Source organism: Stenotrophomonas sp. YJH_SMC_91, from assembly GCF_059368495.1.
In genome coordinates, this window is the sequence record NZ_JCAFRT010000005.1 from 169393 (window position 1) to 224858 (window position 55466).

Consider the following 55466-nt stretch of genomic DNA (forward strand, 5'->3'; position numbering starts at 1 on the left):
CGTATTCGGTGTCGGCCTGGCCGGCCTGCTCGGCTGGGTCGACCTGCCACCGGCCCTGCAGGCCACTGAATCGTGGTGGGTGCTGGGCACCTCGGCGGCGCTGGCGGTGACCGAATTCTTCGCCGACAAGATTCCCGGCGTCGACTCGGCGTGGGATCTGGTGCAGACCCTGGCACGTGTACCCGCAGGTGCCTTCCTTGCCGCAGCCACGCTGTCGCCGGATGGGCAGCTGGGCACCGGCGCACTTGCTGCCGGTGCAGGTGTCGCGCTGGCCAGCCACGGCCTGAAGGCAGGCACCCGCGCCCTGCTCAATACCTCGCCCGAGCCTGCCAGCAACTGGGTGGCCTCCGCCGCCGAGGACACCGTGGTGGTCGGTGGTCTGGCCCTGGCCCTGGCACACCCATGGATCGCGCTGATCGTGGTGCTGGCCTGCAGCCTGGCGGGCGCGCTGCTGGTGTGGCTGGTCTGGCGCACCCTGTGGAAGGGCGTGCGCTGGCTGGCACGCAGTGCATCGCCCGACAGTCCACGCCAGCCCGGCACCGGTTGATCGCCGGGCTTGTCGCATAATGGACGCGAACACCAGGAGCACCGATGGCCGCAAACGAATCCCCCGCGGGCGCCCGCCCGGGACGCGCTGAAACCCCTCCGGCCGATCATTGGCAACGCTGGACCGCTGAACCGGCGAGCGCCGTCGCCGCAGCGCCGGCAGCGGTTCCGCCGCTGGCCGCCTCCGACGCACCCGCATCGATCGGCAGCGCACCGCCGCCGCTGCCCGGCCCATCCCTGCTGGCCGAGGCCGGCGGCAATGACCCGGCACCGCTGCATTCCGATTCGCCCTACCGCGTGCTGATCGTCGAGGATGATCGCGCCCAGGCACTGTTCGCACAGAGCGTGCTGCATGGCGCCGGCATGCAGGCGATCGTGCACAGCGATGCCGACGGTGCGCTGCAGGCGATCAAGGAACATCGCCCCGACCTGATCCTGATGGACCTGCACCTGCCCGGTCTGGACGGCATGCGGCTGACCGCGCTGATCCGCCAGCAGCCCGGCCTGCAGCTGCTGCCCATCGTGTTCCTCAGCGGCGACCCGGACCCGGAACGCCAGTTCGAGGTGCTCGACAGTGGCGCCGACGACTACCTGAGCAAGCCGATCCGCCCGCGCCACCTGATCGCCGCCGTGGCCAACCGCATCCGCCGTGCGCGGGCGCAGGCCGCAACCCTGCCCGGCGTATCCGGCACCCCGGCCACCAGCAATCCGGAAACCGGGCTGCCGACGCGGCATCACGTGCTGCAGCAGCTCAACGCCGCGCTCGCCCACCGCGACCAGGGCGGCGTGCTGTTCGTCGAGATATCCAGCGCATTGGGCCTGCGCGAGCGCTATGGCTATGCCGCCTTCGAGCGCCTGATGGTGCAGGCCGGGCAACGCCTGGCAGAAGCCGGCCACCCGCACCTGCTGGCGCGCCTGAACGACAACAGCTTCCTGCTGCTTGCGCGCAATGTCAGCGAGGACAGCCTGGAAAGCATTGCCGCTGCGCTGCGCGAGCAGTTGTCGGCGCGGGCCTTCGTGATCCGCGATGACGAATCGGTGCATCTGCGGGGCGTGGTCGGCTATGCACCGCTGTCGCCGGGCTTCGACGATGCCAACAGCGCGCTGGAGGCAGTCGAGCGCACCACCCTGCAGGCACGGTTGCTCAGCGCCGGCGTGGCCGGCCACGTGCACCGCGACGTGACCAGCGAGCAGGAACACCTGGCACTGCTGGAAGGCCAGCTTGAGCTGGCCTACCAGCCGATCGTCGCCGTCGCCGGCGGCAACACCGCGCAGTACCAGCTGCTGCTGCGCCTTCGCCAGGCCGACGGTACGCTGCTGGCGGCAGGCCAGGTGATTCCGGCCGCAGAGGCTGCCGGGCGCATCGCCGATCTCGACCAGCAGGTGATGGACCATGCACTGGGCCTTCTCGACCTTTACCGGCACGCGACGCAACCATTGAACCTGTTCGTTTCGCAGTCGCTGCGCACCCTGCAACGCGATGCGTTCGCGGATTGGCTGCTGGAATCGCTGCAGCAGCGCGACCTGCCCGGCAGCGCGCTGGTGATCGACGTCCGCCTGCCCGACGCGCTGATCCATACCGTGCCGCTACAGCAGTTCTGCCAGCGCATGGCCGGCGTCGGCGTGCGCTTCTGCCTGAGCCAGTTCGAACCCGGGGGCGAAGCCGATGCGCTGCTGACCCAGCTGCCGTTGTCGTTCGTGCGCATGGCCGCGCGCTTCTCCAGCAGTCATTCCAATCCGGCCACGCGCGAAGAGCTGCGCCGGGCAATCGAGCGGGCGCACGCCGCCGGGCAGCAGATCATCGGCCAGCAGATCGAAGATCCGCAGGCCGCCGCCGCGATGTGGGTGGGCGGTGTCGACTACATCCAGGGCAACATGGTGCAGTCGGCCGGCAGCGATCTGAACTTCGACTTCCACAACGCGGTGCTCTGACGTGCCGATGTGGGTCGCGCTGCTGGTTGCCCTTGCTGCGGCCTCCATCAGCGCGCTGCTGTTGGGCCTGCGGCTGCGCGCGCGCAACCGGGCACTGGCCCAGCTGCAGCGCGAGCGCAGCCTGCTGGCCGCCGAACGTGACCAGCTGCGCCGCACCACCGAACGACAGGGGCAGCTGGAACAGCAGCTGCTGCAGGCCAAGCAGGCCGCCGAGGCGGCGGTGCTGGCCAAGGGTGAGTTCCTGGCCACGATGAGCCACGAGATCCGTACGCCGCTCAACGGCATCCTGCCGATGCTGGAGCTGATCGCACGCGGCCCGCTGGGCGAGGACCAGCGGCAGATGCTGGCCACCGCCTCGGCCAGCTCGCAGCAGCTGCTGCGCATCGTCGACGACATCCTCGACTACTCGCGGCTGGAAGCACAGGCGCTGGAACTGGAGATCACCAGCTTCAACCTGCGCGACCTGCTCGATGGCGTGGTGCAGCTGATGCAGCGCGCCGCCGACGCCAAGGGCCTGTCGCTGGGGCTGCAGCTGGACCCGTCGGTGCGCCTGCCGGTGCGTGGCGACCCGGTACGCCTGCGCCAGGTGTTGAGCAACCTGCTGGCCAACGCGATCAAGTTCACCGCGCGCGGCCAGGTACAGCTGCGCGTGCAGCGCCTGGGCGAAGGTCCCGCACAGCACCAGCTGCGCTTCGAGATCATCGACACCGGCATCGGCATCGACGACGCACTGCAGGCGCGCCTGTTCCAGTCCTTCAGCCAGGCCGATGCCTCAACGACCCGCATCTACGGTGGCACCGGCCTGGGCCTGGCGATCTGCAAGCGCATCATCGACCTGATGCACGGGCGCATCGGCGTGCTGTCCACGCCCGGCCAGGGCGCCACGTTCTGGTTCGAGATCCCGTTGTTGAAGGTGCCCGGCGACCTGCCGGCCATGGCGCGCACGCCAGACGCGCTGCTGCTGTTCAGTAGCGATGCCATCCTGCAGGCACGCATCGAGCGCATCGCGGCCCATCATGGACTGCTGGTGCACGCCCTGGCGCAGTTCGATGCCGTGGTCGAGCGCCTGCGCGCGGTGCCGAGGCCGGGGCAACCGGCACCGGCGTGGCTGCTGGTCGATGCACGTGCGCGCCGCATCGGTGAAGCGACGCTGCAACAGGCGTTGGCCGAACGTGGCGAAGACGACGGGCTGCAGGTGCTGTGGCTGCAGGACGATGCCCTTCCGCCACGCCCACGCCAGCGGCAGCTACCCTCGCATTTCGACGACGCTGGGCTGCATGCACTGCTGGCTGCACCGGTTGCGCATGCGCGCCCTGCCGCGCTGCTGGCCAACGCCGGACAGGGCCAGCCCACGCCCACGCTGCCGCCGCTGCACCTGCGCGTGCTGCTGGTGGAGGACAACACGGTCAACCGCATGGTGGCCGAGCAGCTGCTGCGCGTGTTCCAGTGCGAAGTGCGCAACGCCGCCGATGGCGAGCAGGCGTTGCTTGCCCTGCGCGAAGGCGACGTGGATGTGGTGCTGATGGATTGCCAGATGCCGGTGCTGGACGGCTATGCCGCCACCCGCCGCTGGCGCGCCGAGGAAGTGGAAAACGGGCGCCCGCGCCTGCCGATCATCGCGATGACCGCCAATGCCATGGCCGGTGACCGCGAGCGCTGCCTGCAGGCCGGCATGGACGACTATCTGTCCAAGCCGATTGCACGCGCCACCCTGCATGCGCTGCTGCAGCGCTGGGGCGGCGGCAAAACCGCATCACCTGCACGGCCTTCGATAGAGCCGAGCCATGCCCGGCTGACGGCCGATAGCCGTCGCGCTCCATCAGCCGAGCATGGCTCGGCTCTACAGGACGATGACAGCCGAGTCGGCTCCAAGCCGCAGCCGGTGCTGGACCGCGACGTGCTGGACGAACTGCATGCAGTGATCGGGGAGAGCGCCATCCAGATCGTCTCGGTGTTCCTGGAGGATGCGCCGGCAATGGTGCAGCAGCTGCAGCAGGCCGCGCAGAACGGCGAGGAGCCTCGCCTGCAGGCCGTCGCGCACAGCCTCAAGTCATCCAGCGCGAACGTGGGCGCACTGTCGCTGTCGTCAGTCGCGCAGCGCATCGAGCACGAAGCCCGCAGCGGCAGCCTGCAGCGCCCCGCAGTAGCGGTGGCGCTGCTGGTTGCGGAATTCGCCCGAGCGCGCGTTGCACTGACGGGCTACCTGGCACAGCATCGCGCCGGCCAGGCCGGCTGACTCACTCTTCCAGCTTGCTCAGCAGGTACTTCGGTTCACCGATGCGCTCGATCAGGTCGAGCTGGGTTTCCAGCCAGTCGATGTGCTCTTCTTCCGAATCAAGGATCTTCACGAACAGCTGGCGGCTGACGTAGTCGCCGACCGAATCGGCATACGCCACGGCCTCGCGCAGGGTGACCACGCCATCGCGTTCCAGCGACAGGTCGCACTGCAGGATCTCGGTCGGGTTCTCACCAATGCGCAGCTTGCCCAGCGCCTGGAAGTTCGGCAGGCCTTCGAGGAACAGGATGCGGTCGGCGAGCATGTCGGCATGCTTCATCTCGTCGATCGATTCCTTGTACTCGTGTTCGGCCAGTTCCTTGATGCCCCAGTTCTTCAGCATCTTGGCATGCAGGAAGTACTGGTTGATCGCGGTCAGCTCGTTGTAGAGGACCTTGTTGAGGAATTCGATGACCTTGGTGTCGCCCTTCATGGGGATGCTCCTGCACGCTGAAAACGCAGGCACTTTAACGCCTTGCCTGCAGCCGTGAAGGAACGCGAATCGTGCGCATTGGCCTGTGCGGCCGCACGTGAAGAATGCGAAAGCGCGCCGTCAACGCGCCGCCAAGAGACGATCAGGCGACCTGGGCCAGACCCAATACCGGCAGCGGCAGATCGTGGGTGGCACGCGCCTTGGCCAGCAGATCGCCGGCCATGTCCAGGCAGGAACCGCAGGTAGCGCCACAGCCGGTACGCATGGTCAGTTCGGCCACCGTACTGACGCCATGGCTGGCGGCTTCGCGGATCTGGTGGTCGGTGACTCCGTTGCAGATGCAGACGTACACAGGCGTGAACCGGGCTGGCAGGCCAGAAGCGGCCTGTTGGCTATTCCAATGGAAACGAGAATGGTTGTCAATCAGAGACCTGAACCATTCTCGATACCGTTCAGCCCGTCAGCTGGCCGGGCCATCGCCCGTGGCCTTCTTCGGCCAGTAGCCGCGGGTCCGAGGGCGCTTGCGTGGGCGGTCGTGCCCGGCGGTATGGCCAGGCATCCAGGCTTCGGCGGCGCTCTTGGGCATGGCGGTAACCCCCTGCCCGGCCACCCCGCGGGCCAGCGGCGCCAGATGTCGCAACGCACGCGCATAGACGCCACGCTTGAACATCACCACATGCTCCACCGGGTACCAGAAGTCCACCCAGCGCCAGTGGTCGAACTCGGGCGAGTCGGTGTGGTCCAGCTTCACGTGGGATTCGTCGCCGGTCAGGCGCAGCAGGAACCAGACCTGCTTCTGGCCGATGCAGACCTGCCGCTCATTGCGGCGGATGGCCCGCGCCGGCAGCTTGTAGCGCAGCCAGCCGGGCGTCGCCCCGAGCACTTCCACATGCTCGGGCAGCAGGCCGGTCTCTTCCTGCAGTTCACGATACATGGCCTCGACAGGCGTCTCGTCGGTGTTCATGCCACCCTGCGGGAACTGCCAGCCGTCCCGGCGCACGCGTCGTGCCCAGAACACCTGGCCGTCCTGCCGCATCAGCACGATGCCGACGTTCGGTCGATAGCCGTCCGGATCGATCACGATGCGGACTCCTAAGAAAATCTACTGGCCGGGACTATCCCATGCCCTCTGTCGGCCCACAAGCACGACACAAAAGTGTTGACAGGGGCGGTACACATCCGCAGAATAGCGGGCTCACCAAGGCTATGTAGCTCAGCCGGTTAGAGCACAGCACTCATAATGCTGGGGTCGGTGGTTCGAGTCCACCCATAGCCACCACACTGAAAATCAAGTTGTTTTTCAGCGTGAAAAGTGAGAAAATAGTTGCATGTTTTGCCCCGTCGCCAAGCGGTAAGGCACCTGACTCTGACTCAGGCATTCGGTGGTTCGAATCCATCCGGGGCAGCCAAATTAAAAACAAAAGGCCAGATCGAAAGATCTGGCCTTTTGCTTTTAATCTGGTCGCGCATTCCACCTTGTCCCCGCGCCTGTCGGCACACCCCCTTGAACAACAAGGGGGCTCTTCTCCAGAAAGAACCCCAGGGTCGGATCCTTTTCCGCAGGGAAAGGCCCTGACCCCACCCTCCCGACACGCGAGACCACGGGTAGTGCCGGCCGCTGGCCGGCAACCAGGAAATCCATGACCCCGGAACGACAAAAGCCCGGCCGAAGCCGGGCTTTTGCTTTTTCATCCAGCGGGCTCCCGAAGGAGCCCAACCAGGCGCGGTAAATCAGCGCTTGGAGAACTGGGTGGCGCGGCGGGCCTTGTGCAGACCGACCTTCTTACGCTCGACTTCACGGGCGTCACGGGTCATGAAGCCAGCCTTGCGCAGCTCGGACTTCAGGGTTTCGTCGTACTCGACCAGAGCACGGGCGATGCCCAGACGGATCGCACCGGCCTGGCCGGTGGTGCCGCCGCCAGCGGCGGTGACCAGGATGTCGAAGCTCTCGGTGTTCTTGGTCAGCTCGAGCGGCTGGCGCACGATCATGCGCGCGGTCTCACGACCGAAGAACTCGTCCAGCGGACGGCCATTGACGGTGATGTTGCCCGAACCCTTGCGCAGGAACACGCGAGCGGTGGAGGACTTGCGGCGGCCAGTGCCGTAGTTTTGAGTGATAGCCATGATTAGATATCCAGAACCTGCGGCTGCTGTGCGGCGTGCGGATGCTCAGTGCCAGCGTAGACCTTGAGCTTGCGGTACATCTGGCGACCCAGCGGGCCCTTCGGCAGCATGCCCTTGACGGCGATCTCGATCACGCGCTCCGGGTGGCGCTCCAGCGCCTGGGCCAGGGACTCGGTCTTCAGGTTGCCGATGTAACCGGTGAAACGGTGATACATCTTGTCCTGCAGCTTCTTGCCGGTGACGGCAATCTTTTCTGCATTGATGACGACCAGGTAGTCGCCGGTATCAACGTGCGGGGTGTAGACCGGCTTGTGCTTGCCACGCAGACGGCGGGCCAGCTCGGTGGCGAGACGGCCCAGGGTCTTGCCCTCGGCGTCGACGAGGTACCAGTCGCGCTGGACGGTCTCGTTCTTGGCAGTGAAAGTGCTCATGAAGAACTCTAGGTTAGGTCGGGCTCATTGCGGCGAAAGGCTCGCCGGAACTCTGCCACGCGTTGTGAAAAGGTGAAGCGTAAGAGGCGGGATTGTACTCATCCTGCCGCGGGAGCGCAACCCGTCCCCTGGGCCGGGTTGGCAGGGGCGCGGGGCCGGGCGAGAATCGGGGGGTCTTCCGCTCCACCGCGTACTGCCATGACCGTGCTCCGCCAGACCACTCCGCTGGACCACCTGCTGACCGAGGCGCAGCGCGCCCTGGACACAGTGTTCGGCAATCCGCCGGCGGCCCGCCCCTACCCCGCCACGGACACCGGCGAGCCCGGCATGGACAGCGCCGAGCGGCGTCATGCCGCAGGCCTGATGCGGATCAACCACGTCGGCGAGGTCTGCGCGCAGGGCCTGTACTTCGGCCAGGCCGCCGTGGCGCGCGACCCGGCCACGCGGGAACACCTGCTGGAAGCGGCGCAGGAAGAAACCGACCACCTGGCCTGGTGCGCCACCCGGCTGGCCGAACTGGACAGCCGTCCGAGCCTGTTCAACCCGCTTTGGTACGCCGGCAGCTACACCATCGGCACCCTGGCCGGGCTGCGCGGCGACGGCTGGAACCTGGGCTTCGTGGTCGAGACCGAGCGCCAGGTGGAGGCCCACCTGGACGAGCACCTGGTCGACCTGCCGGCCGGCGACCTGCGCAGCCGCGCGGTCATCGCGGTGATGAAGGAAGACGAGGCCCGCCATGCGGACCACGCCGAGCAGGCCGGCGCTCGCCGCCTGCCGTTCCCGATCCCGGGCGTGATGGCACTGGCCTCCAGGGTGATGAAGACCATCGCCTACCGCATTTGAAGGGTCGCCCGCACCAACGGTGCGGGCCTACCAGGAGGTGCGGGGGGGGGCCGACGGTGGGGCCCGACCGTTGGTCGGGCCATCAATCAGTTCGGCGAGACCAGCTTCAGGCCGATCACACCAGCCACGATCAGGCCCACGCAGGCCAGGCGGGCCGGCGATGCGCTGTCGTTGAACAGGTAGATGCCCAGCACCGCCACGCCCATGGCACCGATACCGGTCCAGATCGCGTAGGCCGTGCCGACCGGGATGCTCTTCATCGCCTGGCTCATCAGGTACAGGCTGATCAGCGCGGATACCACCGTGGCAGCGGTGGGCAGGGGTTTGCTGAAGCCTTCGGAGTACTTCATTCCGAGGGCGAAACCGATCTCGAACAGGCCGGCCAGCAGCAGGTAGATCCAGGGCATGGGTGGGGGCTCCTTACCTTTTTTGAAAAAAACGAAACGGCCCGGTGTTTTCACACCGGGCCGTGGGTCGGTACATCACCGTGGAACTGTAACGCGTGCGGGGGCACTGGTTCCACGGGGCGGGTCGTCCCGCCTGGGTGGCGATGCCTGCGGGCATCGCACATGGTGCTTACTCGGACAGGTTGCGGCCGTGGAACAGCTCTTCGATCTCGCGCTTGAGCAGCGCTTCGATCTTCATGCGTTCCTTGAACGACAGGTTCTTGGCCTTTTCCTCGAACAGGTACTGGTCCAGGTCGAAGTCCTTCAGGTGCATCTTCGTGTGGAAGATGTTTTCCTGGTAGACGTTGACGTCGAACATCTCGTAACGCGACTTGATGTTCTTGGCCAGGAAGTTCTGGATCGAGTTGATCTTGTGGTCGATGAAGTGCTTCTTGCCCTTCACATCGCGGGTGAAGCCACGGACGCGGTAGTCCATGATCACGATGTCCGACTCAAGGCTCTCGATCAGGTAGTTCAGGGCCTTCAGCGGGGAAATGACGCCACAGGTGGCCACGTCGATGTCCGCGCGGAACGTCGCGATACCTTCCTGCGGATGGGTTTCCGGGTAGGTGTGGACAGTGATGTGGCTCTTGTCCATGTGCGCGACCACGGCGTCGGAGATCAGCTCCTTGCCGGCCAGCTTCTTGTCGATCACCGGCTCTTCGGAGATCAGGATGGTCACCGAGGCACCCTGCGGGTCGTAGTCCTGGCGGGCCACGTTCAGGATGTTGGCGCCGATGATCTCGGCGACATCGGTCAAGATTTGAGTCAGCCTGTCGGCGTTGTACTCTTCATCGATGTATTCAATGTAACGCTGACGCTCCTCTTCGGTGCGCGCGTAACACACGTCATAGATGTTGAAGCTCAGCGCCTTGGTGAGGTTGTTGAAACCCTGCAGCCTCAGGCGAGGCAACGGCTTGACCACGGCGGTCGATTCCTGTGTAAGAAGGGAAAGGGGGAATTATGGGGCAAACTGCCCCCGGGGGGAACGTGAAGACGCAAGAGTTCTGGCACACTGTTTGCCCTTAACAATTGCGCTGGTTAAGCTCCGCTATCGACCCCGTGAATCCGTTCATGCGCAGAGGGAGCGCCCCTATCGTGTCAACCGTGCGCCTAGCTAGCAGTCCACTGGCCTTGGATATCGCCACCATCGATCGTTTCCTGGCGCACAGCCACCGGCGGCGATATCCCACCCGTACCGACGTCTTCCGACCCGGTGACCCGGCGGGAACCCTGTATTACGTTGTCAGCGGCTCGGTTTCAATCATGGCCGAGGAAGATGACGATCGAGAGCTTGTGCTGGGCTACTTCGGTGCCGGCGAGTTCGTTGGCGAAATGGGCCTGTTCGTCGAATCGGACCGCCGCGAGGTGATCCTGCGGACCCGTACCGCCTGCGAACTGGCCGAAATCAGCTACGAGCGCCTGCACCAGCTGTTCCTCGGCCCGCTGTCGGCCGACGCCCCGCGCCTGCTGTATGCGCTGGGCCAGCAGATCTCCAAGCGCCTGCTCGATACCAGCCGCAAGGCCAGTCGCCTGGCATTCCTGGATGTTACCGATCGGATCGTGCGCACACTGCACGATCTGGCGCAGGAACCAGAAGCGATGAGCCATCCGCAGGGCAGCCAGCTGCGCGTGTCACGCCAGGAACTGGCGCGCCTGGTCGGCTGCTCGCGCGAAATGGCCGGCCGCGTGCTGAAGAAGCTGCAGACCGACGGCCTGCTGCATGCCCGCGGCAAGACCGTGGTGCTGTACGGCACCCGTTGACCGTTGAGCACCCGGTGGGTGCGGACCTTGGTCCGCACTCCTTCGCGCGCTAGGCTCGGTGCATGGAACTGAGCAGCGAATTCTGGTGGTTCATCCTCATCGGCCTTGGCGCGCAGCTGGTTGACGGCGCACTGGGCATGGCCTTCGGCCTGGTGTCCTCGTCGGTGATGCTGAGCATGGGCCTGCCACCGGCGCAGGTCAGCGCCAGCATCCACACCGCTGAAGTGTTCACCACCGGCGCCTCGGGTGTGTCGCACCTCGCCGCCGGGAATGTCGATAAACGCCTGTTCCTGCGGCTGGCCCTGCCCGGTGCGGTGGGCGGCGCCCTGGGCGCGTACGTGCTCACCCAGATCCCGGGCGAGATCATCCGGCCGCTGATCTACCTGTACCTGCTGGTGCTGGCGATCATCATCCTGGCGCGCGCCGCGGGGCGCTGGATGCCCAAGGGCGAGATCCGCCGGGTGCCGGTACTGGGCTTCTTCGCGGGCCTGCTCGACGCCAGCGGCGGTGGCGGCTGGGGACCGATCGCCACGTCCACCCTGCTCGCCCGTGGCGGCCAGGCGCGCACCACCATCGGTACAGTCAACGCGGCCGAGTTCGTGGTCACGTTGACCGTGTCAGCGACCTTCCTGTTGTCGATGGGCGTGCAGCACCTGCAGATCGTCGCCGGCCTGCTGATCGGCGGCATGATGGCCGCGCCGGTGGCGGCGATCCTGGTCAAGCGGGTGAAGGAGCGCTGGGTGCTGGTGGCCGTTGGCGTGCTGGTGCTGGGGATCAGCCTGTTCCAGATCGGCCATGCGGTGTACGGGCAGCTGGGGCATTGAGCGTTTGCCGGCCAGCGGCCGGCACTACCGGGACGGAGGAGGGTAGTGCCGGCCGCTGGCCGGCAGATCCGTCATCGTGCGATGGGGTCAGGCCCCGGACGGGATCCGGCCCCGGGCTACGCCTTGTCGCCGCCGCGGTCCACGCAGCCCCAGTTGAGGATGCGGGTGCCGGCCGGCAGCACGCGGCGGAAGAAGTCCACCCTGGATCGCTTCGGGTTCACCACCACCGGCGCCTTGGCGGCCAGCAGCAACGGCAGGTCGGCAGTGCTGTCGGAGTAGGCGATGTCGATATTGCCGTAGCCGCGCTCGCGCAGCATGCGCATCTTTTCTTCGTTGTGGCAGTGGCGGGTCGGGCCGACGCCGCCCAGTCGCGGGCCGACCTCGGTGCCGATCACCGGCACGTCCTGGTGGGCAACGAACGCCAGGATGGCGCGGGCCAGTTCCGGCGGCGCGCCGGTGGCGACCACTACACGGTCGCCCTTGGCGCGGTGCGCGGCGAACACCTCCAGCGCCTGCGGCAGCAGCTTGGCGCGCATCTGCGCCTCGTTGCGCAGCACGTAGGCATCGATCACCTTGTTGAAATCGCGCGCACGGTGCAGGCCGAAGCTGCCGATCCACACGTAGACCGAAATACCCGTTCGGCGGGTCGGCAGCATCGCCACCAACGGCCCGGCGATCGGCGTGACCAGCAGCGCGGCCAGCATGCGCAGCGGGTTGCGCTTGATCAGCGAGGCGAACAGATGGGTGCCCGAATCGCCGTCGTAGAGGGTGTGGTCGAAATCGAAGACCACCAGCGGCGCATCGTCGCGCGGCGTCGGATAGTGCGTTGTCATGCCGCGAAGAATAGCTGACGCAGGCCCTCGCCCGGCTCTTCCACGCGCATGAAGGCCTCGCCGACCAGGAATGCATGGATGCCGGCATCGCGCATCAGCGCGACGTCCTGCGGGCCGAGGATGCCACTCTCGGTGACCAGCAGGCGGTCACGCGGCACCGCCTGCTGCATGTCCAGCGTGGTCTGCAGCGACACCTCGAAGGTGCGCAGGTTGCGGTTGTTGATGCCGATCATCGGCGCCGGCACCTGCAGCGCGCGCTCCAGTTCATCGATGTCATGCACTTCCACCAGCACGTCCATGCCCAGCGACAGCGCCAGCTCGGACAACGTGGCCAGCTGGGTATCGTCCAGCGCGGCGACGATCAGCAGGATGCAGTCGGCGCCCAGCACGCGCGCCTCGTACACCTGGTAGGCGTCGATGACGAAATCCTTGCGCAGCACCGGCAGCGTGCAGGCTTCGCGGGCCTGCTGCAGATAGGCGTCGGCGCCCTGGAAGAAGTCCACGTCGGTCAGCACCGACAGGCAGCTGGCGCCACCGAACTCGTAGCTGACGGCGATGTCGGCCGGGCGGAAATCCGGGCGGATCACGCCCTTGGAGGGGCTGGCCTTCTTCACCTCGGCAATCACCGCCGGGTCGCCATTGGCCACCGCCGCCTGCAGCGCGCGCACGAAGCCACGTACCGGCGGGGCGCTGGCCACGGCGGCCTGCAGCTCCTCGAACGGGCGCTGGGCGCGGCGCTGGGCCACTTCTTCGGCCTTGCGGGCCAGGATCGTCTGCAGGATGTCGCTCATCGTCTTCGGGTCGGTGCGGGGGGCGGTGAGGACGGCCATTATCGGCCATCGAGAGGGTCAGGCTGAACCGCGCGCTCAGGCAACCAGCGCGCGGGTGGTCTCCACATACTGCTGCAGGCGCTGGCGGGCGCTGCCATTGGCGATGGCGGCACGGGCGCGGGCCAGGCCATCGCCGATGTCGCTGGCCACACCGGCCACGTACAGGGCGGCACCGGCATTCAGCGCGACGATGTCCAGCGCCGGGCCCGGCTCGTTGTCGAGCACGGCGCGCAGCATCTGGATGGACTGTTCCGGGCCGTCCACGCGCAGGTTGCGGCTGGCCGACATGGCGATGCCGAAGTCCTCCGGGTGGATCTCGTACTCGCGCACCTTGCCGTCGCGCAGTTCGCCGACCAGGGTGCCGGCGCCCAGCGAGATCTCGTCCATGTTGTCACGGCCCCAGACCACCATCGCGCGCTCGGTGCCCAACTCGCGCAGCACGCGTGCCTGGATACCCACTAAATCGGGGTGGAACACGCCCATCAGCACCGACGGCGCGCTGGCCGGGTTGGTCAGCGGGCCAAGGATGTTGAAGATGGTGCGTACGCCCATCTCGCGGCGGACCGGCGCGACCACCTTCATCGACGGATGGTGGATGGGCGCGAACATGAAGCCGATACCGGTTTGTTCGATCGCGGCGGCCACCTGGGCCGGCTGCAGCTCGATGGCCGCGCCCAGCGCTTCCACCGCATCGGCGCTGCCGGACTTGGACGACACGCTGCGGTTGCCGTGCTTGGCCACGCGCGCACCGGCCGCAGCGGCGACGAACATCGCACAGGTGGAGATGTTGAAGGTGTGCGAGCCATCGCCCCCGGTGCCGACGATGTCGACCAGGTGGGTGGTATCGGCCACCGGCACGGCCAGCGCGAATTCACGCATGACCGTGGCCGCAGCGGCGATCTCGTCGATGGTTTCCTTCTTCACACGCAGGCCGGTGAGGATGGCGGCGGTCATCATCGGCGACACGTCGCCACGCATGATCTGCCGCATCAGGTCGACCATTTCGTCGAAGAAGATTTCGCGATGTTCGATGGTGCGATGCAGGGCTTCCTGGGGGGAGAAGCTCATGGGAATGCTCCTTGGATCAGGCCGCCGGGCGCTGCAGGAAATTGCGCAGCAGGGCGTGGCCGTGTTCGGTGAGGATGGACTCGGGATGGAACTGCACGCCTTCCACCGGGAACTGGCGGTGGCGCAGGCCCATGATCTCTTCGATCGAGCCGTCGTCGTTCTCGGTCCAGGCAGTCACTTCCAGGCAGTCCGGCAGACTGTTCTTGTCCACCACCAGCGAGTGGTAGCGGGTGGCCTGGTAGCGGTCCGGCAGGCCAGCGAAAACGCCCTTGCCTTCATGGCGGATCGGCGAGGTCTTGCCGTGCATGATGTTGCCGGCACGGATGACCGTGCCGCCGTAGACCTGGCCGATGCCCTGGTGGCCCAGGCACACGCCGAGGATCGGCGTGGTCGGGCCCAGGCGCTCGATCAGTTCCAGCGACACGCCCGCTTCGTTGGGCGTGCACGGGCCGGGCGAGATGACGATGCGCTCGGGCTTCTGCGCGGCGATCTCGTCCACGCTCATTGCATCGTTGCGCACCACCTTCACCTCGGCGCCCAGCGTCTGCAGGTACTGCACGAGGTTGTAGGTGAAGCTGTCGTAGTTGTCGATCATCCACAACATGGTCAGGTTCCGTCGCTTATCAGGAAAATGGCGTACACGTTTTCGGTGTAGGTGATGGGGCCGGCTTCCACCGACTCGCGCAGGCGCGAGCCCGTGGTCTCGATGCTGTTCATCGGTGCCTCGGGCGCGGGCGGCGAGGGCGGCGTCACCAGATCCCCACTGCTGGGCCAGTTGCCCGCCTGCACGCCATAGGCGAAGTTCGGCGCCACATCGGAGATGCTGTACAGGCCACGCAGCTGGGTGCCGTAGGCCTTGGCCAGGCCCTGCGCAGACTGGCGGGTCTGGGCCGCCGCCTCGCCCTTGAGTTCGCGGCGCAGCGCCACTTCGCCCGAGTAGGTCGGGGCCACGCTGCTGACCTGCACGTTCTCGTTGGCCTTCAGCGCCCCCAGCACGTCCTGCATCTGCTGGACGCTGGCGAAGCTGGCGCGCAGTTGGCGTGACACGCGGGTGCCGATGAAAACCTGCCGATTCTGCTCATAGCGCGTCGCAGGACCAATCCGCAGGTTGTCCGCGCGCACGCTGCCTTCCACCGCCTTGTGCTGCTTGAACAGTGCCAGCACGCGGGCAACGTTGTCCTGCACGCGGCGGCGCGCGGCGTCGGCGTCCATGTCGGTCTCTTCGATGTTCAACTGCAGGCCGAACCGGTCCGGCATCACCACGCGACGCGCCTCGCCCTTCACCAGCAGGTGCGGCTGCGAGGGAATGGTATTGGCCTGCGCCCACGCAGACGGGGCCATCGTGGCCAGCAGTGACGACCACAGCAATGCGCTCAGCAGCTTCATGCGGTACTCCTTGTCTTCAACGGGAACAGCGGAACGACCACGGCGCGGCGCCGTGGCGAGGCAGGCTTACAGGCCCTTGGCAGCCTGGGCAACGGCGCGGAACAGCGCGCGGCCCTTGTTCATCGTCTCGTCCCATTCCTTGTCCGGGTCCGAGTCGTAGACGATGCCGGCGCCGGCCTGCACGTACAGGCGGCCGTCCTTGATCACCGCGGTGCGGATCGCGATCGCGGTATCGGCATCGCCGTGCCAGCCGATGTAGCCGATGCTGCCTGCGTAGACATTGCGCTTGATCGGTTCCAGCTCGCGGATCACTTCCAGCGCGCGGATCTTCGGCGCGCCGCTGACGGTGCCTGCCGGGAAGGTGGCACGCAGCACGTCGGCGTAGCTCAGGCCCGGCTGCAGCTGCCCGGTCACTTCGCTGACGATGTGCATGACGTGGCTGTAGCGCTCGATCACGAACTGCTCGCCCACTTCCACGGTGCCCGCCCTGGACACACGACCGGCATCGTTGCGGCCGAGGTCGATCAGCATCAGGTGCTCGGCGCGTTCCTTCGGGTCGGCCAGCAGCTCGGCTTCCAGCGCCAGGTCCTGCTCGGGCGTGGCGCCACGCGGGCGGGTACCGGCGATCGGGCGCACGGTGACTTCGCCATCCTGCAGGCGCACCAGGATTTCCGGCGAGGAGCCGACCACCTGCAGGTCGCCGACATCCAGGAAATACATGTACGGCGACGGATTCAGTGCACGCAGCGCGCGGTACACATCCACCGGCCGCGCCTTGAACGGCACGCTCAGGCGCTGGCTGAGCACCACCTGGAAGATGTCACCGGCGCGGATGTATTCCTTGCTGCGCTGGACCGCATCGACGAAGCCTTCGCGGGTGAAACCGGAGACGAAATCGGATTCATCCAGCACATCGCTGTTGAGCGGTGCCGGATAGCCGGCGCCCGGCGCGCGCAGCTTGGCAGTCAGTGCATCCAGGCGCGCCTGCGCCTGTTCGAAGGCGCCGTCGACACGCGGGTCGGCGTGCACGATCAGGTACAGGCGGCCCTTGAGGTTGTCGAACACGGCCAGCTCGTTGGAGTCCAGCAGCAGGATGTCCGGCGTGCCCAGCTCATCGCGGCCGGCCGGCGGGGCCAGGCGTGGTTCGATGTAGCCGATGCACTCGAAGCCGAACCAGCCGACCAGGCCACCGGTGAAGCCCGGCAGGCCTTCCAGCTTCGGCACCGAGTGGGCGCTGCGCAGCGCCTCGACCTCGGCGAACGGGTCGGCCACCTCGCGGGTGTCCACCACCTGGCCGTCTTCGCGCACGGTCAGCGTGTGGCCGTGGAAGGCGTACACGCGGCGCGCCGGCAGGCCGATGATCGAGTAACGACCAAAGCGCTCGCCGCCTTCGACAGATTCAAACAGGTAGGTATTGGGGCCGTCGGCGAGCTTCAGATAGACCGAAAGCGGCGTGTCCAGGTCGGACAGCACTTCGCGGACGACGGGAATATGGGTGTGGCCTTCAGCGGCCTGCTGCTGAAACTGAGCGTGCGAGTTCAAGACGACTTTCCTTCCGGGACACAGCGTTATGGGGGCGGACGACGGCAACGGGCCACCATCGCCACCAACGGCGTGCGGAAGAAAGGGTATGCGGGGTCGTCAGGCTGGACACCCCTTGACTGTATCGCAGCTTGGACGGCAGGGGAACCCTGGGAAACTGAACCACGGGACGGGCGGGGCCAGCCACGGGAACCGACGACGCGGACCGGTAGAGTCGACTGTTGGTCGACTTGCGCGCGTAGCGCGGGGTTTTACGCCGTCGGAACGAGAAGCAGTCGACTAACAGTCGACTCTACCTCCCCTACCCACCCAGCAATGGGCAGCCAGCCGGAAGATGCATCCGTACCCTGCCCGGCACGCACTCGATGCGGAACTGGCGGGCCTGTACCGGCTCGCCATCCAGATTGAGGGTCAGCGGGCGCTCGGATGCGACCTCCAGCCACGGCAGCCGCGCACGCGTGGCCAGCTGTTCCAGCGCAGCCTGGGTGCCGGACTTCAGCATCTGGCCGAGGGTGGCGGTGACCTCCCCTTCCAGCTCCGGAAGCACCGTCACATCCAGCAACCCATCATCGATCAGTGCCTGCGGGCACAACTGCTGGCCACCACCGGCCTGGCGACCATTGCCGATGCCGAGCGCAATGAAGTCGCCTTCCCACGCGAAGTCCGGACCGGACAACCGTGCGGTGATCGGCTCGATGCGGCCGAGCTTGGCGATGCCGGTGATCACATAGGCCAGCCCGCCCAGCATCTTCTTCAAGCCCGCATCCGTCTCCACCGTCACCTGCGTGCCGAAGCCACCGCTGGCGAGATTAGCGCACCACCATTGGGTGCCATCGGCGTCCACGCGCAACAGGTCAATGGCATGCGGCGTCGCCTGCCCGATCAAGGCGAAGGCCTCCTTCGGTTCGGTCGGTATGCCGGCCGCAGTCGCGAAATCGTTGGCGGTCCCCATCGGGATCAGCGCCAGCGAGGGCAGCGCATCTGCCAGCTCCTCACGATGCGCCAGTGTCTCGGCCACCGCACTGAGCGTGCCATCGCCACCGGCGGCCACGATCACATCCACGCCATGGTCGATCGCCTCGGCGACATAGCGCTCGGCGTCACCGTCCTCCCAGGTCACCCGCACTTCCAGCTGCACGCCCTGTCCGCGCCAATGGCCGACGGCGTCGCGCAACTCATCATTGCCGGCGGATTTGCCGTTGAGGATCAGGCGCCAGCGCGGGGTGGTCATGCAGAGCTTCCAGGGATGCGGTGGCACAGGCTAGCAATGCGCTGTTTGCCTGCGGTGAATGTCACGCAGATGTCATTCAGCTACCGGAGAATGGGAGTCCATAGCAGGGACGACGGATGGAGGCAGGATCAGCCTCCCACGCATGCAGCGAGGCCACGCCAGTGATTGGCGTGGCTTTTTTTTTTGGGGTGTGCAGGGAGTGCGAACCAAGGTTCGCACCCACCCGGTTGGTAGATCCACGCCATGCGTGGATGCACTTCGCTTCACCCGTTGGCGAAATCGTGCAGCGCCTGGCCCTGCAGCCGGTACACGGTCCACTCGTCCTGCGGCTTCGCACCGGCAGCGGTGTAGAACTCGATGGCCGGGGTGTTCCAGTCCAGCACCGACCATTCGAAGCGACCGCAGCCCTCGGCTACGGCCTGGCGTGCGATGTACTTCAGCAGTGCCTTGCCGGCGCCCACGCCGCGCTTTTCCTGGCTGACATACAGGTCTTCCAGATAGATGCCCTTGCGGCCCAGCCAGGTGGAGTAGTTGTAGAAATACACCGCATAGCCGATGGCCTCGCCGTCGGCTTCGCAGATCAACGCGCGTGCGGTCGCATCGGCGCCGAACAGGCTTTCGGCGATGCCGATCTCATCGGTCTGTACCGAATGCTCGGCCTTCTCGTAGATGGCCAGTTCGCGGATGAAATGCAGGATCAGGCCAGCATCGACCACGGTGGCCGGACGGATGTTCAACAGTGCCATGCGCAGATAAAGGGGACGGAGGGAATTAAACGAGATTAATCCCCTCCGTCCCCTTTTTGTCAGCGGGCGGCGGCGACGTTGGCGCGCATCTGCGCGATCACGTCCTGGTAGCTGGTCTTGGCGTTGAAGATGGCCGAGCCGGCGACAAAGGTGTCGGCACCGGCAGCCGCGATCTCGCCGATGTTGTCGGCCTTCACGCCGCCGTCGATCTCCAGGCGGATGTCCTTGCCGCTGGCATCGATCATCTTGCGCACCACCTTCAGCTTGTCCAGCGCCGAGGGGATGAAGGCCTGGCCACCAAAGCCCGGGTTGACCGACATCAGCAGCACCAGGTCCAGGTCCTCCAGCACCCAGTCGAGGATGTCCACCGGCGTGGCCGGGTTCAGCACGATGCCCGGCTTGCAGCCCAGCGAGCGGATCAGCTGGATGGTGCGGTGCACGTGGCGGCTCGCCTCCGGGTGGAAGCTGATGTAGGTGGCACCGGCCTCGGCGAAGTCCGGGATGATGCGGTCCACCGGCTCGACCATCAGGTGCACGTCGATCGGCGCGGTCACGCCGTGCTTGCGCAGCGCCTGGCAGACCATCGGGCCGATGGTCAGGTTCGGCACGTAGTGGTTGTCCATCACGTCGAAGTGGACCCAGTCCGCGCCAGCGGCGAGGACGTTGTCGACTTCCTCGCCGAGGCGGGCGAAGTTGGCGGACAGGATGGAGGGGGCGATGAGGCAGTGGGACATGGCCGGGCCTTGCAACGAGGGGAAAGGGGTCAGCGCTTGCGCAGGGTCTTGATGCGGTCGTAGGCGGCGTTGATGCGCCGCGACTTCTGCTCGGCCTGCTGCTGCAGCTCGGGGGCGGCGCCGCCAAGCTTGTCGGGGTGGTACTGCGAGATCAGCTTGCGGTAGGCGCGCTCGATCTCGGCATCGGTGGCCTCGGAGGTCAGCCCCAGCTCCCGGTACGGGTTCTCCTTGTTCAGGCGGAACCAGTCCGAATCAAAGGCATGGCCGATCAGCAGGCCGACCACCGCCCCGAACAGCGGATTGGGCCGGAACAGCAGGGCGCCGGCGATGAATCCGAGCAGTTTTCCGTACCAGCGCATGGCGCTCCGGGGTCGACCGACGAAATGGACGCTCATTTTACGTCACAGCGGGCCCGGACGGCTTTACACTAGGCCGCCCGCTGGTCAGCGGGCCCGCCGGGTCCGTTGGGCAGCAGCCGTATCGACAACGCCCCAGGAGTGCCCGTGCCAACCACGCTGTTGCAATCCGATCTCCCCGGCCTGCCCTTGCGCCATCGCGGCAAGGTGCGTGATGTGTTCGATATCCCGCGCGAGCGGCTGCCAGCCGGAACCCCGCCGGGCGAGTACCTGCTGATGGTGGCCACCGATCGCCTGTCGGCGTTCGACGTGGTCCTGCCCGACCCGATCCCGGGCAAGGGTGAGATGCTCTGCCAGGTCTCCAACTTCTGGTTCGCCAAGACCGCGCACCTGATGCCCAACCACCTGACCGGCATCGACGTGGCCAGCGTGCTGCCCGAAGGGGTGGACCCGGCCCTGTATGCCAAGCGCGCGGTGGTCACCCGCAAGCTGAAGCCGGTGCCGGTGGAAGCAATCGCCCGCGGCTACCTGATCGGCAGCGGCTGGAAGGATTACCAGCGCACCGGCAAGGTCAGCGGCATCGACCTGCCCGACGGCCTGCGCCAGGCCGAGCAGCTGCCCGAGCCGATCTTCACCCCCTCGACCAAGGCCGCTGTCGGCGACCATGACGAGAACATCGATTTCGATGCAATGGTGAAGCAGGTCGGTGCGGAACTGGCCGAGCGCGTGCGCGACGCCACCCTGCGCATCTACAAGTTCGCGGCCGATTACGCCCGCGAGCGCGGCATCATCCTGGCCGATACCAAGTTCGAGTTCGGTACCGACGCCGATGGCCGCCTGTACATCATGGACGAGATGCTGACGCCGGATTCCTCGCGCTACTGGCCGGCCGACGAGTACGAAGTGGGCACCAGCCCGCCGAGCTACGACAAGCAGTTCGTGCGTGATTACCTGGAGACGCTGGACTGGGGCAAGACCGCCCCGGGCCCGACCATCCCGGCCGAGATCATCGAGCGCACCCGCGCCAAGTATGCCGAGGCACTGCAGCGCCTGGCCGGGATCAGCGTCGACTGATGCGCCTGCGCCCCCGGCCGGAAAGGCGGGGGGCGCTCTGAAGGGTAGTGCCGGCCGCTGGCCGGCAACCTCATGAACTCGGCTATGCTCTGGAGTGCCGGCCAGCGGCCGGCACTACCGTTGTCCGAGGAAGCAACGCAGCATGCAGACATCCACCGAGCTTGCGCGGCCGATCGACCGCTATTTCGCCAGCTACTCCGACGACCACCGCAATGTGATCAACCAGCGCATCCACGTGGTGGCGGTCCCGGCGATCCTGTGGTCGGTGGTGGCCCTGCTCTGGTGCCTGCCGCCGCTGATCACCTGGTTCCAGTACGGCATCTGGTCGGCGTTCGCGATGTTCAGCGCCTGGTGCTTCTACAACAAACTGTCGCGCCCGCTGGGCATCGGCATGCTCATCCAGTTCTTCGTGTTCGGCTGCCTGTGCCGCCTGCTGGAGGCCGAAATCGGCCTGCACAACCTGTTCTGGCTGGCGGTGGGCGTGTTCGTGGTGGCCTGGATCGCGCAGTTCATCGGCCACAAGTTCGAGGGCCGCAAGCCCAGCTTCCTGACCGACCTGACCTACCTGCTGATCGGCCCGGCCTGGGTGATGGCCAAGTTCTACCGCAAGCTCGACTGGCGCTACTGACCTGCCCAGGGTCGACGGCGCCCCTCGTTTCCTGAACGGGCAGATTCCATCACCCGCACTCCACGACGGCCCTGCCAGCCTGCGCCGGTGATCCGCTCCCCACTTCCCGCCCGTCGACGGCAGCCCCTGTGCGACAGGGCCTGCGGTCTCCCTGCGTGGGCGTAGGGCGTCCCCCGAGGGCAACCGGGGAGGGACTGCAGGAACGCGATGTTGCGTCGCAGAAAATATGAATCAGCGGACGTTACATGCAATTGATCGCTGTTCGATGGGTTTCAGCGACATTTCGCAGCCTGTTATCCTCCCTGACCTGCTCGTGAATCATGGATTCCCTGCATGCTCCCCAGCCTGCCCCTGCTGCTGGCCCTGCCGTTCCTGATGGCAGCGGCTGTTGCGGCCTTCCCCCGTAGTTCGCGCTCGACTGCTGCCTGGCTGGCGGCGCTGGCGCCGTTGGGCGGACTGGCCATCCTCGGCTGGCTGACCCCGTCCGTACTCGACGGCCAGGTGGTGCGGACGATGGTCCCTTGGCTGCCGCAGATCGGCCTGGACTTCACCCTGCGCCTGGACGGGCTGGCGTGGATGTTCGCCGGGCTGGTGCTGGGCATCGGCGCGCTGGTGGTGCTGTACGCGCGCTACTACCTGAGCCAGCAGGACAACGCGCACCGCTTCTACTGCTACCTGCTGCTGTTCATGGGCGCCATGCTGGGCATGGTGCTGTCGGGCAACCTGCTGTTGCTGATGATCTTCTGGGAAATGACCAGCATCAGCTCGTTCCTGCTGATCGGTTTCTGGTCACATCGCCAGGACGCGCGCGAGGGCGCGCGGATGGCGCTGGTGATCACCGGCGGCGGCGGCCTTGCGCTGCTCGGTGGCGTACTGCTGATCGGGCGCATCGTCGGCAGCTTCGACCTGGACGTGGTGCTGGCCGCCGGCGAGCAGATCCGCGCCAGCGCGCTGTACCCGTACGCGCTGTTCCTGGTGCTGGCGGGCATCTTCACCAAGAGCGCGCAGTTCCCGTTCCATTTCTGGCTGCCGCACGCGATGGCCGCGCCCACTCCGGTCTCTGCCTACCTGCACTCGGCCACCATGGTGAAGGCCGGTGTGTTCCTGCTGGCGCGCCTGCATCCAGCGCTGGCCGGCAGCGACCTGTTCTTCTACACGGTCAGCGGCATCGGTGCGATCACCCTGTTGATCGGCGCCTGGAACGCGATCTTCCAGCACGATCTGAAAGGCCTGCTGGCTTATTCGACCATTTCCCATCTGGGCCTGATCACCCTGCTGTTCGGCCTGTCCACGCCGATGGCGGTGGTGGCCGGTGTGTTCCACATCCTCAACCACGCCACCTTCAAGGCCTCGCTGTTCATGGCCGCCGGCATCATCGACCATGAGACCGGCACCCGCGACATGCGCAAGCTGGGCGGCCTGCGCAGGCTGATGCCGTTCACCAGCGCGCTGGCGATCATTGCCTCGCTGGCGATGGCCGGCATCCCGCTGCTCAACGGCTTCCTGTCCAAGGAAATGCTGTTTGCCGAGGCGATCACGGCCGGAGGCCCGGGAATCATGCGCGCGGCGGTGTCGATCGCCGCATTGCTGGCTGGCGTGTTCGGGGTGGCCTACAGCCTGCGCTTCGTGCACGACACCTTCTTTGGCGCCGGCCCGCACGACCTGGATCGCGTGCCGCATGAGCCGCCGCGCTGGATGAAGGTACCGGTGGAACTGCTGGTGGTGATCTGCGTGGCAGTAGGCATCGCCCCGGCACTGACCGTGGCGCCGGTGCTGCATGCCGCTGCAGCGTCGATCCTCGGCAGCGCCATGCCCGAGTACAGCCTGGCGGTATGGCACGGCTTCAACCTGCCGCTGGCGATGAGCGCGATCGGCGTGATCGGCGGCGTGGCGCTGTACTTCGGCCTGCGCAAGCTGATCAACCTGCATGCCGTGACCAACGTCAGCACTGGCCGCAATGTGTTCCATGCACAGCTGGATGCCGTGTCCGCACTGGCCATGCGCCTGACCAACGGCATCGCCAACGGCAGCCTGCAGCGCATGCTGCTGGGCCTGGTGCTGGTGGCGATCGCAGTTGCCGCCGCGCCATTCGTGGCAGATCCGGCGTCGCCAAACTGGACCGCGCCACAGCCGATGCCGCTGCTGGGCTGGGCGCTGTGGCTGGTGATGATGGCCTGCGCGGTGGCCACCCTGCGCATCTACAAGCAGCGCCTGCTGGCGGTGCTGCTGGTCGGCGGCGTCGGCCTGATGGTGGCGCTGACCTTCGTGTTCCTGTCCGCACCCGACCTGGCCCTGACCCAGCTGCTCGTGGAGATGGTGACCCTGGTGCTGATGCTGCTGGGCATGAACTACCTGCCCGCGCAGTCCGGGCCGGAACGTCCGCGCTGGCGCAAGCGCCGCGATGCGGTGATCGCGATCATCACCGGCGCCGGGCTGGGTGCGCTGGCCTATTCGGCGATGACCCTGCCGCCGAACACCATGGCCGGCGAACTGCTCGCCCGTGCGTTGCCCGAGGCCTACGGCCAGAACGTGGTCAACGTGATCCTGGTCGACTTCCGCGGCTTCGATACCTTCGGCGAGATCACCGTGTTCGGCATCGCCGCGCTGGTGGTGCACGCACTGCTGCGGCGCACGCGGATGGCACCGGAACAGATCATGCCCGGCCCGCCGATCAAGCTGCCGGTACCGGCCGACCTGGCGCAGATCATGTTCCCGCTGACGCTGACCGTGTCGATCTTCCTGTTCCTGCGCGGCCACAACGCGCCCGGTGGTGGCTTCATCGCCGGCCTGGTGCTGGCGGTGCCGCTGCTGATCCAGTACGTGATCCAGGGCACCGCGTCGGTGGAATCGCGCTTCGGCTTCGACTACATCCGCTGCATCGGCATGGGCCTGCTGATCGCCCTGCTCAGCGGCAGCGCCTCGATGCTGTTCGGCGTGCCGTTCCTGACCAGTGGCCACCTCGACCTGCACCTGCCATTGATCGGCGACGTGCCGCTGGCCAGCGCGATCGGTTTTGACATCGGCGTGTATCTGGTGGTGTTCGGCGGCGCCATGCTGATGCTGTCGATGATGGGCACGATCAAGCCGTCGCGTACCCGCGCTGCCCGCAAGGGTGAGATCGACCTGCAACGCCGTTCGGCCCGCACCGGGGAGATGCACTGATGGAACTGGCCCTGGCTACCGCGATCGGCGTGCTGACCGCCATCGGCATCTACCTGCTGCTGCGTGCGCGCAGCTTCGACGTGATCCTCGGCATGACCTTCCTGTCCTACGCCACCAACCTGCTCATCTTCGCCGGTGGCCGCGTGGTGCTGGGCAAGGCGCCGGTGCTGCAGGAGGGCGTGGACAGCCACCTGGGCAACTACACCGACCCGCTGCCGCAGGCACTGGTGCTGACCGCGATCGTGATCGCCTTCGCGATGACCGCAGTGAGCATCGTGCTGGCCATGCGCAGCCGCAGCGACAACCACAGCGACCATGTGGACGCCCACGAGCCCGACGACGACCTGCAGGATGAGAGCGCATCGGCGCGCCAGGGCGAGGATCGCGCATGAACCATGTGGTGATCCTGCCGATCCTGATTCCGCTGCTCGGCGCCGCGCTGTCGCTGTTCGTCGAACATCGCCGCTACGGCCCCAGGGTGCAGCGCGCGGTGGCCTGGACCGCACTGTCGGCGCTGGCGCTGGCGGTGGGCCTGCTGTTCGCGTCGACCGCGGGCGGTGACATCAACGTCTACCTGCTGGGCGACTGGCCGTCGCGGCTGGGCATCGCGCTGGTGGCCGACCGGCTGTCGGCATGGATGCTGCTGACCACCCTGCTGCTGGCCATTCCCTGCCTGCTGCACGCCTGCTCGGGTTGGGACCGCCGCGCACCGCACTTCCATGCACTGTTCCAGTTCCAGCTGGTCGGCCTCAACGGTGCGTTCCTGACCGGCGACATCTTCAACCTGTTCGTGTTCTTCGAGGTGATGCTGATCGCCTCCTACGGCCTGCTGCTCAGCGGTGGCCGCGGCCTGCGCATGCGCATCGGCCTGCACTACGTGGTGTTCAACGTCACCGCCTCGACCCTGTTCCTGATCGCGCTGGGCCTGCTGTACGCCACGCTGGGTTCGCTGAACATGGCCGAGCTGTCGCAGCGCATCGCCGCGGTGCCGCCGACGCAGCTGACCCTGGTGAAGGCCACGATGGGCCTGTTGCTGCTGGTGTTCTGCGCCAAGGCCGCGCTGATGCCGCTGTACCTGTGGCTGCCGGAAGCCTATTCGCGCGCGCCGGCCGCAGTGGCGGCGCTGTTCGCGATCATGACCAAGGTCGGCCTGTATTCGGTGCTGCGCATCCAGATGCTGTGGTTCGGCGACGATGCCGGCGCGATGGCCGGCTATGGCCGCGACTGGCTGCTGTGGGCCGGCGTGGCGACGCTGGTGCTGGGCGGGCTCGGCGCCCTGGCCGCGACCCGCCTGCGCGTACTGATTTCCTACCTGGTCATCGTGTCGGCAGCCACGCTGTTCATCGCCTTCTCGGTGGGCACGCCGCAGGTGCTCTCGGCCGGCCTGTACTACCTGCCGCACAGCAGCTTCGTGGCCGCTGCGCTGTTCCTGGTTGCCGACCTGATCCGCCGCCGCCGTGGTGGCGCCAGCGACCGCAAGGAGGTGGTGGCGCCGATGCCGGGCAAGGAAACGCCGGCGGTGCTGTTCTTGATCGGGGCAGTGTCGGTGGCCGGCCTGCCGCCGCTGTCCGGCTTCCTGGCCAAGGCCGCGCTGCTGGCCGGCATGCCGGCGCAGTACACCGGCCCGGTCTGGACCGCCGTGCTGGTCAGCAGCCTGCTGGTGATCATGGGCCTGACCCGCGGCGGCATCCGCCTGTTCTGGCGCGTGCCGCCGGTCGATCCCGATGCACCGAAGCCGCGCAAGGCTCCCCTGCGCCGGGTAGAACTCTACGCCGCCTGCCTGCTGCTGGCCTACGGCATCGGCATGACCGTGGCCGCGGCACCGTTGATGCGCTACACCGACGCCACCGCCGCACAGCTGCTGCAACCCAGCGAGTACGTGCAGCAACTGCGTGCGACCACGCCGGAGATCCGCCAGCCATGACCGCCCAGCGCTCCCTGTTCCGTCGCCTGATTCCCTCGCCGATGCTCAGCATCATGGTGGTGGCGTTCTGGCTGCTGATGTCCGACAGCTTCACCCTCGGCCAGATCGTGCTGGGGCTGCTGCTGGGCGTGGTGGTGCCGCTGTTCGCCGCGCGCCTGGACCGCGAGTTCGCCCGTATCGGCACCCTGCGGCCACTGCCCAGGCTGGTGTGCGTGACCCTGTGGGACATCCTGATGTCCAACATCCGCGTCGCCCTGCAGGTGCTGGGCCCGGAAAAGAACATCCACCCGGGTTTCATCTGGCTGCCGCTGGACATCGCCAACATCCACGGCATCGCCGCGCTGACCAGCATGATCACCCTGACCCCGGGCACGGTCTCGGCCGCGCTCAGCGACGACCGCAAGTTCCTGCTGGTGCATGTGCTGCACCTGGAGGACCCGCAGGACCTGATCGATACGATCAAGCGCCGTTACGAGGCGCCGTTGATGGAGATCTTCCCATGACCGGTTTTGAAGTCATCCAGACCACCCTGGTGGTGTGCATGCACGTGGTCGGCCTGGCCATGCTGCTGGCCACCTGGCGCCTGCTGCGCGGGCCGACCGTGCCCGACCGCATCCTTGCGCTGGACACCCTGTCGGTGACCGCGATCGCCGAGCTGATGCTGTTCGGCATGTACCTCAATTCGCCGATCTACTTCGAGGCGGCGCTGATCATCGCCATGCTCGGCTTCGGCAGCACCGTGGTGCTGAGCAAGTTCGTGCTGCGCCGGGACATCGTCGAATGATCACCGCGATCCAGATCGGCCTGTCGATCCTGCTGCTGTTCGGCTGCTTCTTCATCCTGGTCGGCGCACTGGGCCTGGTGAAGCTGTCGACCTTCTTCAAGCGCCTGCACGCGCCGACCAAGGCCAGCACGCTGGGCGTGGGCTGCGTGCTGGTGTGCTCGGTCTGCTACCACATCTTCCTCGGCCAGGACCCGCAGCCGCGCGAGCTGCTGATCACCGTGTTCCTGTTCATCACCGCACCGATCAGCGCGCACATGATGGCCAAGGCCGCGCTGTCGCTGCTGATGGAGACCCGCCCCACCCTGCCGGGCAACGAACGTGCCGCCGAGGAGCAGCTGCCGCCGCCGGAGCCGGTGCGGGAAGAAGAAACCACTCAGAACCGGTAGTGCCGGCCGCTGGCCGGCAGTGGCAAGGGTTCCGTCAGAGGCAGTGAGGTTGCCGGCCAGCGGCCGGCACTACCTCATGCCGCGCCGACCAGCAGCAGTTCCAGCACGAACCAGCCGACAAACGCGACCAGCAGGATCACACCTTCGCTGCGGCTGATCTTCAGGTCGCCACGCAGCATCGGGTACAGCACCAGCGCGAACGCCAGCAGCGCCGGCAGTTCCAGGCGCACGAACGAGGCCGGCAGCGCCAGCGGCTGCAGCACGGCCATCGCACCGATCACCAGCAGCAGGTTGACCACGCTGGAACCCAGCACGTGGCCCAGCACCATGTCGCCATGCCCGCGACGCGCGGCGGCGATGGCGGTGGCCACCTCCGGCAGTGCGGTACCGATCGCCACCGGCAGCAGGCCGACCAGCAGCGGCGTCCAACCCAGGGCGACGCCAAAGTCGGCGGCGGCGCCCACCACCAGGCGCGCGCCCCAGTACAGCGCCAACGCGGCAATCAGCACGCGCAGCACGTTCAACGGCAGGCTGGTGCGGCTCAGTGCGGACTCGGCGATGGCCACCTGCACCTCGGCGCTCTCGCTACGACCACGGCGCAGCAGCAGCACCTGCACCACGATGAAGCCGGCCAGCAGTATGCCGCCCTCCCAGCGTGCCAGGCCGCCATCAAGCCCGAACAGGATCAGCAGCACACCCGCCGCCAGCAGCGACCACCACAGCACCGTCTGCAGGCGCGCGCGCAGCAGCAGGGGCGCAGCCATGGCCGCCACGGCCAGGGTCAAGCCCAGGTTGACGATGCTGCTGCCCACCGCGTTGCCCAGTGCCAGCTCCGGTTGGCCCACCGCCAGGGCGCGCGCGTTGACTGCCAGTTCCGGCAACGAGGTGGTCACTCCGAGCAGCAACAGCCCGGCAGTGAATGGGCTGGCGCCGAAACGCTGGGCCAGGCCGGACACGGCCTTGACGATGGAGTCCCCGCCCAACGCCAGCAGCAGCAGGCCGAGCAGGAACCAGGCAATGGCAATGGCGATCATCGAGCACTCCCCCAGCGGTCGTGGCGCGATTCTACGCTTGGCCCGTACGCGCGGCTGGGCCGTGGATCAAGGATCAGCCACAGCCTTCCGCATAATCGATCTGCGGGGTCTGTCCGACGCGCCAGGCACCCACCCGGCCATCAGCACCGAGTGCGAAGTCGATCACCGCCCCGCCCTCCTGCGCCGGGCGCACGCGCAGGTGCTGGGCCTTCTCGTCATACTTGTCGGGGCCGACGTCCGCGCGCTCGGGATACAGCACCTGCAGCTCACCCAGGGTCATGCCGACCTTTCCACCGCCCGGTGCGGTGATGGCGGCGCTGCGCACGTCGTAGCGCACCAGCTTGCGGCCCTCGATCATCAGGCGCGGATCTTCGGCATCCTGCGGGCGCAGGAAGTAGCAGCCGTCGTTGCTGTCGTCAGCCGGCAGCGGCTTGCCGGCCGCATCGGTGCCCAGACCCTGCAGCGGCGTGCCGAAGCCGGTACGGACCTCGGCGATGCCGGCACCCAGCTTCGCCCCAGCGAAGCCATCCAGGCGCGCGGGACTGTCCTCGCGACGGTCATTGGCTGGACGGGCGGCCAGGTCGGGATCCGTCGACTGCGCGGGTCCGGTCGCCGAGGCGGTTTCCGCCGGGGTGTCGCTGCCGCTGCCGGCCGCCCCCTGCTTGTCGGGGCCAGCACTGCAGGCTGTGAGCGAAAGGAGCAACAGACCAGCAAGCGGAAGGTGCTTCATCGGTGCGGTTCCCTGGCACAAGGATGGCTGCACGCTAGCCCATCCGGTGTGCAGGCGCTGCATTGTCATCGCGGTTTCATCGCCTTCGTTCAGGCTCGGCGAGCACCGACCTGGCCGTCCCTTCCATGCAACCGCGCAAGACCGATCTCGCCCGAACCGCGCTGCAGGCCCACCGCGCGCCGCTGGACATGCGCCAGCGCCGGCTGCTGATCCTGTGCGACGGCCAGCGTACCGTCGCCGACCTGACCGGTCTGCTCGGCCAGGAAGCACCGGCGATGGTCATCCAGCTGGTACAGGCGGGGTACCTGAGCACCGGCACAGGCGCCACGACCCCAGCACCGTCGACCGCAGCCGCGGTAGCGCCGGTGCCCACGCCGCCGGCAGCCACACCTGCTGCACCCGCGGTCGAACGCCGGCGCTCACTGGTGGCAGCGCGCATCTACGTGCTGGGCATCCTGGAAATGCAGCGGCATCCACAGGCGGCGGTGCTGTTCCGCGACCTGCAGCAAGCGCGTGCGGAGGACGAGGTGCTGCAGCGACTGCAGTCGGCAATGCAGCTGCTGCCCACGCTCACTTCGGATGGCTATTGCCAGCGCGTACGGCAGCGCCTGCTGGAGGCGTTGCCATTGGAGCATTGCGACGCGTTCGCCGAGATCGCCTGAAGAAAAAGGGGACGGAGGGGATTAAGTCGTTTCAGGCACACGTGTGCTGATTGCGGCTTAATCCCCTCCGTCCCCTTTTTAGGGTCAGCGGAAGTTATTGCGCAGGCCGTTCCAGCACTGCTGGTAATCGCCCTGGCGGTGGCCGGCGGCCAGCGCCTGTGCGGTCGGGCGGATCACTGCGCGGGTCTCGAACATGAAGGCCATCGTGTCCTTGATCACATCGGCCTTGGACAGATCGGCATTGGACGCCTTGTCGAAGGTCGGCGCGTCCGGGCCGTGACCACTCATGCAGTTGTGCAGCGAGGCGCCACCCGGGACGAAGCCTTCGGCCTTGGCATCGTAGGCGCCATGCACCAGGCCCATGAACTCGCTGGCGATGTTGCGGTGGAACCACGGCGGACGGAACGTGTTCTGCGCCACCAGCCAGCGCGGCGGGAAGATCGCAAAGTCCATGTTGCTGGTGCCCGGGGTGTCGCTGGGCGAATGCAGCACCAGGAAGATCGACGGATCCGGGTGGTCGTAGCTGATCGAACCGATGGTGTTGAAGCGACGCAGGTCGTAACGGTACGGCGCGTAGTTGCCGTGCCAGGCCACCACGTCCAGCGGCGAATGGTCGATCGGCGCACGCCACAGGCGGCCCTCGAACTTGGCGATCAGTTCGAAATCGCCATCCACATCCTCGAACGCCGCATGCGGGGTCTCGAAGTCGCGCGGATTGGCCAGGCCGTTGGAACCGATCGGGCCGAGGTCGGGCAGCTTCAGCAGCGCACCGTAGTTCTCGCAGATGTAGCCACGGCTCGGGCCATCGGGCAGTTCAACGCGGAAGCGCACGCCGCGCGGGATCACCGCGATCTGCTGCGGCTCGATCTCGATCACGCCCAGCTCGGTCAGCAGGCGCAGCGCGCCCAGCTGCGGCACGATCAGCAGCTCGCCGTCGGCGTCGTAGAAGTAGCGGCCGACCATGTCGCGGTTGGCAGCGTATAGGTGGATGCCCACGCCGGCATGCGCATCGGGCGAGCCGTTGCCACCCATCGTGTACAGGCCTTCGACAAAATCGGTCGGCAGCTCCGGCAGCGGCAGCGGGCTCCAGCGCAGCTGGTTCGGTGAAGCCGGCTGTGCGCCGAAATCACACTGCAGCTGCGACTGCGCGAACGGGGTGAACTCGCCATGGGTCACCGCCGGGCGGATCCGGTACAGCCAGCTGCGGCGGTTGCTGCCACGCGGCGCGGTGAAGGCGGTGCCGGTCAACTGTTCGGCGTACAGACCGTGGGCGACCTTCTGCGGTGAGTTCTGCCCGACCGGCAGCGCGCCGGCAACGGCCTCGGTGGCGAATTCGTTGCCGAAGCCGGACTGGTAGCCACGGGCGGTGATGGCGGGGGACATGGGAACTCCAGAGATTGCCGGCCAGCGGCCGGCACGACCATTCGGACAGGCAATGCCGGCGGGACGCCGGCATTGCCTGCAGACCTTACAGCACGCCGCGGCGGATCTGGTCGCGCTCGATGCTCTCGAACAGTGCGGTGAAGTTGCCTTCGCCGAAGCCTTCGTTGCCCTTGCGCTGGATGATCTCGAAGAAGATCGGGCCGATGCAGTTTTGGGTGAAGATCTGCAGCAGCTTGCGCTGGTGGGTTTCCGGATCCGCATCGATCAGGATCTTGTTCTTCGCCAGGCGCGGCACGTCTTCACCGTGGTTCGGCACGCGCTGGTCGATCACGTCGAAGTAGGTCTCCGGCGTATCGAGGAAGTCCACGCCCTGCGCGCGCATCGCTTCGACGGTCTCGTAGATGTTCTCGGTGAAGCAGGCGATGTGCTGGATGCCCTCGCCCTTGTACGCGTCCAGGTACTCGTTGATCTGGCTCTTCGGGTCGGACGATTCGTTCAGCGGGATGCGCACGATGCCATCCGGCGCGGTCATCGCCTTGGACACCAGGCCGGTCTTCAGGCCCTTGATGTCGAAGTAGCGGATCTCGCGGAAGTTGAACAGGCGCTCGTAGTAGTCCGACCACTGCTGCATGTTGCCGAAATACAGGTTGTGGGTCAGGTGGTCGATGAAGGTCAGGCCGAAGCCCACCGGGTGCAGGTCGGCACCGGCGATCGGCTCGTAGTCGCCGTCATAGATGCTGCCGGCGCTGCCGTAGCGATCGACCAGGTACAGCATGCAGTCGCCGATGCCCTTGATGACCGGCGCGCTGACCGCCTTGCTGTCCGGCTTGAAGGCGATGGCTTCGGCGCCGTTGCCCAGCGCGGTCTGGTAGACCTCCTGGCCCGGCTTCTTGAAGCGGATGGCGAAGCCGCAGGCGCACGGACCGTGCTTCTCGGCGAAGTCGGCGGCGAACGAATCGGGGTCCTCATTGACCAGGAAGTTGACGTCGCCCTGGCGATAGACGGTAATCGGACGCTGCTTGTGCTTGAGCACGGCGCTGAAGCCCATCTTCCGGAAGTACTCGTGCAGCTCCTGGCCACGGCCGGCCGGGGCGGCGAATTCGACGAACTCGAAGCCGTCGATGCCCATCGGGTTCTCGAAGGTGGTGACCTGCATGCCGGGGTTGGGATGCGAGGCGGTCGGGACTGCGGTATTCATGGCGTGGCTCCGAATCGGTACCGCATCGGTACAAACCAGGTGCGGGCAGGTAGGGACCCGGCGAGAATGCAGGGTCTGGACCCACCCCTTATAGTTACACTTGAAACCACCAGCAAGGTGCACCGCAACATGAGCCCCGCCGATCCCGTTTCGACCCGCCTGCGTTCCTCGCACGTCCTGCTCGACCTGGAACAGTTCCTGCCGTACCGGCTGAGCGTGCTGTCCAACCGGGTCAGCGGCAACATCGCCAAGCTATACGGCGATCGTTACGGTCTGGCGATTCCCGAATGGCGGGTGATCACCATCCTGGCGCTGTACCCGGGCTCCTCGGCCAGCGAGGTCTCCGACCGCACGGCGATGGACAAGGTGGCGGTCAGCCGTGCCGTGGCCCGCCTGCTGGAGCGCGGCTTCATCAAGCGCGAAACCCACGGCGACGACCGCCGCCGCTCGGTGCTGGCGCTGTCGGCAGCCGGCTTCGAGGTGTACGAGACCATCGCGCCGATGGTGATCGAAATCACCCGCAAGCTGATGTCGGTGCTGAGCGAAGAGGAAGAGCAGGTGCTGGAGAAGCTGATCCTGCGCCTGGCCGGCGAAGGTCTGGAACGGATGGGCGAAGGGGTCTGAAAGAAAGGGGACGGAGTGGATTAAGTCGTTTTGGGCCCCAAGTCGCGGGTGCCGACCCCGGCCGGTAGCGGAACAGTGGCTGGGCGATTGTCGTCCGCCCCCTTTGATCTGACGGGACCCGCTTCTTGGCGGACTGCGGACCGACCGCGAACGATGCCATCGGACGCATTCACCTTCCGCAGATCCCGTCCTGAAGTGTCGCCTTCGCCCAGCGGCATTTCCGCATTGGCCCGATACGGCCCGTTTCCGCCAGGCTGGTGTATCGGAACGGGCTGATCCAGTGAATTCTCCTATTGGACTGCTCACGTGTGCGGCCGGACGGTAAACGTTCAACGGGTACCAGCCCGGCCATCCACATCGAACGGGCGCCCTCATGGATGACTCGCGTTCAACGTCGCCGCATGGCCAGGAATTGCTGGCCGATCTCAGAGAGCTGATCTGCGCAGCGCGCAGCAAAATGCACAGGTCCATCAACGCCGAGTTGACGCTGCTGTACTGGCGAATCGGTCGTCGCATCCATGTTGACCAGATGGCGGGGCAGCGTGCGCGTTACGGCGAGGTTCTCTTCACCCGGATCGCCAAGGCGTTTTCTGCCGAGTTCGGCACATCCTTCGGTGAGAAGAGCCTGCGCCGGATGGTGCAGTTCTCCATCGCATTTGCAGACGAGCAGATTGTCGTATCGCTGATACGACAATTGAGCTGGACCCATTTCATCGCGCTGATCCCACTGGCGGACCCACTCAAGCGCGACTTCTATGCACAGATGGCCGCCACCGAGGGCTGGAGTGTACGTACGCTGCGCCAGCGCGTCGATTCGATGCTGTATGAGCGCACGGCACTCTCCAGTCAGCCAGAGCAGACCATCGCCGAAGAGTTGGCGGCACTGCGCGGCAACCAGCAGCTGTCTCCAGGGCTGGTACTGCGTGATCCCTACGTACTGGACTTTCTTGGCCTCAAGGACAGCTGGGACGAGCAGGACCTTGAAACCGCGATCCTTCGCGAGATGCAGGGCTTCCTGCTTGAACTTGGCACGGGCTTCAGTTTCGTCGCCCGCCAGAAGCGCATCCAGATCGACGGCGATGACTTCCACCTGGACCTGCTGTTCTACAACCGGCGCCTGCGCAGACTAATTGCCATCGAGTTGAAGATCGGCGAGTTCAAGCCGGCCTACAAGGGACAGATGGAACTCTATCTGCGCTGGCTGGACCGGTACGAACGTGAGGACGGCGAGCAGGCGCCGTTGGGCATCATCCTCTGCACAGGGAAGAAGGCGGGCCAGATTGAATTGCTGGAGCTGGACCGCTCAGGCATCCATGTTGCGGAGTACCTGACCACGCTGCCCTCCCGGGAGGTCCTCAAGCAAAGATTGCAGACTGCCATGGAGCGGGCGCGGCAGCAGCTGCAGACCGCGGCGCCCGGCCTCCCGTAGATCTACGCCACGCGCGGATGGCGTTCAAGCTTCAGCTCAGATGCTTGCGCCGTGCATGGATCCACGGCACCGCGAGCGCCGCGATGGCACCACCGGCGAAGCCGAGGGAAGCCGCAACCGTGGCGGCTTCGACCGCCCCCGGCAGCGCCAGCGCCGCCGCCACGAGCAGCAGCGACGGCAGGCCGACGAAGGTGCCCAGGAAGAAATGCCAACGCGGTGACCAGGTATTGAGCTGCAGCAGGCTGACCGGTTGCCAGGCTTCCGAGGCAGCGTCCTCGGCGATCTTCGCCACCGCCTTGGCCAGGTCCACTTCCGGCAGCGCGCGCCCCTGCCGTGCGGTCGCCAGCAGCTCGGCCACGGCCTCCACCGGCGGGAAACTGGACGGCCACGCGACCGGCGCCGGCACGCCATACGCGGTCAGCACCGGCACGCTCAGCCACGGCGCCACCAGCGGGCGCATGCGACGGCGGCCATGCACGCACCAGATCTGTTGCTGCCCATGCGCGGTGACGCTGTACAGCGCCAGTTCGTTGGCCGGCGGGTAGCCGAGCATGGTCACCCGCGCGGCCAGGCTGTCCTGCCCCATCGCGCGCAGGAAGCCGGGGCGGCTGCGCCCTTCCTGCATCCACGCCAGTCCCAGCGCACCCACCAGATAGGCCTCGGCCACGTCCTTGCTGCAAGCGGTGGCGCGTTCGTCGCTGGCCAGGTACCAGGCCAGCGACTTCGGTTCGGCGACATCCTCCAGGCCCCAGCGGCTGTCGTCTCCCAGAACGTGGCGCACCGGCAGGCGCGCGGGAGCGGTTTCGCCACGTTCGCCGGGCTGCAGGAACGGCAGCACGCCCTGGATGAAGGTGGACAGCTCGATCGCACGCACGCCGTGCCCCTGCCACTCCCGTGGCAGCAGCCCGGCCAGCTGGCCATCGGCGGCCAGCGCATCAAGCCGGGACTTCTGCTCGACCAGCTTCTGCACCGCCCCCTTCAGCACCACGTTGTCGGGCAGCGCGATCTGCGGCAGGCGATGACGCGGCGGCGCCAGGTCGACGGTGGCCTCGCCGGTTCCGGTGTCATCCAGCAGCGCCTCCTGCGGCGGCAAGGTTACGCCCTCGCCTGCTCCACCCTCGGCCAACTCACTGGCGGGTTCGGGCAGTCGTTCGGCGTGGTCGCTGTGCATGGGCGTTCCGGAAGGTTGCATCGACGGGATGTCGACTGAGGTCCTTGCCGGTAACGGCGAGCGCGTTGCGATATTGAGATGCCGATTCCGGGAATGTGATCGCAACCACAGTAGATCCACGCCATGCGTGGATGCACTTCTGTGCCGACCAACGGTCGGCACCCACCGGGGATGGCGGTCAGCGGTCGGCGTCCACCGGGGTTGGCGGTCAGCGGTCGGCACCCACCCACCACCACCCCTGCCGGCCAGCGGCCGGCACTACCCCTATTCCGGTTTGTCAGGCGCCCATTGTTTCAGGAACGCGCTCACCCGTGCCGGCTGGAAGGCTTCGCCCCTGCGCAGTTCGCCGGTGGCCTGCGACACCAGCAGTCCGCCATCGGCATCGAGTACCAGCAGGTATGGGTAGTCGCGCTCCATCACCGGGAACTGGGCGAAGAAGGCGGTGTTGGGCTGCTCGTCGCTGGCGTTGACCTTCACCCACACGTAGTGGGCATCGCGGAAGCGACGCAGGTCGCCGTTGCCTTCCACGACGTCGTCCAGCGCCCGGCAGCGCTCGCAGGCGGCGTTGCCGACCTCCAGCAGGATGCGCTTCTTGCCCCGCTGGGCTTCCACCTTGGCGGTGGCCAGATCATCGGCGGGGTTGCGGGCCGGGTCGAACTGCGCACCGAGCCCGGCGATGGCGGCGATGTCTGCCGCCACCGGGGTGTTGCCCGAGGCCACCGGTTCGCTGGGGTCAGCGACCGGTGGCTCGGTGGGTCGGGTATCCAGGGGCTGCGTGGGCTCGGCGGCGGCAGGCGGTTGCGGTTGGGAACAGGCGCCGATCAGCGCCGCACAGACCACCACTACCGCAGTACCGAGCTTGCTACGCATGCCTTCTACCCTCTCATCATTACTTGACGCCGTGCATCAGCTTGTTGATCAGCGGGGCGATCAGGAACAGCACCACGCCGGAGCCGATCAGGGCCCAGAACCCGAAGGTATACCCCTTCAGGGCCGACTCGACCGTCATGCCGCCTTCACCACTGACCACGCCGGCGAAGATGCCCGACAGGTTGTTGCCGATGCCGGTGGACAGGAACCAGCCACCCATGCCGAAGCCGACCAGGCGCACCGGGGCCAGCTTGGTCACCATCGACAGGCCGATCGGCGACAGGCACAGCTCACCCACCGACTGGATGACGTAGACCATGAACAGGGTCCAGAACGGGATCTTGCCGTCCACGACCATCTGCGACAGGGCGAACATCAGCAGCGCGAAGGCGGCGCCGTTGAACAGCAGGCCCAGGCCGAACTTGCGCGGGATGGACGGATTGGCGCGGCCCATGGCCACCCAGATCCAGGCGATCACCGGGGCCAGGGTGATGATCGCCACCGAGTTGACCGACTGGAACCACGCGGTCGGGAAGGTCCAGTCACCGAACTGGCGGTTGACGATGTTCTCGGCCAGGAAGGTGAACGAGCTGCCGGCCTGTTCGAAGAACATCCAGAACATCACGTTGAAGGCGAAGATGATCAGCATGGCGATCACGCGGTCGCGCTGCACCTTGCCTTCGCGGATGCCCTCGACCAGCAGCAGGACGGCCAGCGCGGTGAACATCGCACCCAGGATCCAGGCCAGCGCGGTGGCGCCAGTGGCCAGCAGGAAGTACGCGACCGGGATGGCGACCACGGCACCGGCCAGCACCATGATGATGCGGCCGAAACCTTCGGCGCCGGCCGGCGGTGCACCGATGCCCTTCAGGCCGGCACGACCGATGTAGAACCACACCAGCGAGATCAGCATGCCCACGCCCGAGGCGATGAACACGACCTTGTAGGACGGCATCGCATCGGTACCGAACACCTTGCGGGCCAGGTACTCGGTCAGCACCGGGGCGATCATCGCGCCGATGTTGATGCCCATGTAGAAGATGGTGAAGCCCGAATCGCGGCGCTCGTCCTTCAGCCCGTACAGCTTGCCGACCATGGTCGAGATGTTGGGCTTGAACAGGCCGTTGCCGACGATGATCGTGGCCAGGCCGAGCTTGAAGATGTGCTCCTGCGGCAGCGAGATCATGAACAGGCCGGCGGCCATGATGATCGCGCCGGTCAGGATCGAGCGCTGGTAGCCCAGTACCCGGTCGGCCACGTAGCCACCGAAGATCGCCGCGGCGTACACCAGGGCCAGGTAGGCGCCGTAGATGCGGCTGGCGTCGCCTTCACCGGCAGCGCTGCCGTTGTAGAACTGGGCGACGATGTACAGCACCAAGGCCCAGCGGATGCCGTAGAACGCAAAGCGTTCCCAGAACTCGGTCATGAACAGCATCCACAGCGGGCGCGGGTGGCCCAGCGTGGTCTTGAAGTCCGGCAGCGCCGGCTCTGGGGTGTTCGCAGTGGCGTTTACGCTCATGCGGATTTCCTGGTTCGGTGGATGACGAGCACGTCCGGTGTGCAGTTGGAGCAACGCGCGAGGATCACCGACTTCTGGCGTTCACGTCAAATACACGCCGTTTGAGGCAGGTGCCAGCCTGCTCGCTGAACTTGCATCTGAAACGATCCAGCCGCCGGCCGCGATCCAAGCTGAATACGGATCAGGCCTGTTCGGCCGGGGGCGCGGCCTGCAGGCTGGTGCGCACCTGGAACAGCTCGGGGAAGAAGGTCAGCTCCAGTGCCTTGGCCAGGAAGCCCACGCCGGACGAGCCACCGGTGCCGCGCTTGAAGCCGATCACCCGCATCACCGTGCGCATGTGGCGGAAGCGCCACAGCTGGAAGGCGGTCTCCAGGTCCACCAGGTCCTCGCACAGCGCGTACTCGCGCCAGTAGCGGTCGGTGTCCTGGTAGATGCGTTCGAAGACCGGCTGCAGGGCGTCGTCGGCCACGTGCGGCTGGGTCCAGTCGTGGGCCTCGTAGACCGCCGGCACGGCATGGCCGAAGCGGGCCAGGTACTTCAGGAATTCCTCGTACAGGCTGGGCGCCTCCAGCACGGTGCGCAGCTGCGCCTGCCCGGCCGGGTCGTGCTCGAACACCTGCAGCATCTGCGCGTTCTTGTTGCCCAGCAGGAACTCGATGTAGCGGTACTGCAGCGACTGGAAGCCCGACGACGGGCCCAGCACGTCGCGGAAGCCCATGTATTCGGACGGGGTCAGGGTTTCCAGCACCGACCACTGCTCGGTCAGCTGGCGCAGCACCTGCTTGCTGCGCGCCAGCACCTTGCGGCACTGCCAGACTTCATCGCGCTGCAGGAAGCCGATTGCGGCACGCAGCTCATGGCCCAGCAGCTTCAGCCACAGTTCGGAGGTCTGGTGCTGGATGATGAAGAGCATCTCGTCATGGTGCGGCGGGCTGGACAGCGGCTGCTGCGCGCTGAGCAGCTGGTCCAGCCGCAGGTAGCCGCCGTAGGTGAGGCGTCCCTGCAGGTCGGTGTGGATGCCGGCTTCGAGATCGCGTTGGTTGTTGTCGACGGACATGGGCGGGACCAGATCGGGGGCGGCAAGGGTAGCGCGTTGCCGCCGCGCTGGCAGCCGCCGGGTCCATACCGGGGCGTGCGGTTGGCCGTGGAGCATCGGCCGATCCCAGGCCTGCGCGTGGAACCGTCCAGGCCGTTGTACTGGCGGTCAGCCTGAGGCGTATTCTGATGCTTTGCAGCAACGACTGAATACGTTGTTGTTATTGGCCCCCCACCCGCCGGCAGGGGTAAAACGGGGAATCCCCGTGTTGCGGCGCAGGAAGGCTATTCCGTACGCGTTCCTTAACATGGCGATTCATATCATTTGTAACTTCTCTGTCGAAGGTGCAGTACGCAATGACGGTTGCCGCTGAATTCAAGATCGAATACCTGCAGTACCTGGATACGGACGGCAAACTCGTCCGCGATGACCTGCCCGCGTCGCTGCGCGACCCCAAGGTCCTGGTACCGCTGTTCAAGCAGATGCTGTTCGTACGTACGTTCGACAGCAAATCCATCGCACTGCAGCGCACCGGCAAGCTCGGCACCTATGCCGCCTGCCTGGGCCACGAAGCCGCACACGTGGGTATCGGCGCGGCGATGCAGAAGGACGACGTGTTCGCGCCTTCGTACCGCGAGTATGGCGCGATGTTCATGCGTGGCATGCGCCCGCACGACGTGCTGATGTACTGGGGCGGCGACGAACGCGGCAACGATTACGGCGGCAACGCGGCCAAGGACTTCCCGTTCTGCGTGCCGATCTCCACCCAGTGCCTGCATGCCGCAGGCGCGGCGCTGAAGTTCAAGCTCAACAAGGAACCGCAGATCGCGGTGGCCGTGTGCGGCGACGGCGGCAGCTCCAAGACCGACTTCTACGCAGCACTGAATTCGGCCGGCGCCTACAAGCTGCCGCTGATCCTGTGCATCGTCAACAACGGTTGGGCCATCTCGGTTCCGCGTTCGGCCCAGACCGGTGCCGAAACGCTGGCGCAGAAGGGCCTGGCCGGTGGCCTGCACTGCCTGCAGGTGGACGGCAACGACCTGATCGCGGTGCTGGCGGCAATGGAGCAGGCGCGCGAACGTGCGCTGGCCGGCGACGGCGGCACCGTGCTGGAACTGATGACCTACCGCCTGTCCGACCACACCACCGCCGATGACGCGCGCCGCTACCGTGACGACGCCGAAGTGAAGGATGCCTGGCAGCGCGAGCCGATGCTGCGCCTGCGCAAGTACCTGATCAACGCCGGTGTGTGGAGCGAAGACGAAGAGACCGCCTGGGTCGCCGAGTGCGGCACGCGCGTGGACGAGGAAGTGAACCTGTACCTCAACACGCCGGTGCAGCCGGTCGAGGCGATGTTCGACTTCCTGTATGCCGATCCGCCGCCGGACCTGCTGGCCCAGCGCGCCCAGGCGATCGCCCTGGAGAAGCGCCATGGATGAGATCAAGAACGGCGCGCCCGGCGCGCACACCAACGCCGCCGACAGCGCTGCGGTCGCGCGCGGAGAAGAGAGCATGACCACCACCCCGATCACCCTCATCGAAGCCATCACCCAGGCGCTGGCCTGGGAGCTGGAACACGACCCGTCGGTGCTGGTGCTGGGCGAAGACGTGGGCGTCAACGGCGGCGTGTTCCGCGCCACTGCCGGTCTGCAGCAGCGCTTCGGCTCGGACCGCATCCTCGACACCCCGCTGGATGAAACCACCATCGCCGGCCTGACGATTGGTCTTGCCGCGCAGGGCATGAAGCCGGTCGCCGAAGCCCAGTTCGATGGCTTCATGTACCCGATGGTCGATCATATCGTCTGCCACGCCGCCCGCCTGCGTTACCGCACGCGTGGCCGCCTGCACTGCCCGATGGTGCTGCGCGTGCCGTGGGGCGGTGGCATCCGCGCGCCGGAACACCACAGCGAAGCCAACGAGGCGATCTTCACCAACGTGCCGGGCCTGCGCGTGGTGCTGCCGTCGTCGCCGCAGCGTGCCTATGGCCTGCTGCTGGCCGCGATCCGCGAACCGGATCCGGTGATCTACATGGAGCCCAAGCGCATCTACCGCCAGTACAAGGAAGTGGTCGTCAACGACGGCGAAGCCTTGCCGCTGGACGTCTGCTTCGTGCTGCGCGACGGCACCGACGTGACCCTGGTGACCTGGGGCGCGCAGGTGAAGGAAGCGCTGGAAGCGGCCGACAAGCTGGCCGGCGAAGGCATCAGTGCCGAAGTCATCGACGTGGCCACGCTGCGTCCGCTGGACTTCGCCACCATCGCCGAATCGGTGGCCAAGACCGGCCGCTGCGTGATCGTGCAGGAGGCCCCGAAGACCGCGGGCTTCGGCGCCGAGATCGCCGCGCGCCTGGCCGAGGAATCGATCTACGACCTGCTGGCCCCGGTCGAGCGCGTCACTGGCTACGACACCCACATCCCGCTGTTCCGCCTGGAAATGAAGTACCTGCCGAGCGTTGAGCGGATCGTGGCTGCGGCCAAGCGCGCGGTGGCGGCCGGCTGACATGCGGGCCCGCCTTCTGGGGGCTTACCGCAGCCAGTATCCCAACCCGCTCCGGTTCCACACCGGCCAGATCGTCGAAGTAGGTGTACGTGACGAGGAATGGCCGGCGTTTGCCTGGGTACGCACCAACGATGGGCGCGCTGGATGGGCGCCCATCGCCTGGTTGCAGCTGCTGGACGAGGGTCGCGCCGAAGCGCTGTGCGACTACGACGCCCGCGAGCTGGATGTGGAAAGCGGCGAGATGGTGAAGCTTCATCACGAACACGGCGGGTGGTGGTGGTCCGAGCGCGCCAATGGCGCGACGGGTTGGCTGCCGGCCCGCGAACTGGAACTGCTGGAAGAGAACTGCAAATGAGCCAGACCAAGAACTTCAACCTGCCCGACCTGGGCGAAGGCCTGCCGGACGCGACCATCGTCGAGTGGTTCGTCAAGGAAGGCGATGTGATCAAGCTGGACGAGCCGCTGGTGTCGATGGAGACCGCCAAGGCCGTGGTGGAAGTGCCCTCGCCGTTCTCCGGCAAGGTGCTGAAGCTGTCCGGCGGTGCCGGCGACATCATCCCGACCGGTTCGGTGCTGGCCAGCTTCGAACTGGACCCGAACCTGCCGCAGCGTGCCGATGGCCAGGACACCGGCCACAGCCATGGTCATGCCGCACCGGCCGCGCCGGCTGCCGCACCGACCCCGCCGCCGCTTCCCGCTGCTGCCGCACCGGTGGCCGCAGAAGAAGCCAAGCCCGCCGCTGCCGAGCGTGATGACGCCGGTACCGTGGTCGGTGCGATGCAGAGCTCCAATGCCGTGCATGCCGAACAGGCGCTGGCCGTCGGTGGCGTCAAGGCCGTGCCGGCCGTGCGTGCGATGGCGCGCAAGCTGGGCGTGGACCTGAGCCGCGTGGCCGCTACCGGCACCGATGGCGCGGTCACCATGGCCGACGTCAAGCAGGCTGCCGCCAACGGCACCGCCAAGCTCGGCGCTGCTCCGGCACCGGTTGCCGCTGCTGCCTATGCCGCGCCGGCCCCGGCGCAGGTGTCTGCCCCGGTGCAGAGCGAAGCCCGCACCCCGCTGTCCGCCGCCGGCAAGCCGATGCGCACCCAGCCGCCGGGCGTGGTCGCCAAGGGCCAGCCGGAACCGCTGAAGGGCGTGCGCCGCAACATGGCCCGCGTGATGGCCGATGCGCACAGCAAGGTGGTGCCGACCACGCTGAACGACGACGCCGACATCCATGCCTGGCTGCCGGGCAACGACGTCACCGCGCGCCTGGTGCGTTCGATCGTGGTCGCTGCACAGAAGGTGCCGGCGATGAACGCCTGGTTCGACGGTGAAGCGCTGACCCGTACCCTGCACGCGCAGGTGGACATCGGCATCGCCGTGGACACCGACGACGGCCTGTTCGTGCCGGCGTTGCGCAATGCCGACATGCTCGACGCACGCGGCATCCGCGAAGGCGTCAACCGCCTGCGCGAGCAGGTGGAATCGCGTTCGATCGCCGCTTCGGAACTGAGTGGCTACACCATCTCGCTGTCCAACTTCGGCATGTTCGCCGGCCGCTACGCGACCCCGGTCGTGGTGCCGCCGTGCGTGGCCATCGTCGGTGCCGGCCGTGCCCGCCACCAGATGACCCCGGTGATGGGCGGCGTGGAAGCGCACAAGGTGATCCCGCTGTCGGTCACCTTCGACCACCGCGCGGCCACCGGCGGCGAAGCGGCGCGCTTCCTGCGCGCAATGATGGACGACCTGGCGCTGGCCAGCTGATCGGCCACCTGATCGGTGGGTGCCAACCGTTGGTTGGCACATGACTTGGAGAAAACGCCGGGCATTGCCCGGCGTTTTTTTGTGCCTGCTCCGTCGCGCTCCATCCACGCATGGCGTGGATCTACACAATGCGGGCGATCAATCGCGCGCGACCAGGCCCTCGGCGCGGCTGTACACACGCAGGCGGTGGCCATCAGGATCTGCCCCGACAAAAGTATGGCCGAACTCCAGCGTCACCGGCGCCTGCAGGATCTCCACACCAAGAGCGCGCCACGCATCGTGCATCTGCTGCACGGCGTCGGGGTTGGCCACCACCATTGCCAGTTCGGCGGCGCCTGCTTGCGCGGACACCGGAGGCTGCACGTCGTCGCGTTGCCACAGGCCGAGTGCGGCGCCATCGCCGAGCAGGAACAGGGCAAAGCCGGGCGACTGCTCGACCGGCGGTTTGCCGAGGATGCCGCTGTAGAAGGTGGCGCTGGTGGCGACGTCGCGCACGTACTGCAGCAGAGTGCTGGGCGTGAACATGGGGAAGCTCCGTTGTTGGGAGCAATCATGGTGGAACGAGCCTGCTGACAGATTCTGTCAGTAGAGTCGACTGTTGGTAGAGTCGACTGTTAGTCGACTGCTCTTCCCTCAACCTGCCTAAACCCCGCGCTGCGCGCGATAGTCGACTAACAGTCGACTCTACCCCCCGCTCCCGGCTGTTGCTCTGTTATGAACGGTCCAGCCAGTCCGGTGCGATGCCCTGCGCCTTCTGCCAGCGTCGCAGCAGGGTGGCGCGTGGCACGAGGTAGTGATCCTCCAGCACACGCGCCTGGCGGATGCGGTCCAGACGGAAATGGCGGAAATCCTCGCGGCGCTCGCACCACGCCGCCAGCATCGGCACCTCATCGAAGTAGCCCAGCGCGAACGGCCAGACGATCCGCTCGCTGCGCTGACCGTGCGCGTCCTCGTAGCCGAACTTCAGGCGCTGCTGTGAACCGACAGCCTCTCGCACGGCCTGCAGACGAGCTGGGGGAACCTTGGCCGCCGCACGCGAAGGGCCCACCCGCAGGCCACTGTCACGCAGGGCCTCGCGCCGCGCTGCGGGCAACACATGCGCGATACGCGCCAGGGCATCGCGTGCGGCTTCGGCCAACGCGGGTTCGGTACGGGCCGCAACCCAGCGCAGGCCCAGCACCAGCGCGTCGATCTCGGCCGGTGGCAGGGTCATCGGTGGCAGGGTGTCGCTCGGCGCCAGCTGGTAGCCAACGCCGGCCTCGCCACGCAGGTCAGCGCCCTGCTCACGCAGGGTCTCGATATCGCGGTACAGCGTGCGCAGGCTGATGCCCAGCGCTTCGGCCAGCGTCTGCCCGGCCACCGGCCGCCGATGGCGGCGCAGCAGCTGCAGCAACTGGGTCAGGCGCAGCGCACGCGACATCAGCCGACCAGTGCGCGCGATGCCACCACGTGCTCACCCGGTTGCGGGGCCAGCGCGGCCTCGACCAGAGCCTTGGCGATTTCGCTGGCCGGGTTGATCCGCCACGCCCGTGGCAACACCGGCCCCAATGCACCCAACAACGTCAGGGCCAGGCGCTCGCCACGACGCACCTCGTTGCGCTCGCCCCCGATCAGCCCTGGGCGGACCAGGGTCAACGAATGGAAGCCCAGCGCACGAAGGTCACGTTCCAATTCACCCTTCACCCGGCTGTAGAAGATCGACGACTGTGGATTGGCGCCGGCCGCGGAATTCAGCACATAAGTCTGTGCACCTTGTGCCTGTGCGAGCCGCGCGAACGCCAGCGGGTAGTCATGATCGATGCGGTGGAAAGCCTCGCGGCTGCCGGCCTGGGCAATGGTGCTGCCCAGCGCGCAGATGACCGCGTCCACGCGCGCCCATGCTGGCGAAGTGGGCAACGCGTCGAAGGCCAGTACCGGGTTCTCCAGCTTCCGGTGGGTCATGCCCAACGGGCGGCGGGTGGGCGCCACCACGCCACTGCAGCGCGGGTCGTCCAGCAGCCGGGGCAGGGCCAGCCCGCCGACCAGGCCGGTCGCCCCCAGCAACATCACGCGCATCACCACCTCCACTGCGGCATCCTGTCGCCCATCCTAGCCGTTCAAGCCGTCGGCGACCGCGCCGATATGCTGGAACCAGTCCCTGCCAGCCCCAGGATTCGCTCCATGACGGACCAGCCCGACCACCGCCCTGCCCCCGGTACCGCCCTTGGGCCGCCGGCACGCGTGCGCGCGGTGGTGGACGATGGGCTGGGCGACCGCGTGGTACTGCAGGGCGGTGGTGGCATGGCGCTGCAGCAGCTGTTCGCCGGCGCCGACGCGCCGGAACCGCTGCTGGCCGCCTTCGCCAACGGCATGGCCACCCTGCCCGGCGAACTGGGTGACATGGGCGACCGCCTGCAGTCGGCGCAGGCCAGTGCCGATTGGCCGCGCTACGGGCGCGCGATGCGGCAGCTGATCGACAAGTACATCCGCACCATCGAACAGCATTCGCCGGACGGTCAGCCGGAAAGCCTGCGCCTGTCCGAGCAGCTGCGGCTGCTGCTGGGTGGCGCCGTGGTGGCCCTGCTGCAGCACGACCCGGATCTGCGCGAACAAGCGCAGGCCCTGGCCACGCGCCTGCGCCAGTGGCAGCCGGGTACCGCACTGGAGCCGATCGAGCAGGGCGTGCGCGAACTCGGGCACCAGGTCGGCGTGCGTGCCGAGAGCTGGCAGGAGCAGCAGGCGCTGCTGCTGGAACTGTTCGCGCTGCTGTTGGAAAACGTGAGCGAGCTGCTGGACGACCGCAGCTGGCTGCAGGGCCAGATCGCGGCGGTGCGCCAGCTGCTGGACGGGCCGCTGGAAGCCGAGGCAGTCGAGCGCACCCGTGCCGAACTGCGCGAAGTGATCTACAAGCAGGGCCTGCTGCGCCAGGGCATCGACGATTCGAAGGCGGCGATGCGCGGGTTGATGGGCGAGTTCATCGAGCGCATGGATGGCATGGCCACCAGCACCGGCGAATACCACGACCGCATCGGCAGCTACGCACTGCAGCTGCGCGAGGCGCGTAGCATCGCCGACCTCAACCAGCTGCTGCAGGACGTGATGCGCGACACCGGCAAGGTGCAGCAACAGGCCGCGCAGGCCCGCGATCACCTGGCCAATGCGCGGCAGGAAGTGGAACGCGCCGAACAGCGCATTGCCGAGCTGGAGCAGGAACTGCGTGCCGCCGGTGACCTGGCGCGTATCGATCCGCTGACCCAGGCGCTGAACCGCCGCGGCCTGGACGAACTGCTGCAGCGTGAACTGGCGCGTGCTGCGCGCAACAACTCACCGCTGGGCGTGGCGGTGATCGACCTGGATGATTTCCACCTGACCAACGAGGCGCACGGCCACGCCGGCGGCGATGCGTTGCTGCAGCACCTGGTGGCCGTTTGCAGGCTGCTGCTGCGCGCTACCGACGGCATCGCACGGCTGGGTGGCGACGAGTTCGTGCTGGTGCTGCCGGAAACCCAGGGTGCCGACAGCATGGCCACCGTGCAGCGCCTGCAACGCTCACTGGCGCACCGTGTGCTGACCGTGCAGGACCGCCGCGTGCCGGTGCACTTCAGCGCCGGGCTGGCGCAATGGCAGCCGGGCGACGATACCGAGGCCCTGCTGCGCCGTGCGGATGACGCGTTGTATGCGGCCAAGCGACAGGGCAAGAACCGCGTGCAGGCGGGCTGACCGTCCGGCCCGTCGCGAACCGCTTTGGTAGGTGCCAACCTTGGTTGGCACGAGCGCCAAACAAAGCGCCGACCAAGGTCGGCCTCTACCTTGCGACCCGCCGGTGATTACTTGCCGCGCAGCTTCTGGAACCCGGTCACGGCCGCCAGCACGATGGCGCCGGCGATGATGCCGACCACCATGTTACCCACCGCGCTGACCAGCCAGCCCCACTGCCCCTCGCCGCCCATCGCCTGTACTGCGTGGTGCAGCGCCGGCACGTTGTGCACCAGGATGCCTCCGCCCACCAGGAACATGGCAATGGTGCCGGCCACCGACAGGAACTTCATCAGCCACGGCGCCGAGGCCACCAGGCCGCGACCGAAGGCGGCCACGGCCCCACCCTTGCGCGACAGGTACAGGCCGACGTCATCAAGCTTCACGATGCCCGCCACCAGCCCATAGACGAAGACCGTCATCGCCAGTGCAACCACGGCCAGCGTGACCAGCTGGTTGGTGAACGATGCGGTGGCGACCACGCCCAGGGTCAGTACGATGATCTCGGCCGACAGGATGAAGTCGGTGCGGATCGCGCCTTTCACCTTGTCCTTCTCCCACGCCACCATGTCCACCTGCGCGTCGGCCAGCGCCTTGCGCCGCTCGGCCTGATGCTCGGCGTCGTCCTCGGCTGAGTGCAGGAACCGGTGCGCCAGCTTCTCAACGCCCTCAAAGCACAGGAACGCGCCGCCGATCATCATCAGCGGCACGATCAGCGGCACGTTCCAGCCGCGGCTGTGCAGCCAGGCCTCCAGCGCACTGATCGCCAATGCTGCCGGCACCAGGATCACCTTGTTGACCAGCGAGCCCTTGGCCACCGCCCACACCACCGGCAGTTCGCGGTTGGCGTTGACCCCGGTGACCTGCTGCGCGTTCAGCGCCAGGTCGTCGCCCAGCACGCCGGCGGTTTTCTTCGCCGCGACCTTGGTCAGGACCGAGACATCGTCGAGGAGGGTGGCGATATCGTCGAGCAGGGCGAACAGGCTGGCACCGGCCATGGGAAGTCCAGAGAGGGAATGAGCGGATTCTGACCGATCCGGTGTGGACTGCGGAAGACGTCGGATTCACCGCGTGCCCACCGCCCCCCGGCGACACTGCGGAATCCGGACATCGCCGGCCCGTGGCCGGCGCTACCTGTCTTCGTCGCATGGGAGTTCCGCTTGAGCAATCCGCCCACCGCCAATGGCAATCCTCCGCTGGTCAAAGGCATGAACCGGCGCAGCCAGATCCTGCGCCTGCTGATGCGCTATCGCCATTCAGGGGTGTTCTCGGGCATGAACCTGGATGCCGCAGGCAATCCAGCCGACGTTCCCGCGGACGGCAACCCGGAACAGTTCGTCAGCGACCTGGAAGCGCTGGGCCCGACCTTCGTCAAGCTGGGCCAGATGCTGTCCACGCGCCCGGACATGGTGCCGGTGGAGTTCGCCACAGCCCTGGAGCGCATGCAGGAAAAGGTGGCCGAGATTCCGGTCGAGCGCATCCATGCGATCGTCGAGCAGGAGCTGGGCGCACCGGTGAACAAGCTGTTCGCCTCATTCGATCCCGAGCCGCTGGGCTGTGCCTCGATCGCGCAGGTGCATCGCGCGGTGCTGCACGACGGACGCCAGGTGGCAGTGAAAGTGCAGAAGCCTGAAGTGGCTGCACAACTTCGCTCGGACCTGGAGGCGCTGCGCAGCTTCGCGCTGGCCGCCGACCACCTGACCCAGGTGGGCCGCCGCGTGCGCCTGCGCGACTGGCTCAACGAGTTCGCAAAGACCCTGATGCAGGAGCTGGACTACCACGCCGAGGCCGAGAACCTGGCCCGTTTCGGCCGACACCTGAAGCCGTTCCGCCGCCTGTGGATTCCGCAGCCGCTGTGGGACTACAGCAGCCAGCGCGTGCTGACCATGGAACTGGCCACCGGCGTGCGCGTGGATGCGATTCCCGATGTGCGCCGCACCGAACAATCGATGGACCCGCTGGCGGCGGCGCTGATCCGCGGCTACCTGGACCAGATCTTCGTGCACGGCGAGATCCACGCCGACCCGCACCCCGGCAACCTGCGGGTGATGCCCGATGGACGGCTGGCGATCTTCGACCTGGGCATGGTCGCGCACATGCCGCCACGCCTGCGCGAGCGGCTGCTGAAGATTCTGTTCGCCGCAGTCGATGGCCGTGGCGAGGAAGTTGCCGACGATCTGATCAGCATCAGCACGCGGCTGGAGGCCTTCGACGAAGAGCGCTACCTGCGCGAGACCGGCCAGCTGATCGCGCGCTACGCCGCCAGCGGCAGTTTCTCCGAAGGCCGCGTGGTGCTGGACATGGTGCGCATCGCCACCGCCTGCGGCCTGCGCACACCGCCGGAACTGAGTCTGCTCGGCAAGGCGCTGCTCAACCTGGAAACCGTATGCCGGTTGCTGGCACCGGACCTGGATACCCGCCGTATCGTCGAACGCCAGCTGCAGCACGTGATGCGTGCGCGCCTGAAAAAATCACTGTCCGCAGCCAACATCGCCAGCGAGGCGATGGAGCTGCAGCAGCTGCTGCGCGATGGGCCGCGCAAGCTGTCGGACATCATGGCGCTGCTGGCCGAGAACCGTCTGCAGATGAAGGTGACGGGCCTGGAAGAATCGCGGCTGATGGAGAACCTGCAGAAGATCGCCAACCGCGTGGCGGCCGGCATCATCAGCGCGGCATTGATCATGGCCGCCGCGATGATGATGAAGATCGACACCGGCTGGCATCTGTTCGGCTACCCGCTCATCGCCCTGATTCTGTTGTTCATCGGCGTAGTGCTCGGCCTTGGCATCGTGACCAGTGCATTGCTGTTCGATCGTCGCGCGCGGGCACGCGAAGAGCGCGGGCATCGCTAGCGAATCTACGAAAACACCCGTATTCATGCGGTTTTTAATGCAATCCAACGAAGCCTTTCACGCTCGTTTTACCTTCTGAGCGCGATTTCGCGCGCGTCATTTCAACAAACATTTCAGTCAGGTTCGTGCATGCACTATCGGGTCATCGGTCTGTCACATGCATGTGCTTGCGGCAGCGCCGGTCGGATGGACACGCGTCGGTACGACGTCCATCACCACCACCCCGTCACTGCCGAAGCTGCCTATGCTCTGGATACTGCTGCTGTCGTTGTTGCTGCTGTGCTGGTTGTTCCTCGCGTCCGGCAAATGGGTGTGGTGGAAGGCCAGTGCGTTCTCGCTGCTGCTGCTCACGCTCAGCGCATGGTGGCTGATCGACAAGCTGTCCGGTGATGGGCTCAACGCCGCCACGCTGTACCACCTCGGCGCCGACATGGAAGGCGCCGGAGTCTCCGACTTCAAGGGCTACATCGCCGGCTTCATCGTGCTGGCGCTGGTCTCGCTGCTGCCGCTGTTCGCCACGCGGGTGAAGCGCTGGCGCCGGCCCGGCCACGGTGGCGCGCTGTTCGCGGGCTTCGCGGCCGTGTGGGTGGCCACGATCATGATCAGCCCGCTGGCCCGCGACGGCCAACGCCTGTACCAGCAGCTGCGCCCGGTCGACTTCGCCCGCATCGCCCCCGAATACCAGGTACCGACGCAGCCGCTGCAGCGCCCGCGCAACATCGTCTGGATCTACGGCGAGAGCCTGGAGCGCACCTACCTGGACGAAAACGTATTCCCGGGCCTGATGCCCAATCTCAACCGGCTGGCGTCCGAGTCGCTGGACGTGCGCAACCTGGCCTCGGCCGAGGGCAGCGGCTGGACCATTGCCGGCCTGGTGTCGTCGATGTGCGGCGTGCCGCTGACCACCTCGCAGGGCGATGAGAACAGCATGGACCGGATGGGCAGCTTCCTGCCTAAGGCAGTGTGCCTGGGCGACTACCTGAAGCAGCAGGGCTATACCAACCATTACCTGGGCGGGGCCAACGGCCAGTTCGCCGGCAAGGGCCAGTTCCTGGCCAGCCACGGTTTTGACGAAGTGCATGACCTCGCCTGGTTCAAGCAGCAGAAAAAGATCGGACGCATCCACTACTCCGCCTGGGGCGTGCACGACGACGTGCTGCTGGATACCGCCTACCAGCGCTTCGAACAGCTCTCGCGCGCCGGCTCGCCGTTCATGCTCACCACGCTCACCATGGACACCCACCACCCGGCGGGCCACCTGCCGGTGTCGTGCAAGGGCGAGCGCTACCAGAGCCAGTACGGCAACATCAACATGCTCAACGCGCTCAAGTGCAGTGACCGGCTGATCTCGCAGCTGGTCGAACGCATCCAGGCCAGCCCGTACGGCAAGGACACGCTGATCGTGATCGCCTCCGACCACCTGGCGATGCCCAACGATCTGACCCACATCCTGACCCGGCAGAAGCGCGAGAACCTGCTGCTTTTCCTGGGCGATGGCATTGCCCCGCAGCAGCTCAGCGCCGACGCCGGCACCACCCTGGATTCGGGTGCGACCCTGCTCAGCCTGCTGGACCCGAACCTGAAGACGATGGGCTTTGGCCGTTCACTGATCGATACCCAGCGCGCGCCCAGCGCCAGCGTGGCCACCCAGCGTGATGGCGGCCGAGATTACCCGCAGTACCTCGCCTTCGCCCGCTCGCTGTGGCTGGGTGAGCCGACCCGCGAGCTGAGGATCGATGGCGATGACCAGGTGGTGGTGGGCCTGCAGCACGTGCAGCCGCCGGTGCTGCTGGAGTACGACAAGGACTGGGGCCTGAAGTCCGTGTATCTGGAGAACACCTCGCGCCAGTTCGATGATGCCGACCCGGACAACACCCTGGCCTATGTCGACCGCTGCACCGCGTTCGAGGACGGCTCGGCCGACGGCGACTGGTGCGCCCTGCTGGTCAACCGTGACAACGGCATCAAGCTGTACCGTGACAACGACCTGCGTGGCGGCATTGCCGTGGACGCACCGCTGGACGCATTCCAGGGCCCGCGCCCGAGCGTGCGCCAGGCGCACATGATCACCCAGAAGGGTCGCCGCACCCGCGCCGGCCAGTACATGCTGCAGCTGGTGGCGAGTACGCGGCCGGATCGTGGCTTCTGGATCGAAGCGGTGTCCTCGCAGCGCAAGGTGGTGCTGGCCCAGCAGTGGGTGCAGCCCGATGCCAACGGCAAGATCAACGTGTCGTTCGGGCTGGACCACGAAGTGGATGATCTGGAAATCCGCGCGTGGTTGAACCATGCCGAGAAGCTGGCGGTGGACACGTTCGCACTGGTGCCCTCGCGCGGCCGACCGCGGGGGTAGGGCTCTTTGCAGGGCTGCGCCCTGCACCCGTGGTAGTGCCAGCCGCTGGCCGGCAACCTCAGAAGCAACGGCAACAGCGTGCATTCCGTGGTTGGGCGGGGCGGTGTCGGAGTGCGGGGACGCCGTAGATCCGTCCCTGGAGGCTTGTCAGCCGCATCCATGCGGCTGACACCCCGCACTCCGACACCGCCCCACCTCTGACAGATTCCTGCGGCTGTCGGTAGGCGTCGACCTTGGTCGACACAATCTGTCAGTTATCGAAAATCAAAATGGGGTCAGATCCGTTTTCCTCCGGAAAACGGATCTGACCCCAAAAGCAATTCCAACAGATCGCAGAAATCTGTCGAAGGCGGGGTGGGTCCGGTTGCGGGAGTGTCCGCGGCATGGATGCCGCGGCCAAGCCCCCATGGATGGGTTTACGGCGTCTCCCGCAACCGGACCCACCCCGCCATCCCACGGATAGCCAGCTTTTGATGTTGATCTTGCCGGCCAGCGGCCGGCACTACTGCGGGTGCAGGGCGCAGCCCTGCAGAACACCCCCTACTCCTGCGGATCGCGGGTGATGTGGATATCGGTCGGGGTCGACAGCGGAATGTTCCGCTCCGCCAGTATCTGCAGCAGGCTGAAGTACAGATCGCTGCGGGTGGCGTAGACCTGCCGCGGGCTGGCCACGTACGCGAAGCTGTTGATGGTGATCTGGCCACCGGCAATGCTGTCGATGTAGACCGTCGGCGCCGGCTGCTTCAGCACGTTGGTATGCGCGGTGTACGCATCCAGCAACGCCTGCCGCAGGTTGCCGACATCGGTGCTGGGCGGCACCGCGAACTGGATCTGGATGCGGCCCTGGTTGTTGCCCATCGTCATGTTGCGCACGGTCTTGGTGACCAGCTCGGAGTTGGGCACGATCAGCGTCGACTTGTCGCCCACCTGGATCTCGGTCGAACGCAGGCTGATGCGGCGGATGTCGCCCTCCTGGTCGCCCAGCTTCACCCAGTCGCCGATCTTCACCGGGCGCTCGGCCAGCAGGATCAGGCCGGAGACGAAGTTCTGGGTGATCACCTGCAGGCCGAAACCGATACCCACTGACAGCGCACTGACCAGCAACGCCAGCTTGCTCAGCTGCAGGCCCATCGCGCTCAGCGCCCAGATCACCGCGATGATGATGCCCACGTAACGGGCAACCGTACTGACCGAATTGCGTGCGCCCAGATCCAGTTCGGTCTTGGGCAGGTAGGTGTCGGTCAGCCAGCGCTGCACCAGCTGGGTGATCGCCAGGCCGGCCAGCAGCGCCAGTACCGCCAACACGATCCCCGCCGGTGCCAGCTTGGTGCCACCGATATCGAATCCGGTCGTGAACAGTGAAGTGAAGCGCTCCACCACCGCGCCGATGTTGCCGAACGGCGCCACCAGGGCAAGCAGCGTGAGCAGCACGACCACGGTACGCAGCGCCGCCGACAGCAGCACGCCGGCCTGCTCCAGCCGCGATACGCTCAGGCCGGTGCTGAGCAGGATGGTCTGGCCAACCTTGCTGTCGGCGTTGAGCATCCAGGTGCTCAGGTCATCGACGAACTTGAACAGCAGGGTCGCGGCCAGCACCACGATGCTGCCGCCGATCAGCTGCTGGTTCACGAACTTGGCGAAGTTCAGGTAGCCCAGCAATGTGGCAATGATGGCCGCCACCACCGCGATGTTGCCCGCTACCCGGGCCAGTACCAGCCAGCTGCTGCGACGCACCGGCGTGGCCGCGCCCACGCCATCGGCCTGTGCCTCCAGCTTGGCCTCGGCCTCGGCGGTCTGCCGGCGATGCAGGCGTGCCAGGGTCACCAGCATGGCCATGATCAGGCCGAGGTAGGTCAGCGCAATCAGGCCGTCCAGCGCCACCGTGGTGACGTCGCTGGTACGCGTGGCCTGATCGAGGGCGACCAGCACCGTGCTCAGCCAGGCCAGCGCCGCCGCGCCCCACGCGTACTTGCGCAGCTTGAGTGCGGCGGTGTCATCCAGATTCAGCAACCGCCACGACGGACGCTTGGGTACCAGCATGCACGCGCTGAGCGCCGCAATGAAGGCGGCGCGGAAGGTGGCCGTCTCCAGGCCGTCGGCCACCACCTGCAGGCGCGGCGCGATCGCATCGATCGCATCGAGCGCTGCCATCAGCACCACCACGGCATAGCCGGGCAGCAGCGTACCGACCAGCAGCAGCCACATGGCCAGGCCGGAGCGGCGCAGGCGACCGTCCGGCGCACGCTCGGACGCCGCAAAGCGCCGCCCCAGCCTGCGCAGCCACAGCCGCAGCGGGAACATCATCACCAACGCGGCCAGCAGG

Annotated in this window: 53 protein-coding genes, 2 tRNA genes and 1 pseudogene (2 of these 56 only partly in view); 26 read left to right on the forward strand and 30 right to left on the reverse strand. The window is 66.7% G+C overall.

Annotation, left to right across the window (positions count from 1 at the left end):
• The 3 genes in view from AC5P5X_RS09260 to AC5P5X_RS09270 are tightly spaced (at most 44 nt apart) and all read left to right on the forward strand, a layout consistent with a single transcriptional unit that may run on beyond the window.
• Positions 1–547 carry the 3' portion of a DUF4126 domain-containing protein gene (locus AC5P5X_RS09260; protein ID WP_005411305.1) on the forward strand. Its footprint begins 71 nt before the window's first position, so 547 of the gene's 618 nt are visible here — the last part of the coding sequence; the start codon falls outside the window, past its left edge; the stop codon is at positions 545–547.
• Between the two features lie 44 nt (positions 548–591).
• The gene (locus AC5P5X_RS09265; protein ID WP_099561825.1) at positions 592–2478 is read left to right on the forward strand and encodes an EAL domain-containing protein; all 1887 of its coding nucleotides are present in this window, start codon (positions 592–594) and stop codon (positions 2476–2478) included.
• 1 nt (position 2479) lies between these two features.
• A complete protein-coding gene (locus AC5P5X_RS09270; RefSeq protein ID WP_111188976.1) occupies positions 2480–4714 on the forward strand; it encodes an ATP-binding protein in 2235 nt (744 codons plus the stop codon).
• Position 4715: 1 nt separating this feature from the next.
• Here AC5P5X_RS09270 and bfr read toward each other — a convergent pair whose 3' ends face one another.
• The 3 genes from bfr to AC5P5X_RS09285 all read right to left on the reverse strand — a co-directional run bounded on the left by bfr (position 4716) and on the right by AC5P5X_RS09285 (position 6267).
• Positions 4716–5186, reverse strand: coding sequence for a bacterioferritin (gene bfr, locus AC5P5X_RS09275; RefSeq protein ID WP_005414691.1), 471 nt, complete (start codon positions 5184–5186; stop codon positions 4716–4718).
• A 142-nt stretch (positions 5187–5328) separates the two neighbouring features.
• Positions 5329–5538, reverse strand: a complete 210-nt coding sequence (locus AC5P5X_RS09280; protein ID WP_005411309.1) for a (2Fe-2S)-binding protein — start codon at positions 5536–5538, stop codon at positions 5329–5331.
• 108 nt (positions 5539–5646) lie between these two features.
• On the reverse strand, positions 5647–6267 hold the full coding sequence (locus AC5P5X_RS09285) for an RNA pyrophosphohydrolase (protein ID WP_005411310.1): 621 nt from the start codon (positions 6265–6267) through the stop codon (positions 5647–5649).
• A 121-nt stretch (positions 6268–6388) separates the two neighbouring features.
• On the opposite strand from AC5P5X_RS09285, the gene AC5P5X_RS09290 reads away from it, so the two are divergent.
• Positions 6389–6465, forward strand: a tRNA-Met gene (locus AC5P5X_RS09290).
• Between the two features lie 55 nt (positions 6466–6520).
• Positions 6521–6595: transfer RNA gene (locus AC5P5X_RS09295), tRNA-Gln, on the forward strand.
• A 322-nt stretch (positions 6596–6917) separates the two neighbouring features.
• Here the strand turns inward: AC5P5X_RS09295 and rpsI are convergent.
• Together rpsI and rplM are read right to left on the reverse strand one after the other, a co-directional pair.
• Positions 6918–7310, reverse strand: a complete 393-nt coding sequence (rpsI, locus tag AC5P5X_RS09300; RefSeq protein ID WP_005411311.1) for a 30S ribosomal protein S9 — start codon at positions 7308–7310, stop codon at positions 6918–6920.
• A 2-nt stretch (positions 7311–7312) separates the two neighbouring features.
• Positions 7313–7741 (reverse strand): 50S ribosomal protein L13, encoded by a 429-nt coding sequence (gene rplM / locus AC5P5X_RS09305; protein ID WP_005414692.1) that lies wholly within the window; start codon positions 7739–7741, stop codon positions 7313–7315.
• 198 nt (positions 7742–7939) lie between these two features.
• Here rplM and coq7 point away from each other — a divergent pair, with 198 nt between their 5' ends.
• The gene (gene coq7 / locus AC5P5X_RS09310) at positions 7940–8584 is read left to right on the forward strand and encodes a 2-polyprenyl-3-methyl-6-methoxy-1,4-benzoquinone monooxygenase (protein WP_005411313.1); all 645 of its coding nucleotides are present in this window, start codon (positions 7940–7942) and stop codon (positions 8582–8584) included.
• An 86-nt stretch (positions 8585–8670) separates the two neighbouring features.
• Here the strand turns inward: coq7 and AC5P5X_RS09315 are convergent, their stop codons facing one another.
• Complete coding sequence (locus AC5P5X_RS09315) at positions 8671–8991, reverse strand: DMT family transporter (protein WP_005411314.1); 321 nt, start codon at positions 8989–8991, stop codon at positions 8671–8673.
• Positions 8992–9160: 169 nt separating this feature from the next.
• Positions 9161–9955, reverse strand: a complete 795-nt coding sequence (gene speD, locus AC5P5X_RS09320) for an adenosylmethionine decarboxylase (RefSeq protein WP_005411315.1) — start codon at positions 9953–9955, stop codon at positions 9161–9163.
• A 149-nt stretch (positions 9956–10104) separates the two neighbouring features.
• Here speD and crp point away from each other — a divergent pair, with 149 nt between their 5' ends.
• Together crp and AC5P5X_RS09330 are read left to right on the forward strand one after the other, a co-directional pair.
• Positions 10105–10794, forward strand: coding sequence for a cAMP-activated global transcriptional regulator CRP (gene crp / locus AC5P5X_RS09325; RefSeq protein WP_012481435.1), 690 nt, complete (start codon positions 10105–10107; stop codon positions 10792–10794).
• Positions 10795–10856: 62 nt separating this feature from the next.
• A complete protein-coding gene (locus tag AC5P5X_RS09330; protein ID WP_111188977.1) occupies positions 10857–11618 on the forward strand; it encodes a sulfite exporter TauE/SafE family protein in 762 nt (253 codons plus the stop codon).
• A 116-nt stretch (positions 11619–11734) separates the two neighbouring features.
• Here the strand turns inward: AC5P5X_RS09330 and AC5P5X_RS09335 are convergent, their stop codons facing one another.
• The 10 genes from AC5P5X_RS09335 to AC5P5X_RS09380 all read right to left on the reverse strand — a co-directional run bounded on the left by AC5P5X_RS09335 (position 11735) and on the right by AC5P5X_RS09380 (position 20347).
• Positions 11735–12451 (reverse strand): haloacid dehalogenase-like hydrolase, encoded by a 717-nt coding sequence (locus AC5P5X_RS09335; protein ID WP_005411318.1) that lies wholly within the window; start codon positions 12449–12451, stop codon positions 11735–11737.
• Positions 12448–13242, reverse strand: coding sequence for an indole-3-glycerol phosphate synthase TrpC (gene trpC / locus AC5P5X_RS09340; RefSeq protein ID WP_049395626.1), 795 nt, complete (start codon positions 13240–13242; stop codon positions 12448–12450). The genes AC5P5X_RS09335 and trpC overlap by 4 nt, the downstream gene beginning before the upstream one ends.
• A gap of 75 nt (positions 13243–13317) precedes the next feature.
• Positions 13318–14349: an anthranilate phosphoribosyltransferase gene (gene trpD, locus AC5P5X_RS09345; protein ID WP_049395616.1), complete on the reverse strand. Its 1032-nt coding sequence runs from the start codon at positions 14347–14349 to the stop codon at positions 13318–13320.
• Positions 14350–14365: 16 nt separating this feature from the next.
• A complete protein-coding gene (locus AC5P5X_RS09350; RefSeq protein WP_012481439.1) occupies positions 14366–14953 on the reverse strand; it encodes an anthranilate synthase component II in 588 nt (195 codons plus the stop codon).
• 2 nt (positions 14954–14955) lie between these two features.
• Complete coding sequence (locus AC5P5X_RS09355; RefSeq protein ID WP_049407132.1) at positions 14956–15735, reverse strand: SIMPL domain-containing protein; 780 nt, start codon at positions 15733–15735, stop codon at positions 14956–14958.
• A 66-nt stretch (positions 15736–15801) separates the two neighbouring features.
• Positions 15802–17277: an anthranilate synthase component I gene (gene trpE / locus AC5P5X_RS09360; protein WP_024957679.1), complete on the reverse strand. Its 1476-nt coding sequence runs from the start codon at positions 17275–17277 to the stop codon at positions 15802–15804.
• Between the two features lie 301 nt (positions 17278–17578).
• On the reverse strand, positions 17579–18508 hold the full coding sequence (gene yegS, locus AC5P5X_RS09365; protein WP_005414700.1) for a lipid kinase YegS: 930 nt from the start codon (positions 18506–18508) through the stop codon (positions 17579–17581).
• A 263-nt stretch (positions 18509–18771) separates the two neighbouring features.
• Positions 18772–19254, reverse strand: a complete 483-nt coding sequence (locus AC5P5X_RS09370; RefSeq protein ID WP_005414701.1) for a GNAT family N-acetyltransferase — start codon at positions 19252–19254, stop codon at positions 18772–18774.
• Between the two features lie 59 nt (positions 19255–19313).
• Entirely contained in the window at positions 19314–19988 is a 675-nt protein-coding gene (rpe, locus tag AC5P5X_RS09375) for a ribulose-phosphate 3-epimerase (RefSeq protein ID WP_005411326.1), read from the reverse strand.
• Between the two features lie 29 nt (positions 19989–20017).
• On the reverse strand, positions 20018–20347 hold the full coding sequence (locus AC5P5X_RS09380) for a J domain-containing protein (protein WP_008265098.1): 330 nt from the start codon (positions 20345–20347) through the stop codon (positions 20018–20020).
• A 144-nt stretch (positions 20348–20491) separates the two neighbouring features.
• Between AC5P5X_RS09380 and AC5P5X_RS09385 the strand changes: the two genes are divergently transcribed.
• The 8 genes from AC5P5X_RS09385 to AC5P5X_RS09420 all read left to right on the forward strand — a co-directional run bounded on the left by AC5P5X_RS09385 (position 20492) and on the right by AC5P5X_RS09420 (position 28302).
• On the forward strand, positions 20492–21418 hold the full coding sequence (locus AC5P5X_RS09385) for a phosphoribosylaminoimidazolesuccinocarboxamide synthase (protein ID WP_005414703.1): 927 nt from the start codon (positions 20492–20494) through the stop codon (positions 21416–21418).
• Positions 21419–21560: 142 nt separating this feature from the next.
• Positions 21561–22046, forward strand: coding sequence for an Mpo1 family 2-hydroxy fatty acid dioxygenase (locus AC5P5X_RS09390; protein WP_005411329.1), 486 nt, complete (start codon positions 21561–21563; stop codon positions 22044–22046).
• A 333-nt stretch (positions 22047–22379) separates the two neighbouring features.
• Positions 22380–25208 (forward strand): monovalent cation/H+ antiporter subunit A, encoded by a 2829-nt coding sequence (locus AC5P5X_RS09395; RefSeq protein WP_111188978.1) that lies wholly within the window; start codon positions 22380–22382, stop codon positions 25206–25208.
• Entirely contained in the window at positions 25208–25600 is a 393-nt protein-coding gene (locus AC5P5X_RS09400) for a Na+/H+ antiporter subunit C (RefSeq protein ID WP_012481447.1), read from the forward strand. Before AC5P5X_RS09395 ends, AC5P5X_RS09400 begins: the two co-directional genes overlap by 1 nt.
• Complete coding sequence (locus tag AC5P5X_RS09405) at positions 25597–27132, forward strand: monovalent cation/H+ antiporter subunit D (protein WP_111188979.1); 1536 nt, start codon at positions 25597–25599, stop codon at positions 27130–27132. The genes AC5P5X_RS09400 and AC5P5X_RS09405 overlap by 4 nt, the downstream gene beginning before the upstream one ends.
• Complete coding sequence (locus AC5P5X_RS09410; RefSeq protein ID WP_005411333.1) at positions 27129–27635, forward strand: Na+/H+ antiporter subunit E; 507 nt, start codon at positions 27129–27131, stop codon at positions 27633–27635. The genes AC5P5X_RS09405 and AC5P5X_RS09410 overlap by 4 nt, the downstream gene beginning before the upstream one ends.
• Entirely contained in the window at positions 27632–27916 is a 285-nt protein-coding gene (locus tag AC5P5X_RS09415; protein WP_005411334.1) for a K+/H+ antiporter subunit F, read from the forward strand. The genes AC5P5X_RS09410 and AC5P5X_RS09415 overlap by 4 nt, the downstream gene beginning before the upstream one ends.
• Positions 27913–28302, forward strand: coding sequence for a Na+/H+ antiporter subunit G (locus AC5P5X_RS09420; RefSeq protein WP_012481450.1), 390 nt, complete (start codon positions 27913–27915; stop codon positions 28300–28302). The genes AC5P5X_RS09415 and AC5P5X_RS09420 overlap by 4 nt, the downstream gene beginning before the upstream one ends.
• A gap of 74 nt (positions 28303–28376) precedes the next feature.
• On the opposite strand, the gene AC5P5X_RS09425 is transcribed toward AC5P5X_RS09420, so the two are convergent.
• Both AC5P5X_RS09425 and AC5P5X_RS09430 read right to left on the reverse strand, forming a co-directional pair.
• Positions 28377–29336, reverse strand: a complete 960-nt coding sequence (locus AC5P5X_RS09425; protein WP_111188980.1) for a sodium:calcium antiporter — start codon at positions 29334–29336, stop codon at positions 28377–28379.
• A gap of 73 nt (positions 29337–29409) precedes the next feature.
• A complete protein-coding gene (locus AC5P5X_RS09430; protein ID WP_043034282.1) occupies positions 29410–30066 on the reverse strand; it encodes a hypothetical protein in 657 nt (218 codons plus the stop codon).
• A 125-nt stretch (positions 30067–30191) separates the two neighbouring features.
• Between AC5P5X_RS09430 and AC5P5X_RS09435 the strand changes: the two genes are divergently transcribed.
• Entirely contained in the window at positions 30192–30728 is a 537-nt protein-coding gene (locus AC5P5X_RS09435) for a hypothetical protein (protein WP_088429011.1), read from the forward strand.
• A gap of 84 nt (positions 30729–30812) precedes the next feature.
• Here the strand turns inward: AC5P5X_RS09435 and hmgA are convergent, their stop codons facing one another.
• Positions 30813–32111 (reverse strand): homogentisate 1,2-dioxygenase, encoded by a 1299-nt coding sequence (hmgA, locus tag AC5P5X_RS09440; protein WP_005411339.1) that lies wholly within the window; start codon positions 32109–32111, stop codon positions 30813–30815.
• A gap of 85 nt (positions 32112–32196) precedes the next feature.
• Positions 32197–33309: a 4-hydroxyphenylpyruvate dioxygenase gene (gene hppD, locus AC5P5X_RS09445; protein ID WP_005411340.1), complete on the reverse strand. Its 1113-nt coding sequence runs from the start codon at positions 33307–33309 to the stop codon at positions 32197–32199.
• Between the two features lie 66 nt (positions 33310–33375).
• On the opposite strand from hppD, the gene AC5P5X_RS09450 reads away from it, so the two are divergent.
• Both AC5P5X_RS09450 and AC5P5X_RS09455 read left to right on the forward strand, forming a co-directional pair.
• The gene (locus tag AC5P5X_RS09450) at positions 33376–33933 is read left to right on the forward strand and encodes a MarR family winged helix-turn-helix transcriptional regulator (protein ID WP_080047716.1); all 558 of its coding nucleotides are present in this window, start codon (positions 33376–33378) and stop codon (positions 33931–33933) included.
• Positions 33934–34306: 373 nt separating this feature from the next.
• Positions 34307–35362 (forward strand): PDDEXK nuclease domain-containing protein, encoded by a 1056-nt coding sequence (locus AC5P5X_RS09455; protein ID WP_111188981.1) that lies wholly within the window; start codon positions 34307–34309, stop codon positions 35360–35362.
• A gap of 31 nt (positions 35363–35393) precedes the next feature.
• Here the strand turns inward: AC5P5X_RS09455 and AC5P5X_RS09460 are convergent, their stop codons facing one another.
• The 4 genes from AC5P5X_RS09460 to AC5P5X_RS09475 form a co-directional block, all read right to left on the reverse strand.
• Positions 35394–36533 carry a hypothetical protein gene (locus AC5P5X_RS09460; protein WP_099562752.1) on the reverse strand — a complete coding sequence of 380 codons (1140 nt, stop codon included), beginning with the start codon at positions 36531–36533 and terminating at the stop codon, positions 35394–35396.
• A 264-nt stretch (positions 36534–36797) separates the two neighbouring features.
• Entirely contained in the window at positions 36798–37403 is a 606-nt protein-coding gene (locus AC5P5X_RS09465; protein WP_111188982.1) for a thioredoxin family protein, read from the reverse strand.
• 19 nt (positions 37404–37422) lie between these two features.
• Complete coding sequence (locus AC5P5X_RS09470) at positions 37423–38922, reverse strand: peptide MFS transporter (RefSeq protein WP_005411345.1); 1500 nt, start codon at positions 38920–38922, stop codon at positions 37423–37425.
• Between the two features lie 181 nt (positions 38923–39103).
• Complete coding sequence (locus AC5P5X_RS09475) at positions 39104–39979, reverse strand: tryptophan 2,3-dioxygenase (RefSeq protein ID WP_005414712.1); 876 nt, start codon at positions 39977–39979, stop codon at positions 39104–39106.
• Positions 39980–40314: 335 nt separating this feature from the next.
• Between AC5P5X_RS09475 and pdhA the strand changes: the two genes are divergently transcribed.
• From pdhA to AC5P5X_RS09495, 4 genes are read left to right on the forward strand one after another with little or no spacing between them, the layout of a single operon-like run.
• Positions 40315–41397: a pyruvate dehydrogenase (acetyl-transferring) E1 component subunit alpha gene (gene pdhA / locus AC5P5X_RS09480; RefSeq protein ID WP_495215968.1), complete on the forward strand. Its 1083-nt coding sequence runs from the start codon at positions 40315–40317 to the stop codon at positions 41395–41397.
• Positions 41390–42457 carry an alpha-ketoacid dehydrogenase subunit beta gene (locus AC5P5X_RS09485; RefSeq protein ID WP_005414714.1) on the forward strand — a complete coding sequence of 356 codons (1068 nt, stop codon included), beginning with the start codon at positions 41390–41392 and terminating at the stop codon, positions 42455–42457. The genes pdhA and AC5P5X_RS09485 overlap by 8 nt, the downstream gene beginning before the upstream one ends.
• Before the next feature lies 1 nt (position 42458).
• Positions 42459–42812 (forward strand): SH3 domain-containing protein, encoded by a 354-nt coding sequence (locus AC5P5X_RS09490; RefSeq protein ID WP_005411349.1) that lies wholly within the window; start codon positions 42459–42461, stop codon positions 42810–42812.
• Positions 42809–44206, forward strand: a complete 1398-nt coding sequence (locus AC5P5X_RS09495) for a dihydrolipoamide acetyltransferase family protein (RefSeq protein ID WP_012481459.1) — start codon at positions 42809–42811, stop codon at positions 44204–44206. The genes AC5P5X_RS09490 and AC5P5X_RS09495 overlap by 4 nt, the downstream gene beginning before the upstream one ends.
• Positions 44207–44344: 138 nt before the next feature.
• On the opposite strand, the gene AC5P5X_RS09500 is transcribed toward AC5P5X_RS09495, so the two are convergent.
• The 3 genes from AC5P5X_RS09500 to AC5P5X_RS09510 form a co-directional block, all read right to left on the reverse strand.
• Complete coding sequence (locus AC5P5X_RS09500) at positions 44345–44731, reverse strand: VOC family protein (RefSeq protein WP_024957667.1); 387 nt, start codon at positions 44729–44731, stop codon at positions 44345–44347.
• 187 nt (positions 44732–44918) lie between these two features.
• Positions 44919–45626, reverse strand: a complete 708-nt coding sequence (locus AC5P5X_RS09505; protein WP_059035658.1) for a helix-turn-helix transcriptional regulator — start codon at positions 45624–45626, stop codon at positions 44919–44921.
• Complete coding sequence (locus AC5P5X_RS09510; RefSeq protein WP_258391087.1) at positions 45626–46261, reverse strand: Rossmann-fold NAD(P)-binding domain-containing protein; 636 nt, start codon at positions 46259–46261, stop codon at positions 45626–45628. The genes AC5P5X_RS09505 and AC5P5X_RS09510 overlap by 1 nt, the downstream gene beginning before the upstream one ends.
• Positions 46262–46366: 105 nt before the next feature.
• Here AC5P5X_RS09510 and AC5P5X_RS09515 point away from each other — a divergent pair, with 105 nt between their 5' ends.
• Entirely contained in the window at positions 46367–47905 is a 1539-nt protein-coding gene (locus AC5P5X_RS09515; RefSeq protein ID WP_049460386.1) for a GGDEF domain-containing protein, read from the forward strand.
• Positions 47906–48012: 107 nt separating this feature from the next.
• Here AC5P5X_RS09515 and AC5P5X_RS09520 read toward each other — a convergent pair whose 3' ends face one another.
• Positions 48013–48939 carry a DUF808 domain-containing protein gene (locus AC5P5X_RS09520; RefSeq protein ID WP_005411357.1) on the reverse strand — a complete coding sequence of 309 codons (927 nt, stop codon included), beginning with the start codon at positions 48937–48939 and terminating at the stop codon, positions 48013–48015.
• Positions 48940–49146: 207 nt separating this feature from the next.
• Between AC5P5X_RS09520 and AC5P5X_RS09525 the strand changes: the two are divergent.
• Both AC5P5X_RS09525 and AC5P5X_RS09530 read left to right on the forward strand, forming a co-directional pair.
• Positions 49147–50793, forward strand: a pseudogene (locus AC5P5X_RS09525) (ABC1 kinase family protein); the annotation flags it as partial.
• A gap of 244 nt (positions 50794–51037) precedes the next feature.
• Entirely contained in the window at positions 51038–53143 is a 2106-nt protein-coding gene (locus tag AC5P5X_RS09530) for a phosphoglycerol transferase I (RefSeq protein ID WP_032967261.1), read from the forward strand.
• A 540-nt stretch (positions 53144–53683) separates the two neighbouring features.
• Here AC5P5X_RS09530 and AC5P5X_RS09535 read toward each other — a convergent pair.
• Positions 53684–55466, reverse strand: the 3' portion of a protein-coding gene (locus tag AC5P5X_RS09535) for a DUF3772 domain-containing protein (protein WP_050426961.1). 647 nt of this gene lie beyond the right edge of the window; the window shows 1783 of its 2430 coding nt (coding positions 648–2430); its start codon lies off the right edge, out of view; its stop codon occupies positions 53684–53686.

Bases quoted from the DNA above. Each gene is read 5' to 3' on its own strand.
- AC5P5X_RS09265 (WP_099561825.1), top strand. From the start codon at position 592: ATGGCCGCAAACGAATCCCCCGCGGGCGCCCGCCCGGGACGCGCTGAA.
- bfr (WP_005414691.1), bottom strand. From the start codon at position 5,186: ATGAAGGGCGACACCAAGGTCATCGAATTCCTCAACAAGGTCCTCTAC.
- rpsI (WP_005411311.1), bottom strand. From the start codon at position 7,310: ATGGCTATCACTCAAAACTACGGCACTGGCCGCCGCAAGTCCTCCACC.
- rplM (WP_005414692.1), bottom strand. From the start codon at position 7,741: ATGAGCACTTTCACTGCCAAGAACGAGACCGTCCAGCGCGACTGGTAC.
- coq7 (WP_005411313.1), top strand. From the start codon at position 7,940: ATGACCGTGCTCCGCCAGACCACTCCGCTGGACCACCTGCTGACCGAG.
- AC5P5X_RS09315 (WP_005411314.1), bottom strand. From the start codon at position 8,991: ATGCCCTGGATCTACCTGCTGCTGGCCGGCCTGTTCGAGATCGGTTTC.
- crp (WP_012481435.1), top strand. From the start codon at position 10,105: ATGCGCAGAGGGAGCGCCCCTATCGTGTCAACCGTGCGCCTAGCTAGC.
- AC5P5X_RS09330 (WP_111188977.1), top strand. From the start codon at position 10,857: ATGGAACTGAGCAGCGAATTCTGGTGGTTCATCCTCATCGGCCTTGGC.
- AC5P5X_RS09335 (WP_005411318.1), bottom strand. From the start codon at position 12,451: ATGACAACGCACTATCCGACGCCGCGCGACGATGCGCCGCTGGTGGTC.
- trpC (WP_049395626.1), bottom strand. From the start codon at position 13,242: ATGAGCGACATCCTGCAGACGATCCTGGCCCGCAAGGCCGAAGAAGTG.
- trpD (WP_049395616.1), bottom strand. From the start codon at position 14,349: ATGAGCTTCTCCCCCCAGGAAGCCCTGCATCGCACCATCGAACATCGC.
- AC5P5X_RS09350 (WP_012481439.1), bottom strand. From the start codon at position 14,953: ATGTTGTGGATGATCGACAACTACGACAGCTTCACCTACAACCTCGTG.
- AC5P5X_RS09355 (WP_049407132.1), bottom strand. From the start codon at position 15,735: ATGAAGCTGCTGAGCGCATTGCTGTGGTCGTCACTGCTGGCCACGATG.
- yegS (WP_005414700.1), bottom strand. From the start codon at position 18,508: ATGACCACCCCGCGCTGGCGCCTGATCCTCAACGGCAAATCCGCCGGC.
- AC5P5X_RS09370 (WP_005414701.1), bottom strand. From the start codon at position 19,254: ATGGCACTGTTGAACATCCGTCCGGCCACCGTGGTCGATGCTGGCCTG.
- rpe (WP_005411326.1), bottom strand. From the start codon at position 19,988: ATGTCCCACTGCCTCATCGCCCCCTCCATCCTGTCCGCCAACTTCGCC.
- AC5P5X_RS09380 (WP_008265098.1), bottom strand. From the start codon at position 20,347: ATGCGCTGGTACGGAAAACTGCTCGGATTCATCGCCGGCGCCCTGCTG.
- AC5P5X_RS09390 (WP_005411329.1), top strand. From the start codon at position 21,561: ATGCAGACATCCACCGAGCTTGCGCGGCCGATCGACCGCTATTTCGCC.
- AC5P5X_RS09395 (WP_111188978.1), top strand. From the start codon at position 22,380: ATGCTCCCCAGCCTGCCCCTGCTGCTGGCCCTGCCGTTCCTGATGGCA.
- AC5P5X_RS09400 (WP_012481447.1), top strand. From the start codon at position 25,208: ATGGAACTGGCCCTGGCTACCGCGATCGGCGTGCTGACCGCCATCGGC.
- AC5P5X_RS09405 (WP_111188979.1), top strand. From the start codon at position 25,597: ATGAACCATGTGGTGATCCTGCCGATCCTGATTCCGCTGCTCGGCGCC.
- AC5P5X_RS09410 (WP_005411333.1), top strand. From the start codon at position 27,129: ATGACCGCCCAGCGCTCCCTGTTCCGTCGCCTGATTCCCTCGCCGATG.
- AC5P5X_RS09415 (WP_005411334.1), top strand. From the start codon at position 27,632: ATGACCGGTTTTGAAGTCATCCAGACCACCCTGGTGGTGTGCATGCAC.
- AC5P5X_RS09420 (WP_012481450.1), top strand. From the start codon at position 27,913: ATGATCACCGCGATCCAGATCGGCCTGTCGATCCTGCTGCTGTTCGGC.
- AC5P5X_RS09425 (WP_111188980.1), bottom strand. From the start codon at position 29,336: ATGATCGCCATTGCCATTGCCTGGTTCCTGCTCGGCCTGCTGCTGCTG.
- AC5P5X_RS09430 (WP_043034282.1), bottom strand. From the start codon at position 30,066: ATGAAGCACCTTCCGCTTGCTGGTCTGTTGCTCCTTTCGCTCACAGCC.
- AC5P5X_RS09435 (WP_088429011.1), top strand. From the start codon at position 30,192: ATGCAACCGCGCAAGACCGATCTCGCCCGAACCGCGCTGCAGGCCCAC.
- hmgA (WP_005411339.1), bottom strand. From the start codon at position 32,111: ATGTCCCCCGCCATCACCGCCCGTGGCTACCAGTCCGGCTTCGGCAAC.
- hppD (WP_005411340.1), bottom strand. From the start codon at position 33,309: ATGAATACCGCAGTCCCGACCGCCTCGCATCCCAACCCCGGCATGCAG.
- AC5P5X_RS09450 (WP_080047716.1), top strand. From the start codon at position 33,376: ATGCAGGGTCTGGACCCACCCCTTATAGTTACACTTGAAACCACCAGC.
- AC5P5X_RS09455 (WP_111188981.1), top strand. From the start codon at position 34,307: ATGGATGACTCGCGTTCAACGTCGCCGCATGGCCAGGAATTGCTGGCC.
- AC5P5X_RS09460 (WP_099562752.1), bottom strand. From the start codon at position 36,533: ATGCACAGCGACCACGCCGAACGACTGCCCGAACCCGCCAGTGAGTTG.
- AC5P5X_RS09465 (WP_111188982.1), bottom strand. From the start codon at position 37,403: ATGCGTAGCAAGCTCGGTACTGCGGTAGTGGTGGTCTGTGCGGCGCTG.
- AC5P5X_RS09470 (WP_005411345.1), bottom strand. From the start codon at position 38,922: ATGAGCGTAAACGCCACTGCGAACACCCCAGAGCCGGCGCTGCCGGAC.
- AC5P5X_RS09475 (WP_005414712.1), bottom strand. From the start codon at position 39,979: ATGTCCGTCGACAACAACCAACGCGATCTCGAAGCCGGCATCCACACC.
- pdhA (WP_495215968.1), top strand. From the start codon at position 40,315: ATGACGGTTGCCGCTGAATTCAAGATCGAATACCTGCAGTACCTGGAT.
- AC5P5X_RS09485 (WP_005414714.1), top strand. From the start codon at position 41,390: ATGGATGAGATCAAGAACGGCGCGCCCGGCGCGCACACCAACGCCGCC.
- AC5P5X_RS09490 (WP_005411349.1), top strand. From the start codon at position 42,459: ATGCGGGCCCGCCTTCTGGGGGCTTACCGCAGCCAGTATCCCAACCCG.
- AC5P5X_RS09495 (WP_012481459.1), top strand. From the start codon at position 42,809: ATGAGCCAGACCAAGAACTTCAACCTGCCCGACCTGGGCGAAGGCCTG.
- AC5P5X_RS09500 (WP_024957667.1), bottom strand. From the start codon at position 44,731: ATGTTCACGCCCAGCACTCTGCTGCAGTACGTGCGCGACGTCGCCACC.
- AC5P5X_RS09505 (WP_059035658.1), bottom strand. From the start codon at position 45,626: ATGTCGCGTGCGCTGCGCCTGACCCAGTTGCTGCAGCTGCTGCGCCGC.
- AC5P5X_RS09510 (WP_258391087.1), bottom strand. From the start codon at position 46,261: ATGCGCGTGATGTTGCTGGGGGCGACCGGCCTGGTCGGCGGGCTGGCC.
- AC5P5X_RS09515 (WP_049460386.1), top strand. From the start codon at position 46,367: ATGACGGACCAGCCCGACCACCGCCCTGCCCCCGGTACCGCCCTTGGG.
- AC5P5X_RS09520 (WP_005411357.1), bottom strand. From the start codon at position 48,939: ATGGCCGGTGCCAGCCTGTTCGCCCTGCTCGACGATATCGCCACCCTC.
- AC5P5X_RS09530 (WP_032967261.1), top strand. From the start codon at position 51,038: ATGCTCTGGATACTGCTGCTGTCGTTGTTGCTGCTGTGCTGGTTGTTC.